This is a genomic window from Archaeoglobaceae archaeon (genome assembly GCA_038734275.1).
Lineage (GTDB): Archaea > Halobacteriota > Archaeoglobi > Archaeoglobales > Archaeoglobaceae > WYZ-LMO2.
Genome location: JAVYOO010000002.1, coordinates 317295 through 372215, shown reverse-complemented (window position 1 = coordinate 372215; position 54921 = coordinate 317295). Strand labels below are relative to the sequence as shown.

The 54921-nt window shown below is 41.5% G+C and carries 56 protein-coding genes, 2 tRNA genes and 1 rRNA gene (1 of these 59 cut by a window edge); 32 read left to right on the top strand and 27 right to left on the bottom strand.

Annotated features, from left to right (window positions below; all coding sequences use genetic code 11):
* The 3 genes from QXI54_04600 to QXI54_04590 form a co-directional block, all read right to left on the bottom strand.
* Window positions 1–1071 (bottom strand): type II/IV secretion system ATPase subunit (locus tag QXI54_04600; GenBank protein ID MEM0302434.1); only part of this gene is annotated, 1071 nt, incomplete at its 3' end.
* A gap of 26 nt (window positions 1072–1097) precedes the next feature.
* A complete protein-coding gene (locus QXI54_04595; GenBank protein MEM0302433.1) occupies window positions 1098–2363 on the bottom strand; it encodes an amidohydrolase in 1266 nt (421 codons plus the stop codon).
* 46 nt (window positions 2364–2409) lie between these two features.
* Window positions 2410–2952, bottom strand: coding sequence for a DUF998 domain-containing protein (locus QXI54_04590; protein MEM0302432.1), 543 nt, complete (start codon window positions 2950–2952; stop codon window positions 2410–2412).
* A gap of 95 nt (window positions 2953–3047) precedes the next feature.
* On the opposite strand from QXI54_04590, the gene QXI54_04585 reads away from it, so the two are divergent.
* The 8 genes from QXI54_04585 to QXI54_04550 all read left to right on the top strand — a co-directional run bounded on the left by QXI54_04585 (window position 3048) and on the right by QXI54_04550 (window position 9895).
* On the top strand, window positions 3048–3710 hold the full coding sequence (locus QXI54_04585) for an indole-3-glycerol-phosphate synthase (GenBank protein ID MEM0302431.1): 663 nt from the start codon (window positions 3048–3050) through the stop codon (window positions 3708–3710).
* On the top strand, window positions 3707–4678 hold the full coding sequence (trpD, locus tag QXI54_04580) for an anthranilate phosphoribosyltransferase (protein ID MEM0302430.1): 972 nt from the start codon (window positions 3707–3709) through the stop codon (window positions 4676–4678). The genes QXI54_04585 and trpD overlap by 4 nt, the downstream gene beginning before the upstream one ends.
* On the top strand, window positions 4648–5880 hold the full coding sequence (locus tag QXI54_04575; protein ID MEM0302429.1) for an anthranilate synthase component I: 1233 nt from the start codon (window positions 4648–4650) through the stop codon (window positions 5878–5880). Before trpD ends, QXI54_04575 begins: the two co-directional genes overlap by 31 nt.
* Window positions 5877–6413, top strand: a complete 537-nt coding sequence (locus QXI54_04570; protein MEM0302428.1) for an aminodeoxychorismate/anthranilate synthase component II — start codon at window positions 5877–5879, stop codon at window positions 6411–6413. The genes QXI54_04575 and QXI54_04570 overlap by 4 nt, the downstream gene beginning before the upstream one ends.
* Window positions 6403–6999 carry a phosphoribosylanthranilate isomerase gene (locus tag QXI54_04565; protein ID MEM0302427.1) on the top strand — a complete coding sequence of 199 codons (597 nt, stop codon included), beginning with the start codon at window positions 6403–6405 and terminating at the stop codon, window positions 6997–6999. Before QXI54_04570 ends, QXI54_04565 begins: the two co-directional genes overlap by 11 nt.
* Window positions 6986–8134: a tryptophan synthase subunit beta gene (trpB, locus tag QXI54_04560; GenBank protein ID MEM0302426.1), complete on the top strand. Its 1149-nt coding sequence runs from the start codon at window positions 6986–6988 to the stop codon at window positions 8132–8134. The genes QXI54_04565 and trpB overlap by 14 nt, the downstream gene beginning before the upstream one ends.
* A complete protein-coding gene (trpA, locus tag QXI54_04555; GenBank protein ID MEM0302425.1) occupies window positions 8131–8865 on the top strand; it encodes a tryptophan synthase subunit alpha in 735 nt (244 codons plus the stop codon). The genes trpB and trpA overlap by 4 nt, the downstream gene beginning before the upstream one ends.
* A gap of 142 nt (window positions 8866–9007) precedes the next feature.
* A complete protein-coding gene (locus QXI54_04550) occupies window positions 9008–9895 on the top strand; it encodes a CBS domain-containing protein (protein ID MEM0302424.1) in 888 nt (295 codons plus the stop codon).
* A gap of 8 nt (window positions 9896–9903) precedes the next feature.
* Here QXI54_04550 and QXI54_04545 read toward each other — a convergent pair whose 3' ends face one another.
* The 3 genes from QXI54_04545 to QXI54_04535 all read right to left on the bottom strand — a co-directional run bounded on the left by QXI54_04545 (window position 9904) and on the right by QXI54_04535 (window position 12957).
* A complete protein-coding gene (locus tag QXI54_04545) occupies window positions 9904–10956 on the bottom strand; it encodes an MFS transporter (protein ID MEM0302423.1) in 1053 nt (350 codons plus the stop codon).
* Window positions 10957–11004: 48 nt separating this feature from the next.
* Complete coding sequence (locus QXI54_04540) at window positions 11005–11310, bottom strand: ArsR family transcriptional regulator (protein MEM0302422.1); 306 nt, start codon at window positions 11308–11310, stop codon at window positions 11005–11007.
* 81 nt (window positions 11311–11391) lie between these two features.
* On the bottom strand, window positions 11392–12957 hold the full coding sequence (locus tag QXI54_04535; protein MEM0302421.1) for a tRNA uridine(34) 5-carboxymethylaminomethyl modification radical SAM/GNAT enzyme Elp3: 1566 nt from the start codon (window positions 12955–12957) through the stop codon (window positions 11392–11394).
* A gap of 52 nt (window positions 12958–13009) precedes the next feature.
* Between QXI54_04535 and QXI54_04530 the strand changes: the two genes are divergently transcribed.
* Window positions 13010–13091 (top strand) — tRNA-Ser (locus QXI54_04530).
* A 151-nt stretch (window positions 13092–13242) separates the two neighbouring features.
* Here QXI54_04530 and QXI54_04525 read toward each other — a convergent pair.
* Entirely contained in the window at window positions 13243–13662 is a 420-nt protein-coding gene (locus QXI54_04525; GenBank protein MEM0302420.1) for a hypothetical protein, read from the bottom strand.
* Window positions 13663–13885: 223 nt separating this feature from the next.
* Here QXI54_04525 and QXI54_04520 point away from each other — a divergent pair, with 223 nt between their 5' ends.
* Window positions 13886–14344 carry a hypothetical protein gene (locus QXI54_04520; protein ID MEM0302419.1) on the top strand — a complete coding sequence of 153 codons (459 nt, stop codon included), beginning with the start codon at window positions 13886–13888 and terminating at the stop codon, window positions 14342–14344.
* Between the two features lie 166 nt (window positions 14345–14510).
* Here the strand turns inward: QXI54_04520 and QXI54_04515 are convergent, their stop codons facing one another.
* Together QXI54_04515 and QXI54_04510 are read right to left on the bottom strand one after the other, a co-directional pair.
* Window positions 14511–14816: a putative toxin-antitoxin system toxin component, PIN family gene (locus QXI54_04515; GenBank protein MEM0302418.1), complete on the bottom strand. Its 306-nt coding sequence runs from the start codon at window positions 14814–14816 to the stop codon at window positions 14511–14513.
* Window positions 14795–15055 carry an AbrB/MazE/SpoVT family DNA-binding domain-containing protein gene (locus tag QXI54_04510; protein ID MEM0302417.1) on the bottom strand — a complete coding sequence of 87 codons (261 nt, stop codon included), beginning with the start codon at window positions 15053–15055 and terminating at the stop codon, window positions 14795–14797. Before QXI54_04510 ends, QXI54_04515 begins: the two co-directional genes overlap by 22 nt.
* A 319-nt stretch (window positions 15056–15374) precedes the next feature.
* Here QXI54_04510 and QXI54_04505 point away from each other — a divergent pair, with 319 nt between their 5' ends.
* From QXI54_04505 to QXI54_04480, 6 genes are read left to right on the top strand one after another with little or no spacing between them, the layout of a single operon-like run.
* A complete protein-coding gene (locus tag QXI54_04505; protein MEM0302416.1) occupies window positions 15375–16664 on the top strand; it encodes a tRNA (N(6)-L-threonylcarbamoyladenosine(37)-C(2))-methylthiotransferase in 1290 nt (429 codons plus the stop codon).
* Entirely contained in the window at window positions 16627–17454 is an 828-nt protein-coding gene (locus tag QXI54_04500) for a radical SAM protein (protein MEM0302415.1), read from the top strand. Before QXI54_04505 ends, QXI54_04500 begins: the two co-directional genes overlap by 38 nt.
* Window positions 17455–17508: 54 nt before the next feature.
* Window positions 17509–17901 (top strand): metal-dependent transcriptional regulator, encoded by a 393-nt coding sequence (locus tag QXI54_04495; protein ID MEM0302414.1) that lies wholly within the window; start codon window positions 17509–17511, stop codon window positions 17899–17901.
* Window positions 17874–18788, top strand: a complete 915-nt coding sequence (locus tag QXI54_04490; protein MEM0302413.1) for a zinc ABC transporter substrate-binding protein — start codon at window positions 17874–17876, stop codon at window positions 18786–18788. The genes QXI54_04495 and QXI54_04490 overlap by 28 nt, the downstream gene beginning before the upstream one ends.
* Window positions 18764–19483 carry a metal ABC transporter ATP-binding protein gene (locus tag QXI54_04485; GenBank protein ID MEM0302412.1) on the top strand — a complete coding sequence of 240 codons (720 nt, stop codon included), beginning with the start codon at window positions 18764–18766 and terminating at the stop codon, window positions 19481–19483. Before QXI54_04490 ends, QXI54_04485 begins: the two co-directional genes overlap by 25 nt.
* The gene (locus QXI54_04480) at window positions 19476–20261 is read left to right on the top strand and encodes a metal ABC transporter permease (GenBank protein ID MEM0302411.1); all 786 of its coding nucleotides are present in this window, start codon (window positions 19476–19478) and stop codon (window positions 20259–20261) included. The genes QXI54_04485 and QXI54_04480 overlap by 8 nt, the downstream gene beginning before the upstream one ends.
* Here the strand turns inward: QXI54_04480 and ppsA are convergent.
* The 4 genes from ppsA to nth all read right to left on the bottom strand — a co-directional run bounded on the left by ppsA (window position 20253) and on the right by nth (window position 25173).
* Window positions 20253–22499 (bottom strand): pyruvate, water dikinase, encoded by a 2247-nt coding sequence (gene ppsA / locus QXI54_04475; GenBank protein ID MEM0302410.1) that lies wholly within the window; start codon window positions 22497–22499, stop codon window positions 20253–20255. The two genes, QXI54_04480 and ppsA, sit on opposite strands and share 9 nt — an antisense overlap.
* Window positions 22500–22539: 40 nt before the next feature.
* Window positions 22540–23691 carry a 3-hydroxyacyl-CoA dehydrogenase NAD-binding domain-containing protein gene (locus QXI54_04470; GenBank protein ID MEM0302409.1) on the bottom strand — a complete coding sequence of 384 codons (1152 nt, stop codon included), beginning with the start codon at window positions 23689–23691 and terminating at the stop codon, window positions 22540–22542.
* Between the two features lie 68 nt (window positions 23692–23759).
* On the bottom strand, window positions 23760–24521 hold the full coding sequence (xth, locus tag QXI54_04465; protein MEM0302408.1) for an exodeoxyribonuclease III: 762 nt from the start codon (window positions 24519–24521) through the stop codon (window positions 23760–23762).
* Window positions 24522–24543: 22 nt separating this feature from the next.
* The gene (gene nth, locus QXI54_04460; protein ID MEM0302407.1) at window positions 24544–25173 is read right to left on the bottom strand and encodes an endonuclease III; all 630 of its coding nucleotides are present in this window, start codon (window positions 25171–25173) and stop codon (window positions 24544–24546) included.
* Window positions 25174–25218: 45 nt separating this feature from the next.
* Here nth and purM point away from each other — a divergent pair, with 45 nt between their 5' ends.
* Entirely contained in the window at window positions 25219–26202 is a 984-nt protein-coding gene (gene purM / locus QXI54_04455; GenBank protein MEM0302406.1) for a phosphoribosylformylglycinamidine cyclo-ligase, read from the top strand.
* Window positions 26147–26827 carry an N-glycosylase/DNA lyase gene (locus tag QXI54_04450; GenBank protein ID MEM0302405.1) on the top strand — a complete coding sequence of 227 codons (681 nt, stop codon included), beginning with the start codon at window positions 26147–26149 and terminating at the stop codon, window positions 26825–26827. Before purM ends, QXI54_04450 begins: the two co-directional genes overlap by 56 nt.
* Here the strand turns inward: QXI54_04450 and QXI54_04445 are convergent, their stop codons facing one another.
* Entirely contained in the window at window positions 26828–28720 is a 1893-nt protein-coding gene (locus QXI54_04445; protein MEM0302404.1) for an FAD-dependent oxidoreductase, read from the bottom strand.
* Between the two features lie 61 nt (window positions 28721–28781).
* Complete coding sequence (locus QXI54_04440; GenBank protein MEM0302403.1) at window positions 28782–29594, bottom strand: DUF362 domain-containing protein; 813 nt, start codon at window positions 29592–29594, stop codon at window positions 28782–28784.
* 90 nt (window positions 29595–29684) lie between these two features.
* Between QXI54_04440 and QXI54_04435 the strand changes: the two genes are divergently transcribed.
* On the top strand, window positions 29685–30473 hold the full coding sequence (locus QXI54_04435) for a DUF166 family protein (protein MEM0302402.1): 789 nt from the start codon (window positions 29685–29687) through the stop codon (window positions 30471–30473).
* Window positions 30474–30477: 4 nt separating this feature from the next.
* Entirely contained in the window at window positions 30478–31026 is a 549-nt protein-coding gene (locus QXI54_04430; protein MEM0302401.1) for a TIGR00295 family protein, read from the top strand.
* Here the strand turns inward: QXI54_04430 and QXI54_04425 are convergent.
* Window positions 31023–32111 (bottom strand): NAD(P)/FAD-dependent oxidoreductase, encoded by a 1089-nt coding sequence (locus tag QXI54_04425; protein MEM0302400.1) that lies wholly within the window; start codon window positions 32109–32111, stop codon window positions 31023–31025. The two genes, QXI54_04430 and QXI54_04425, sit on opposite strands and share 4 nt — an antisense overlap.
* Window positions 32112–32161: 50 nt before the next feature.
* Between QXI54_04425 and rgy the strand changes: the two genes are divergently transcribed.
* From rgy to QXI54_04395, 6 genes are all read left to right on the top strand, one after another.
* Window positions 32162–35287 carry a reverse gyrase gene (rgy, locus tag QXI54_04420; protein MEM0302399.1) on the top strand — a complete coding sequence of 1042 codons (3126 nt, stop codon included), beginning with the start codon at window positions 32162–32164 and terminating at the stop codon, window positions 35285–35287.
* Window positions 35288–35371: 84 nt separating this feature from the next.
* The gene (locus QXI54_04415; protein ID MEM0302398.1) at window positions 35372–36556 is read left to right on the top strand and encodes a pectin acetylesterase-family hydrolase; all 1185 of its coding nucleotides are present in this window, start codon (window positions 35372–35374) and stop codon (window positions 36554–36556) included.
* An 81-nt stretch (window positions 36557–36637) separates the two neighbouring features.
* A complete protein-coding gene (locus QXI54_04410; GenBank protein MEM0302397.1) occupies window positions 36638–37186 on the top strand; it encodes a DUF2148 domain-containing protein in 549 nt (182 codons plus the stop codon).
* Between the two features lie 66 nt (window positions 37187–37252).
* Window positions 37253–38221 carry a DNA repair and recombination protein RadA gene (radA, locus tag QXI54_04405; GenBank protein ID MEM0302396.1) on the top strand — a complete coding sequence of 323 codons (969 nt, stop codon included), beginning with the start codon at window positions 37253–37255 and terminating at the stop codon, window positions 38219–38221.
* A 33-nt stretch (window positions 38222–38254) separates the two neighbouring features.
* Window positions 38255–38833, top strand: coding sequence for a DUF2150 family protein (locus QXI54_04400; protein ID MEM0302395.1), 579 nt, complete (start codon window positions 38255–38257; stop codon window positions 38831–38833).
* Entirely contained in the window at window positions 38817–39143 is a 327-nt protein-coding gene (locus tag QXI54_04395; GenBank protein MEM0302394.1) for an SWIM zinc finger family protein, read from the top strand. The genes QXI54_04400 and QXI54_04395 overlap by 17 nt, the downstream gene beginning before the upstream one ends.
* A gap of 3 nt (window positions 39144–39146) precedes the next feature.
* Here the strand turns inward: QXI54_04395 and QXI54_04390 are convergent, their stop codons facing one another.
* The gene (locus tag QXI54_04390; protein MEM0302393.1) at window positions 39147–40901 is read right to left on the bottom strand and encodes a ribosome biogenesis/translation initiation ATPase RLI; all 1755 of its coding nucleotides are present in this window, start codon (window positions 40899–40901) and stop codon (window positions 39147–39149) included.
* 62 nt (window positions 40902–40963) lie between these two features.
* Between QXI54_04390 and ribA the strand changes: the two genes are divergently transcribed.
* On the top strand, window positions 40964–42103 hold the full coding sequence (gene ribA / locus QXI54_04385) for a GTP cyclohydrolase II (GenBank protein ID MEM0302392.1): 1140 nt from the start codon (window positions 40964–40966) through the stop codon (window positions 42101–42103).
* A 67-nt stretch (window positions 42104–42170) separates the two neighbouring features.
* Window positions 42171–42245 (top strand) — tRNA-Arg (locus QXI54_04380).
* Between the two features lie 251 nt (window positions 42246–42496).
* Here QXI54_04380 and QXI54_04375 read toward each other — a convergent pair.
* The 6 genes from QXI54_04375 to QXI54_04350 form a co-directional block, all read right to left on the bottom strand.
* The gene (locus QXI54_04375; protein MEM0302391.1) at window positions 42497–44614 is read right to left on the bottom strand and encodes an acetate--CoA ligase family protein; all 2118 of its coding nucleotides are present in this window, start codon (window positions 44612–44614) and stop codon (window positions 42497–42499) included.
* Between the two features lie 95 nt (window positions 44615–44709).
* Window positions 44710–45207, bottom strand: a complete 498-nt coding sequence (locus tag QXI54_04370) for an ACT domain-containing protein (protein MEM0302390.1) — start codon at window positions 45205–45207, stop codon at window positions 44710–44712.
* Window positions 45208–45248: 41 nt separating this feature from the next.
* Complete coding sequence (locus tag QXI54_04365) at window positions 45249–46187, bottom strand: electron transfer flavoprotein subunit alpha/FixB family protein (protein MEM0302389.1); 939 nt, start codon at window positions 46185–46187, stop codon at window positions 45249–45251.
* Complete coding sequence (locus QXI54_04360; protein ID MEM0302388.1) at window positions 46184–46927, bottom strand: electron transfer flavoprotein subunit beta/FixA family protein; 744 nt, start codon at window positions 46925–46927, stop codon at window positions 46184–46186. Before QXI54_04360 ends, QXI54_04365 begins: the two co-directional genes overlap by 4 nt.
* 80 nt (window positions 46928–47007) lie before the next feature.
* Complete coding sequence (locus tag QXI54_04355; protein ID MEM0302387.1) at window positions 47008–47484, bottom strand: Zn-ribbon domain-containing OB-fold protein; 477 nt, start codon at window positions 47482–47484, stop codon at window positions 47008–47010.
* 5 nt (window positions 47485–47489) lie between these two features.
* Window positions 47490–48668 (bottom strand): thiolase domain-containing protein, encoded by a 1179-nt coding sequence (locus QXI54_04350; GenBank protein ID MEM0302386.1) that lies wholly within the window; start codon window positions 48666–48668, stop codon window positions 47490–47492.
* Between the two features lie 89 nt (window positions 48669–48757).
* Here QXI54_04350 and QXI54_04345 point away from each other — a divergent pair, with 89 nt between their 5' ends.
* The 4 genes from QXI54_04345 (at window position 48758) to QXI54_04330 (ending at window position 53623) form a co-directional block, all read left to right on the top strand.
* Window positions 48758–49945 (top strand): acyl-CoA dehydrogenase, encoded by a 1188-nt coding sequence (locus tag QXI54_04345; GenBank protein ID MEM0302385.1) that lies wholly within the window; start codon window positions 48758–48760, stop codon window positions 49943–49945.
* 89 nt (window positions 49946–50034) lie between these two features.
* Window positions 50035–50655: an SCP2 sterol-binding domain-containing protein gene (locus tag QXI54_04340; GenBank protein ID MEM0302384.1), complete on the top strand. Its 621-nt coding sequence runs from the start codon at window positions 50035–50037 to the stop codon at window positions 50653–50655.
* Window positions 50656–50672: 17 nt separating this feature from the next.
* A complete protein-coding gene (locus tag QXI54_04335) occupies window positions 50673–51815 on the top strand; it encodes an iron-containing alcohol dehydrogenase (GenBank protein MEM0302383.1) in 1143 nt (380 codons plus the stop codon).
* Window positions 51816–51832: 17 nt separating this feature from the next.
* Window positions 51833–53623, top strand: a complete 1791-nt coding sequence (locus tag QXI54_04330; GenBank protein MEM0302382.1) for an aldehyde ferredoxin oxidoreductase family protein — start codon at window positions 51833–51835, stop codon at window positions 53621–53623.
* Here the strand turns inward: QXI54_04330 and QXI54_04325 are convergent.
* The 4 genes from QXI54_04325 to QXI54_04310 form a co-directional block, all read right to left on the bottom strand.
* Window positions 53620–53835: a DUF167 domain-containing protein gene (locus QXI54_04325; protein ID MEM0302381.1), complete on the bottom strand. Its 216-nt coding sequence runs from the start codon at window positions 53833–53835 to the stop codon at window positions 53620–53622. The genes QXI54_04330 and QXI54_04325 overlap by 4 nt on opposite strands.
* On the bottom strand, window positions 53832–54365 hold the full coding sequence (locus QXI54_04320) for a YbhB/YbcL family Raf kinase inhibitor-like protein (GenBank protein ID MEM0302380.1): 534 nt from the start codon (window positions 54363–54365) through the stop codon (window positions 53832–53834). Before QXI54_04320 ends, QXI54_04325 begins: the two co-directional genes overlap by 4 nt.
* A 50-nt stretch (window positions 54366–54415) precedes the next feature.
* Window positions 54416–54537: ribosomal RNA gene (gene rrf, locus QXI54_04315) — 5S ribosomal RNA — on the bottom strand.
* Between the two features lie 23 nt (window positions 54538–54560).
* Window positions 54561–54921, bottom strand: partial view of a hypothetical protein gene (locus tag QXI54_04310; GenBank protein MEM0302379.1) — the 3' portion only. The gene runs 98 nt beyond the window's last position; only the last 361 of its 459 coding nucleotides appear in the window; its start codon lies off the right edge, out of view; it ends in the stop codon at window positions 54561–54563.

The window sequence follows — 54921 nt, the reverse complement described above, 5'->3', positions numbered from 1 at the left end:
CCAGTTCTCGTGCGGAAGCATTAGCTCTCTTGTATCTTCAATTGTAACAATCTTCGCCCTCCTTGGAATGAAGAGCGAGATTGCGTTCATCGAAGTAGTCTTACCACTTGCAGTGCCACCTGCAAAGATTAGAGACTTCTTGTTCTCAATGCAAAGCCACAGATATGCCATTTGCTCAGCACTGAAAGTCTTCCAGGCTATCAGATCTACAGGCGTAACTGGCTCTTCTCGGAACTTTCTTATCGTGAAAGTGGAGCCATGATCGGTCACTTCTCTTCCAAGCGTTAGCTGAATTCTGCTCCCATCCGGCATCGTAGCATCAACCATCGGCTCAGCAACGCTAAGATGCTTCCCACACTTCTGCGCAAGGTTTATGACAAAGGAATCAAGCTCATCCTCATCTTCAAACACGATGTTTGTTTTGAGGTTTGTGTAAGATCTATGGAATACATATAGTGGTTTTCTGTAGCCGTTGCAGGATATGTCCTCCAGCATTCTGTCTCCCATCAATGCTGTTATCTTTCCATAACCCAGAAGATCCCTAAAAAGATAGTATAATATTTTGAAATACCCTTTTTCATCCAGCTCCAGATGTAGCTCATCTAAAACCTTTGTGTATACTTCTTTTAGAACGGTCTCGCGATCTAAACCATCAGTTAACTCCAGTTTTTCGAGTTCTTCGCGAATTATAAGAAAAATCTGACCATAAACTTCGACTTCGTAGGGTGAAAGCTTTGGTTCAGCAACAACGTAGGTGTATTCCTGCTCTTCGTCGTTGTATATTATGTAAACCTTGCAGTAGGGTTCTTTAATCCAGTATTCCTCCACTACCCTCCAGTTTTGTGGAGGAGAATATTCGACCATTGGACCATATTTTTCAACGCTGTATTCCTTTATTTTTTCTCGTCCCAGAATCCCAACTTCTTTTTTGGTTCTCAGCAACTTCTTTTCTTTTTTTGCCTCCTTTATTGCCTCTATTGCCTCCTTCTCATAGGGTTCAAGCTTTTCAGCCTCTTCTTCTTTCGTCTCCTTAACTTCTTTCTTTACCAAGGTAAGTGGGATTTTTGGCATCAAAATGTATTTAGTTTTTCGAGTAATTAAACTTTTTCATAATAATAGTTAGGATTTTCTTGTAATTTCAGCGATTCCTCTAATACCTTATCCTCATCAACTCTAAGAAGTAGACCATCCTCAACAATAATATTACCATCAATGATCACATCTCTAACTTCAGAACCCTTAGAAGCGAAAACAATCGAGTTTAACGGGTTGTATAGTGGATAATGTGTGCAATCAATCTTCATTACAACGAGATCTGCAAGTCTCCCGACTTCAATTACTCCTCCATCAACTCCATAAGCCATGTAGCCGTTTCTTGTGGCCATTTTCAGGTATTCAGCAGGATTTAGGAATTTTCGTCTCAACTGCTGAAGCAATGCAGAGATCCGCATTTCATTGAAAAGATTCAGCATGTTGTTGCTCGCAGCACCATCTGTCCCAAGACAGACATTTATCCCTTTTTCAAGCATTTCAGCAACTTTTGCTATTCCCGAAGAGAGTTTGAGGTTGCTTGAAGGACAATGAGCAACGCTCACACCGCTTTTCGATATTAACTCCATGTCGCTATCGCTAAGCCAAACACCATGGGCTAAAACAGTATTGCTGTCAAGAAATCCAATTGAGTCTAAAAGCTCAATAGGGCTCATTCCATATCTTCTTTTTGCCTCTTTTACTTCCCACAAAGTCTCGGAAGCGTGAATGTGCTTTATAAATCCATTTTCTTTGGCAATTTCAGAGATCTTTGCAAGGAAATCTTTGGAGCATGTGTAAACCGCATGCGGAGTTAAAATGCACTTTATTCTTTCTTTTCCATTCCATCTCTTGATGAAATCTTTTGCAATCCTCAGCTCCTCTTTTGCTCTATCCTCATTTCCTCTGTTCGCCATTCCATAGCCGAGAACCGCTCTTATTCCAGTTTCTTCAACCGCTCTCGCTACGCCGTCCATGTGGATATACATGTCCGCAAAGCATGTTATACCGCTTTTCAGCATTTCAACACATGCGAGCTCCGCTCCCAAATAAACCGCTTTTTCGTCAAGCTTGGCTTCCATTTCCCAGACTTTTTCAAGCCAATCTTTAAGTGGGAGCCCTTCAGCGTATCCCCTAAGTAAAGTCATTGCGGAATGTGTATGAGCGTTAAACAAGCCTGGAAGCACAAAACAGCCTTCAGCGTTTATCTTTTCTTCTCCTTTTATATCTTCTTTACCTACATAGCCTATTCTATTCCCCTCAACTCCGATGTTGTATCTCAAAAAGTTGCCGTTTATCAGGCACAGTCCATTTTTTATCACAAGATCAAACATATCCCTCCTTTGTTTTCAGTAGTTAAATTTTATGCATCTTAAAACTCTATGAAAGTCGAACCAACACCGTGAAATGCCATATAGTAAAGCAAAAAAGTCCTAAAATTTCTGCCCCTATCATATTTTTTGCATAGAGTATGTTATAAATTAAAGCAATCGAGCCAAAAAACAAAAGTATGGCATTAAAAATGGATAAATTTGTATTTGTAGAGTTCAGATAGCCAGTTAAAAGACTCATACTTAGCAGAATCGAGACCAATAACCCCAAGCAAAGAGAGCTGTGAAGTTCAGTTCCCAACGGAAAAACTCCTATTAGGGTTGTGAAGGCATAGCTGGTGATTAGAAAGCTTAATGCTATCCTTCCTAAGGCGTTTGAAACTTTGAAGTAGATCATAGAGGATAAAAATATTCCGAGAATTCCCGCAAGGATAAGAGAATAGTTGAACATATTTGCAGTCGTGTTAAGTCTTCCGAGTTCTCTAATGCTGTTTTCAGGAATATTAAAGTCTAAAATGACCGTTATTGCTGTAAAAATACTGATTATTGGAATCGCCGGGATTAAAAAGCACAGAATTCTGGAGAGCTCCACGAATTTAAGTTCACAGAGGGTATTTATCTCTTCTCAATTCCTGAGCGTTAAGCTTAAATACACTTATAATGCATAAGCATTCATGAAGGGATTAGGTGATTACTTTTGGGTTTAGGTATACGAGGGAGGAAAAAGGGAGAAATGTGGTGATAGGCGAAATAAAAACTTTCTCATCAACAAAGGGAGATCTGCTGAAAGGAAGGAACCCTCTGGAAATTCTGAAGGCATACGAAAGGGCGGGATGCTCAGGAATTTCATATATAACCGCAAGCTCTTTTAGAGGGAACATAGAAACTCTAAGAAGAATATGCAAAGAGACCACGCTTCCAGTTTTGAGAAAGGATTTCATAGAAAGCAAAGAAGAAATAGAAAGAACCGCAGAAGTTGAAGCTCGAGCACTCCTCCTGATTGTAAGGATTCTGAAAGAAAAGACTCCAGAATTTGCGGATCTATGCTTTGAGCATGGTTTAGAGCCTGTGGTGGAGGTTTTTGACGAAGAAGATCTTAAATTTGTAGAAAACGCTAAAACGGTTTTGATAAACAATAGAGATATTTTTAATCCCTCAGATGTGGACTTGAGCAGAACATTCAGACTTTCGCCAAAAATAAATGCATTTAAGATTAGCGGAAGTGGAATAGGCAAACTTGAAGACCTAAAAGTCTTAAAAGTTGTTGATGCTATTCTTGTTGGCACTTCTTTCATGCTTGCTGAGAATACTGAGCAATTCGTCAGAACTTTTGTGGAGGCGAAATTATGATCGAGGCACTTTTCGGAAATTTGGATATGGAAAAAGCCTATGAGATTGCTTCAAAGCTTCCAGAACTGGACGAGATCGAAATTTCTGCAATCCTTGCTGGACTTGAGCTCAAGGGTTACAATGCTGAGATCCTTGCTGGTTTTAGCAAGGCAATTCTTGATAAAGTTAAGCTCAATCTTGGCAAGGTCTTCGACACCTGCGGAACTGGAGGAGACCTCTCTGCCACGATAAACGTGAGCACAGCTGTGGCAATTGCGGTTTCAGTGTTCAAACCTGTTGCAAAGCATGGCAACAGAGCTGTGAGCTCGAAAAGTGGTTCAGCAGACGTTCTTGAGAAACTTGGCATCAAAATAGAACAGCCAGAAGAATTTGCGAGAAGAATGATCAACGAAACCAATTTTTCATTTCTATTTGCCCCCCTTTATCACAAAGCATTTGCCAAGGTAGTTGGAGTTAGAAAAAAGCTGAGGATCAGAACTATTTTTAATATCCTTGGGCCTTTAGTAAATCCCGCAAACCCAGAGCGACAGATCATCGGAGTTTCGAACGAAAAAATTTTACGAGACGTTGCAGAAACCCTCAGCCTGCTTGGCAGGAAGGGAATCGTTTTCAATGGTGCTGGGCTCGACGAGGTCAATCCGGGTGGAGAGACAGTTGCATATATTGTTGAAGGAAGCGTTGAGAGAATAAAGCTAATCCCAGCTGATTTTGGGTTAAGCGAGGCAAAGATAATTCCATGCAGAGACAGCGAAGATTCGGCAAATCGTATAAAGGCGGTTTTTGCAAATCAGGGCTTAGAAGAAGATAAAAAGTTCATAGCGATCAACTTTGCAACCGCTCTTTATGCTTTAGGCTACGAAGATCTGAAAGAGAACGTGGAGATCTTCAACTCAAAGCTTGAAAGTGGTGAATTTTTGAGAAAACTGGAGGAGATCGTATGCAAAAGCACGAATATGTCGATCCAGTAAAGCTATACTCAGTAATAAGAGAGCGGGAGTTTCCATTTATGCTCGAATCTGCAGAGAAAACGGGGAATGCAAGATACACTTACCTCTCCTTCGATCCGCTCTACACTGTTGAGATCGATCAAAAACTCAGAGTTGATGGTGAGGTAGTTGCAGAGATCAGCGACCCTCTTGAAGCTTTAAAGAGCATCCACGTGAAGGGGATGCTTGTTGGTTACATTGCCTACGATGCTGTGCTCGGATTTGTTGGCAAAAAAGTTGAGGAAAAGTCGATCTTCAACTGCTATGACTCCTACTTCGTTTACGATCATTATCTCGGAAAGCTTTTCAGCTACAACGTTGAAAATGCTGAAAAGATCGTTGAAAGAGCCAAGAGAGCAAGCATAGAAATGAAAGAAGGTGGAGCAAGCATTGAGAAAGTTGAAGATAAACAATACTTCGAGAAGATCGTAGAAAAGGGTAAGGAATACATTGAAGAAGGGGAAGTTTATCAGATCGTCCTTTCGAGAGAATACGAGGTTAAAAGCGATCTGGATCCGTTTGAGATATACTTAAGGCTCAGAGAATTAAATCCAAGTCCCTATATGTTTCTTCTCGAGTTTGAAAAGACATTAATTGGTAGCTCCCCAGAAACAATGGGCAGAGTTGAGGGAAGAATATTCAAGATCAACCCGATAGCGGGAACTGCGAAAAGAATTGTTGGAGAAGAAGATAAAACAATCCAGAAGCTTTTAAGTGATGAAAAGGAGAGGGCGGAGCATGTTATGCTTGTAGATCTTGCAAGAAATGATGTTAGAAGGGTTTGCAGAGCGGGAAGTGTTAGGGTGAGCAGATTTATGGAAGCAATTGCGTATCCGAGTGTGATCCACATAGAAAGCGAAGTAGTAGGAGAGCTGAAGCCAAATGCAACGCATTTCGATGCCATGCGATCTGCATTTCCCGCTGGCACAGTCACCGGAGCACCAAAGCGTAGGGCGGTTGAGCTGATAGACGAGCTTGAGAGATCAAGGCGTGGGATCTATGGTGGGGCGGTTGGCTACTTTTCTGAGAATTCTGACATGGCAATCGCAATAAGAATGATCGAGTTCAACAAGCTTTGCAGGATTAGGGCGGGAGCGGGAATTGTTGCGGATTCAAAGCCAGAAAGAGAGTATTACGAGACCGAGAACAAGATCTCAAAGGTTTTGAAGGCGGTGGGTCTATGATCCTCGTGATCGATTGCTACGACTCTTTCGTTTACAATCTCGTCGAATATCTCTCATTCTTTGACAGGGTGAAGGTTTTGAGCAGAGAAAATGCAAGAGAGGCCAAAAAATTAAGCTTTGATGGCATTGTCATTTCTCCCGGCCCGGGCAAACCAGATAGGGAGCTCGAGTTTCTCTTTGAAATAGGAGTTCCAGTGCTTGGGGTTTGTTTGGGTCATCAGATCATTGCCGAGGTCTTCGGTGGAAAGGTTGGTAAAGTTAAGCCCGTCCATGGAAAAGCTTCCATAGTTAAACACGATTCAGAAGGGATATTTAAAGGTGTCAAGAACCCATTTCTGGCTGGAAGATACCATTCCTTAGCAATTCTTGAAGTCCCGAAAGGTTTCAAAGTCACTGCAATGAGCGACGACGGAGTTATAATGGGGATCAGGAGAGGAACAATAGAGGGTGTGCAGTTCCATCCTGAGAGCGTTTTGACCGAAGAAGGTGTTAAAATGATCAGGAACTTCGTAGGGATCTGCAATGATCGTTAAGATCTGCGGAATTCGTAGCCTGAAAGAGCTCGAGATCGTTGAAAGATACGCTGATCTTGGAGGAGTTGTGGTGAAAAGCAATTCAAGGAGGGCTGTTAGCTTGGAGACTGCAAAAGAAATTATTGAAAACGCTTCCATTCCAATTTTTGTTGTTTCAACTTCTGAAAAGCTAAGCGATTGGGAGGAGATCTTGGCAAAGACGGAATGTGGATTTATTCAAGTCCATGGAAATTTAAGTGTTGAAGAATTCGAAATCCTTAGGAAAAGCGTTTTCACAATGAAGGCATTTATCGTTCGCAGTTATGAAGAGATCCTGCAAGAGATTGAGAAATACAGGCCCCATGAGATCTTGCTCGACTCGGGCTGTGGAAGCGGAAAAACGCATGACTGGAGTATAAGTAAAAGGATCGCTGAAATTTATCCAGTCATTCTCGCTGGAGGACTCAATCCAGAGAATGTGAGAAGGGCGATCGAAGAAGTGAAGCCCTTTGGAGTTGACGTTTCCTCTGGAGTTGAAAAAAATGGAATTAAGGACGAAATTCTGATTAGGGAATTTGTTCGGAGGGCTAAAAATGAGATTTGGTGAATTTGGCGGAAGATATGTTCCAGAAGTTTTGATTCCACCTCTTGAAGAGCTTGAGAAAGCTTACAACGAGCTTAAAGATGACGAGGAGTTCAGAAAAGAACTTGATTATTACCTTCGAAGCTACGCTGGTAGACCCACTCCGCTTTACTTTGCAAAAAATCTAAGCAAAGAGCTTGGCATGAGGGTTTACCTGAAAAGAGAAGATCTTTTGCATGGTGGAGCTCATAAGATCAACAACACCTTAGCACAGGCTTTACTTGCAAAGTTTATGGGCAAAAGCAGAATTATTGCAGAGACTGGAGCGGGACAGCATGGAGTTGCAACCGGAATGGCTTCCGCTCTCCTTGGGCTGAAATGCAGGATTTATATGGGAGCATTGGATTACGAAAGGCAGAAGATGAACGTTTTCAGGATGAAGATCCTCGGCGCTGAGGTTGTGCCAGTTGAGAGCGGAAGCAGAACGCTAAAGGACGCCATTAACGAAGCTCTGCGGGATTGGGCAGAAAGCTTTGAGACAACGCATTATCTTATTGGCTCAGTTGTCGGCCCCCATCCTTTTCCCACAATTGTAAGGGATTTCCAGTCCATAATAGGCAAAGAAGCAAGAAGGCAAATTCTTGAGCTTGAGCAACGTTTGCCCGACGCAGTAGTTGCATGCGTTGGCGGGGGAAGCAATGCGATGGGAATCTTTTATCCCTTCCTTAAAGACAAAGTCAGGCTGATCGGCGTCGAGGCTGGTGGAGAGGGGATTGAAAGTGGAAGGCATTCAGCATCGCTTTCTGCTGGTAGCAAAGGAGTTCTTCATGGCATGCTTTCATATTTCCTTCAAGACTCCGAGGGGATGATTGCGGACACGCACAGCATTGCTGCTGGGCTTGATTATCCTGGCGTGGGACCTGAGCATGCCTATTTAAAGGACTCTGGGAGAGTTGAGTATTCAATAGCTACAGACAAAGAAGCTTTAAACGCTTTTCTGAAGCTCTCAAAGCTCGAAGGAATAATTCCCGCATTGGAAAGTGCCCACGCGTTGGCTTATCTTGAAAAGGACGAGAGTCTTAAGGGCTCGGTTGTGATTGTAAACTTATCTGGCAGAGGAGACAAGGATCTTGGCATCGTCATGGAGGTGCTGAAATGATTGACAAGTCTTTAATTGTTTTCTTTCCAGCTGGATATCCGAGCAAAGAGAAAACGCTTGAATTTATGCTCTATGCTAATGCGGACGTTTTTGAGCTCGGAGTTCCTTTCAGCGATCCAATAGCAGATGGACCAGCGATTCAGAAAGCCTACTTCACCGCAATCAGCAATGGCTTCAGGCTAAGAGATGCTTTCTGGATCGCAAAGAAGTTCAGAGAGCAAAGCCATAAGAAACTCGTGCTCATGAGTTACTACAACCCGATCTATAGAACAGGAATAAAGAAATTCGTCGAAAATGCATATTCATGTGGCATTGATGCCATACTTGTCGTTGATCTACCTTACGACGAGGCAAACGAATTCGTTGAAGTCTGCAGAGATGTGGGAATGAAAAATGTTTTCCTTTCAGCACCAAACACAAGTGATGAGAGGCTTAGAGCCATTGACGAGCTTTCCGAGTTTATCTATCTTGTTTCCACCTACGGGGTTACTGGGGTCAGGGATAAGATCTCTGAATTGGCGTTCAAAGCACTTAGAAGGGCTAAGAGTGTTTGCAGAAAACCAATAGCGGTTGGATTTGGAGTCTCAAAAAAGGAACATGTTGCAGAGTTATTCCAAGCGGGAGCGGATGGAGTTGTTGTTGGAAGTGCGATCGTAAGGCTGATCGAGCGGTTTGGGGACAATGCTGCAAAAGAGATCGAGACGTTTACAAACGCTCTTCGGGATTCGTGATCTGGGAACCGAAAGGTTTAAATAACCAACAAATACCACAAATGCTGATAATTATTATAATGTTTTAAATCAAGAGGGTTCTGGAAAATTATAAATATCTTAAACGCACAATGCTAAATATTAAAATTACGGAGGTGGTTAGATGGATCTTGAACTGACGCAGATACAGAAGGACATTCTGTATGCGTTGATAACGCTGTATAAGAAAAAGGCGGGCGGATCGATCAAGGGGGAGGAGATTGCAGAGCTGATAAATAGAAATCCCGGCACAGTTAGGAACCAGATGCAGGCATTAAGAGCTTTAGGGCTTGTTGAAGGTGTTCCCGGACCAAAGGGAGGCTACAGACCGACTTCAAAGGCTTATGAATTACTATCGATAACGAAGCCAGAAGAGAGCGTTGCGGTTCCAGTAATAGTCAATGAAACTCCGATTGAGGATCTCTCTGTAGAGGAGATCGATTTGCCTTCAGTCTCCAATCCTGAAGTTTGCCAAGCAAGGATTAGACTTCTTGGGGATGTCAGAAAGATTGTGCCTGGAGATCGAATAATCGTAGGTCCGACTCCAGTGAACGAAATCGTGGTTCAGGGCAAAGTTGTGGGAAGAGATGATACAGCAAATACGGTTATTATAGACATCGAAAAGATAGTGGCTTTGCCAAAAGACACTGTGGGGGAGCACATGTCTTCACCGATCATTTCCATTGAAAGTAATGCCAAGGTTTCAGAAGCTGCAAAGTTGCTTGCAGAAAAGGAAATATACTGTGCTCCCGTAAAGAAAGACGGTAAGTTTGTTGGTATTCTAACTCTTGACCACATAGCAAAGGCAGTTGCACAGGGCAAGCTTGATGCAAAAGCGGAGGAAGTAATGCGTCCAAAAATCGTGCTAGTAGAGAAGGATACAAAGATAAGGGAAGCAATAAGGCTCATGAGAGACGAAAATGTCAGAATTTTAGTAGTTACAGATCGCGGAGAGCCGGTCGGAGTTATTACAGATCAGAAGATTTTGACGAAATTAGCACCAGAGCAGTAATCTCCATTTTAACTATTTTTTATCCTTGAGGCAAGTGCTAAAAAGCAGAGAATTGCCCCAAAATATAGACAAGTGGTGTATCCATAATTCTCTGCAATTACACCCCCTAAAAGCGACCCTACTATTGTTGACAAATAAATTGTCGAATTAAGAAATCCAGCGGCGCTGTTTCTCTCGACATTCTTTTCTAGAACAATTCTAAGAGAGCCGACATACATGGCACTCCATCCGAGTGCTATCAATACCTGAATTGCCAAGAATTCGTAAATTTGGGTTGCGAGAGAGTAGAGTAAGAAGGTCATACCTGAGAATATTGTTCCTGCATTCAAAAGTCTATTCGGATCAAATCTCTCTATCTTTTGCATTATTATGAACTGTAGAAAGGAATTCGTGAAGTATATCACACCTATCCAAAACTTTGAGATTCCCAGTTCTGCCAGATAGATTGGAAAAATGAGCCAAACTGCACTTGCCCCAATATGTCGAAGCAGGAATGCAAAATAAATTGACAAGTTCTGTTTTATTATCTTAAGCGATCCCCTACTCCTTTTAATATTTCCTGATGGAATTTCCTCTCTAATGGCGATTAAAAAGGCTAAAAAGAAAAGTGCTGCTCCAAACAAAAAGATTCCATAATAGACCATTATAATACCGGCTATCAACTGTCCAAAAGCCCAACCAAGGCTACCAAAGGCTGAAAAATGTCCGACATTCCTATTTTTTTCATATGCGTAGGTAACAAGAGCAGCAGGAAATATTCCGATTGAAAATCCGGCGAGAGCTCTTATTATTAGCAGTTGTAAAGGGCTGGTGACGAAGCACTGAGCAAAAAAGAATATTCCCGATATAAGCAGTCCAGTTGCCAGTATAATCTTTCTATTATAAAAATCAGAAAGTCTGCCGAAGATACTCGAGGCTATAAATGTCGAGAAGCTATAAGCTGATGCGATTATTCCAACTTCCAAATCTGAAGCACCAATCTCTTTTGCAAAAACCGGGATGAACAGCAAGGAAGATGCTATCGAGACCTGAGTAAGGAAATTTATCAGCGAAGCTCTCATTAAATGTAATAAAAGTCAGGAGATTTAAAAATTGGTAAAAAACTAAAATTACTCCAAAACTCTAAAAAGCTGTTGGAGTATTAGAGCGAGTCTTCTCCCCGTATCGGTCAGTTCATAAGTTTCAGAGTTTTTTTGCACGAGGTTGAATTCCATCAATGCCTTGAGATGGCGATCTAAAATGCCGGGATTTAGCTTTGTCTCAAACATTAACTGAGAAAATCGCCTGGGATTCTTTTCAAGGCTGAAAAGAATGTCACTAACACCATTTCTAGATATCACTTTTAGGAACTTCTGGTGTTCTTCGTTTGTCTTGATCCCGAACAACTCCCTCGGAGGCAAACTTAGTATTATCATAATAATCACCACCTACATTCTTTTTTGAGCGAATTAAGTATATAATTTTTTTCGTTTCGCTTTATTTATAAAGTAAAGAAATTAAATTCTTTTTATCATATATTCGAAACTTTTTCGAAATCCCAGCTTTCTATAGTATTCCCTAACGCCGACACCACTTATAACCGCAATTTTATCATAAAATTCCTTTGCGATTTCTTCAGCAGTTTTTAGCAATTTCTCTCCAAAGCCTCGGTGCTGAAAAGCCTGCACTTTTCCAAGTGGTGTAGCCCTTCCATAGATATGTAGCTCTCTTATCAATGCACAGTCCTTTAAGGTGTTAATGAATGGTTTGGACGGAAATCTAAGTCGAATAAAACCGACAAGTGCATCGTAGTCAGGTATTTCGTATGATATAAAGAATTCTCTGCCCTTGGAAGCCTCGTATTCTACTATTTTTAATTCGGCTTTTTTGTATTCATCTTCCTTTACTCCTTTATGTCCTACTTCTCTGCACCTTATACACCTGCATTCTCCTCCAAGTTCCTTTAGTCTTTTCTTGACGAGTTGCCTTATGTTTCCAGCTTTTAAACCTATTGCAATATTTGTGGGTATATCTCTCTGGATTCTCTGAACCCTAACCCACTCCGGGAAACTCATTTTTGCTTTAGCAATCAAATCTACGACTTCCTCAGTGCTATATGGTGTATATTCCCCTTTTTCCCACATCTCGTAGAGTTTTGTTCCCTTTACAACCACTGTTGGGTATATTTTTAAATAATCCGGTTTAAACTCAGGATTTGAAAAAATCTCTTTTAGACAGTTCAGATCTCGATTAAAATCCGAACCGGGAAGCCCCGGCATAATGTGATAGCAAACTTTTAATGCGGAATCTTTGAGCAGTCTGGTTGCTTCGATCGTGTCTTCAACAGTGTGACCCCGAGTTATTCTCTCCAAAACGTCATTATAAATGCTCTGCACTCCGAGTTCCACCCTTGTTGTCCCATATCTCAGCATCTCTAAGATGTGTTCTTCCCTTGCGTAGTCAGGGCGAGTCTCAATCGTTAATCCCACACATCTTACTTTTGCACGTTCATTTTTTCTTTTGGCTTTCTCAAGCTCACTTTCCAGTTTTGCATTCCCTTGGAAGGAGTTGAGCGCATTGTATATGTCAAGAATAAATTTATCCCGATATTCTTTATCTCGAGCGATAAAAGTCCCGCCCATAACTATGATTTCCGCCTTTTCTACATCATGGCCGATCTCAGCAAGTTCTCTCAACCTTGCTGTGACTTGACGAAACGCATTGTAGTTATGCTGTCTTCCCCGCTGTGCTGCTGGTTCGAAGCCTGTGTAGCTTTGAGGGCTGTTAAATTCAACACCTCCGGGGCAGGGAACACATTTACCATGGGGACATGGAGCGGGAGAACTCATTACAGCAACAACTACAATCCCGCTTATGCTTCGAACGGGCTTTAGTCTCAAAATTTCTCTAAGCTTCTCATAAAACTCTGTCCCCTTAGCTTCTTGAAGAATTTCAACGTTTGAGGGAATTTTTGCCAATTTAAAATTTTTTGACATCTCCTTCTTAATTCTCAAAGCTTCTTCAAGATTTTTTGCCTTTGTGGCAATTTCAAAGGCAATTTCTCTGATCTGTTCTGCTTCCATCTCCCTTATCAGATTTCGGAAATGTTTATAAATTTATTCTACTACGATTTCAGCCGGGGTTGCAGAGAGGGACTGCGCCAGCCTTGAGAGCTGGTGCCTTAACGGGCGCGTGGGTTCAAATCCCACCCCCGGCGTATTTATAAAGGTTCAAAACTCGACTATTTCGAGTTTAAGGTTAATGTCAAATTCCGTCTATACATTAAAGCCCTAATCTAAATTCGCAATAAGAAGGAGTTTACTAAGAACCAAGACAAAAAATAGGGGTCGTGTTAGGCTATCTAATTACTACAAGTGTCTGGAAGGATTCGAAAATCCATCTACTTCAATATTAAATCGTGGCTTCTCTCTTCCAATAGTCTCCTTTTTGTCAATGAAAACGTAAAGAGCTCCATCACCAATTTTTATAAAAGCTTTATACCCTCTCTCTCCATACTCGCAGAGCTCATAATTATTTCCTGTTTTCTTAACTGGAAATATGAAGACGCCTGGGGGAGGATAGTATATTATTTTATTTCCCTCATTTATGCCAATTGCATCCCCAAACAAAGAATCTCCGTAAAATGGAATTACAGTGGAATTTGGAAAATCAAAGTTTATTTTTTCGATTGTTTGTGGAGTTATATCTACACCGCTTGTTATAAAATACCTTATTCGATCAGCCGCTGGTTTCAGGACGTCATATAGAAGCGGGGGATATCTAACCACGAATTCTCTCTCGTCGCGTAAGATAACTTGACCTACTCTCTTAAACGTTGGTTCCAGCCTCTCTTGGACCTTGCTTCTCGGAATTTTACGAGATCTAGGGAAATAGAGGAGTCTATTTCATCGAGAAACCTGTCGTTGAGAATTCCGGGCAGTTCAGAAAAATTCTTGAAACCGATGCGGACATTTCGTTGGACATCAGCTTAGATATTCGGAGTTTTATGAGATGATAAGGAAGGAGATCGAATCCGGTTCATTCTATGTCGAAATGGAAATTCAATCTCCCTCCGATCCAAAGGCTGGTCTTATACTCGATACCGGAATACATTTCGTGGATCTGCCGATCTATTATCTCGGTTCTCCAGAAAGTTTTGAGGCTAGGGGGAAAAGGAACTCATTCGATTTAATTCTGCATTACAGTCGTGGTTTCTGGAGGATAACGGGAGAGCTAAAGGACTACTACAGGATCAATTTCTCGGTAAACTGGAAAAAGGGGGTTAGCGATGGAATTTCGATGAGTTTTGACGGAAAGGAGTTCGGGGATCTCGATTTCTATTACGGGGAAATGAAGGACGTTATTCTCTATGCGATGGGCGAAAGGAAAAGACCAAGAATAAGTCTGGAAAGTCTTATGAAAACCTATGAACTCGCATTCGAAGTTGCGGAGAATATGCTTATAGGTTAATAGATGACACTGGAACGGATGAATCCGGAAAAAATTGATGAGGCGAACTCGTTATTGGAACTCGGATCGAATTATTACGAAAGAGGAGAATTCGATGAAGTAGGCTGAAACCCCACAACTTAATTCGAGAGGTCATCATATTAATTCAACTAAAAAGTCAATCGGGTTAAAAAGTCCAATTGTCCTCAGGATCATCCTCAATCACGTTAAATTTCTCCTTTGGATTCACCACTCTTAAAATTTTAAGAATTTCCTCAACAAAGTCTTTCGAACCAATTCCAGAGCTTTCAAGTATTTTCTTGATTTTCGGATATTCAAGAACTCTTGAAATCTCCTTCAAAATCTCGCTGGATGTAAAGATCTCTATTTTATCATCTTTCAGGAGTTCTTCAAACTCTTTGGCAAGGATTTTGCTGAAAAAGATCGAAATCCAGATGTTTGTATCGAGAACTACTCTCGTTTTCTTGCCCATTCAATCGCTTCCGCGATTATTTTCTCCGGATCGATTTTTTCCTTTTCAAGATTGCGGGCAATTCCGGACGCTAAACCGGAAAAGTTGATCTTATCAATTTTTTTGAGAACTATCTCGTCATCCCTCAAGATTAAGGCAAGTTTTTCACCCTCTTTTATTTTCAATTTCTCTCTGGCCTCTTTTGGTATCACTATCTGCCCCTTCTTCGACACTTTCACAACACCTTCCAACTTTTCCATGATTTCATATCTGTTGGAATTGCATAAATAGTTTTACAAGTAAGAAATCAGCGGAGAACTTAATCTATCCTGTTCAATGCGATCCCTTTCCGTCTATCTGAGTTCATTGAAACAGAACAACGGCAGTTTGGATCCCCATCAAAACTTCAACAAGCTCCATTCCAACTTTAAACTTCTCTGAGCGCTGGACTTTTAAGAATCTTTGTCATCAGATCTGGAATTGCTTTGCCTTCTTCAAGCCATATGTTAAAAAATAAACAGCCCAGATATTGCGTAGGCAATAGGTCAAACTTTATTTAACCAAAGACAAAATTATTTTGTGCGTGTAGCTCTGGAAACCTACGGATGCACGATGAATCAGGCTGATTCGGACATTATTAGAGCCTATTTGTCTAAGGAATTCACTCTAACAAATGTAGAAGATGCGGATGTCGTTGTAATAAACTCATGCGGGGTGATCGATTTCACGGAAAGGAAGATTATAAGAAGGATTGTCGAACTAAAGAATGCTGGGAAAAAAATCGTCCTTGCAGGGTGTCTAACAAGAATATCAGAACCCGCAGTGGAACTTTCAGATTCTGCGGTATCACCCGACAATCTTGATAAGATCGCTGACGCTGTAAAATCAGCTTTTAATGGTGGCGTGCGATTTATTGAATGGAAAGATGTTGATAAGAGCTGTTTGACTAAGTTAAGAAGTCGAGAGAACGTAATTGCGATAGTTTCAATATCTGAAGGTTGTCTTGGACATTGCTCTTTCTGTGCAACCAAATTCGCAAGGGGAAAGCTCAGGAGTTTCAGCATTGAGGGAATTCTGAATGAAGTTGAAACCGCTGTAAGAAGTGGCTTTAAAGAAATACAGCTAACATCGCAAGACACTGGTTGCTATGGACTTGATAAAGGAGAATTTCTACTTCCAAAGTTACTTGAGAGAATATCGAAAATAGACGGAGAATTCAGAGTAAGGGTTGGAATGATGAACCCACAGCATGCAAAGAAGCAAATCGAAGAACTGATAAATGCCTTCGAGAGTGAAAAGATATACAAATTTTTGCACATTCCTGTGCAGAGCGGAGATAATAAGATTCTCGAGGATATGAAAAGAGAACACTCCGTAGAAGACTTTCTGGAAGTTGTGGACAGCTTTAGAGAAAATTTTGAAATTACTCTGGCTACCGACATCATCGTCGGTTATCCCACAGAAACCGAAGAATCCTTCTGGAAAACCTATGAGCTTATCGAAAATGTGAAGCCCGATATCGTAAACATAACAAGGTTCTCAAAGAGAAAAGGAACACCGGCAGAGAAGTTGAAAGAAATTCCCGGATGGATTGTAAAGGAGAGGTCAAGAAAGCTTACCGAATTATGCGTAAGAATTGGGTTGGAGAACAATCGGGATTTTTTGGGCAAAGAACTGAAAGTTTTGCTAACAAGTGCTGGAAAGAAGTTCATGCTCGCGAGGTCCAATTCATATAGGGCAATTATAACAACTGGTGAGCTTGGAGAATTCAGAAAGGTAAAAATTGGGGCTTGCAGACACAATTACCTTCTCGATGAAGAATTGGTCAAACATGAGAGTCCTCAAACCCTTCGACCCTTGGAAATCTAAACTCTGCACCTGTGGCTACAAGCTATCCTTCAACCCCTACACGGGCTGTGCTCATCGCTGTGATTACTGCTATGCAACCTATATTCCAAGGTTTTGGGAAGTGAGAGAGAAAAAGGATCTTCTCCGAAATCTGAGGAAAGATCTTGAAGAGCTGAAGGGAAATGAAGTCATCTCGATGTCGAACAGTTCTGATCCTTATCCACCAATCGAGAAAGAGAAGATGATAACAAGAGAATGTCTGAAATTGTTTAGAGAATTTGACGCTAATGTTCTGATTGTTACAAAAAGCGACTTAGTCATTCGGGATCTTGACATCTTGTCTGAAATGAATGCAGTTGTTAGTATGACCATTACGGGCTGTGATCAACTCGAGAAATTCGCTCCTCCAACTGAGAGGAGAATCGTAGCATTCAAAGAGATTTCGGAATTTTTGCCTGTGGTGCTAAGATTTGATCCTATTATTCCGTTTCTGAACGAAAACAGGCTTGAATTGATCGAAATCTGCGAACCTGAACATGTAGTTACTTCAACGCTTAAGCTAAGACGCGATTCTTTTAACAGAATTGCAAAAACCCTTCCATGGCTGGCTGAGGGGCTAAGAAGGCTTTACTTTGAAGAAGGTGAAAAGTTGGGAGGATATTGGTTTCTCAAAAAAGATCTGCGTTTAGAGATTCTCAGGAAAATTGAAGATTTTTGTGAATCTCTTGGGATAAGCTGTGGATTCTGCAGAGAGGGTTTTGAGTTCAAGGCTAAAAGTTGTGATGGAAAGCATTTGCTGAGAATATTTTGATAGTATTTTGAATTCGTAAAACAAAAAGTTTTTACTCCATAGATAACGTTTCTTATGGAAACTAAGTTTATAATTCGAACACTGTTTACTGCTTGGGAAAATGGAGATATTGTCGTTGGACCAAGTTATCTGGCAGAAAAATTGGAAATATCAAAATCAACCGCACAGAAGTTGCTTTTGAAACTTTCTGAGCTTGGGTATGGTATATATGTAGAGAAAAAGGGTTTTATTTTGACTGAGGGGGGCTTGAGAGAGGGAAAAAGGATTGTAAGAAAACACAGACTTTTAGAGTGTCTTCTTGAGGACATAGGTATTGAAAAGACCTGTATTTGTGAAGAAGCTTCAAAAATAGACCTGTCGCTTGGAAAAGAACTTGAAAGACTCATCGAAGAAAGATACGGTAAAAGAGAGAGATGTCCATGCGGAAAACCTATACCGCTTTTCTGATGCTTCTACTATTTCTGGGAATTGGTGAGGGAAAAATTTTTGTTTCAATCCCCGATCTCGAGAAGATAGCGGAGAAGATTTCAGGAGAAGACGTTGAAAGCATTTTACCTTCCGCAATTGATCCGCATTTTTTCTCTCTCAGCTATTCGGAAATTAAAAAATTGGAGACTTCCGATATGGTAATACTTGCGAATTCCCAGTTGATTGGATTTGAAGCAGAAATCAAGAAGATTTGTGAAGAAAAATGCCTCGATTTTGAAGATTACAATGCAACCATTCTCGAATTTCCCGGTGTAGGGCACAATCTGCATGCTTACTGGCTTTTGCCAGAAAATGCAGTGAAAATCGGATTTGCCATAAAGAATAAACTTTCTGAATTACACCCTGAAAGAGCTTCCCAGTTCACCAGAAATTACGAGGAATTTAGAGAAGCGGTTGAGCGTGCACAAAGAAATGCAGAAAAAATAGTCTCGAAAGTTAAGGATTACGACTTTGTAGCTATGGATCCGCACTCCGCATACGCTATTTCTGCCCTTGCCTTGAAGGTCGCATTTGTGTTTCCAGAAGAAATTCCTCCCGGTGGTATGGAAATTCAGAAGCTAAGTGGGCTGAAAAACTGCGTTATAGTTATTGCAGACTACCAGGAGGGAACAAAGATCGGGGAGATTGCTGAGGAGATTGCAAAGGAAAGTGGATGTGGATTCACGAAGGTAAATGTAATGTCGGATCTCGATTTTGATGTTCAGCTTTTGGCAAACGCTGTTCTTCTCGCAAATCCATCCTTCAGAGACTCGGAGAAAAATGAAATTTTGTATATTCTCTCGTTGATAGCTGTTTTAGAAGCGGTAGCTTTGGTGGTGATATGGCGATCAAGGCGAAAAACCTGAGCTATTCCTATGGAAAGCAAAGAGTTCTGGAAAACTTAAACTTCGAGATTTGTGAGAACGAGTTCGTTGCGATCCTTGGCCCAAATGGCGCGGGGAAGACAACTCTTTTGAAGTGTATTCTTGGAACGCTCAAAGCAGAGGGTGAACTTAGGGTTTTAGACTCAGATCCAAGGAAAGATAAGCGAATACTCCGGTTTGTTTCATACGTTCCTCAAAGAAGTTCGTTATCTCTGGATTTACCACTAACTGTCGAAAAAGTTCTATCAATGCGCTCTAAGGAACTTGACTGGAAAATTTTAGAAGATCTGGAGCTTGTGGATAAGCTAAATTTGCTTTTCAGGGAGTTAAGCGGGGGATTTCAGCAGAGGGTTTTAATAGCCAGAGCCCTTATGAACAAGCCAAGAATCATTCTGCTTGACGAACCTTTCAACGGAATTGATCTTGTAAGCCAAGAAAAGATTCTGGAAATGCTCGAAAATGTTGATGCCACAATTTTGATCGTTCTACACAACATAAACCCTGTTTTGCATACATTGGACAGAATAATGCTCCTCAATAGGGAGATAATTGCGTTCGGTAAAGCTGATGAAGTATTTAGAAAAGAAAACATGCTAAAGTTATACAAGACAGAAATTCCTCTTGTAATCTGCGAAGAGGGATTTATTCATCCTTTATACGGTGATCACCATGGATAGAGTTTTGATTTCGATCATCCTGATTTCATTACTCATCTCTATTGCTGGAAATCTCGCGGTTTTCAGAAAAGCATCTTTTTTAATAGCCGGAGTTGCACATTCAGCACTTGCTGGAGTGGCATTATCTTTGCTTCTCTCATCTTTGAGTTTGAACGTTGATTATTTCTTCCTGGCATCTGCATTTGCAATTGCCTTTGCAATCCTTGCCTCACTATTTTCGAAGTTCACAGATATAGACACAGGAATAGCGATTTCCTTTGCTTTATCCATGGCTTTAGCTGTAATATTTCTTTCAGCAGTTCGCAGTATGTCTGCAAAAATATGGACATTCCTTTTTGGAGAGCTTATGCTTGTAACAACAGAGGATTTAGCTTATCTTACCTTTTCTGCACTATTGGTTATCTTCCTGTTCGGTATGTTGTATGAAAAATTCATATTCTTTCTTTTTGACCCTGAAAGTGCTCAGGCATCCGGGATAAACATAAAGCTCCTTGATATCATCCTTGTTGCGATAATTGCAGTTTCGGTAGTTGCAGTTATAAGATCAGTGGGTGCTATTTTGGCCTACTCGATATTCGTAGCCCCTTCTGCCATTTCAAAAGAAGTTTCCAAGAGTGTAAAACAAAGCTTTATTATAGCCTTTGGAATAGCTCTTCTTTCATTATTGCTCGGTATCTCGATTTCAATGTTAATTCCGATTTCTGCAAGTGCTCTATCTGCTTTTATTGCTTCAGCACTTTATCTCGCAACATATTATATAAAAAATAGTTTATTTTAGATTTCGAAGCTTCTCAAGAATTATCTTTCTCTCAGCCCTCGCAACCACTTCTCTTATCTTCTGGACCATATCTGGATTTGCAGAGACACTATCGATTCCCATCTCTACGAGCTTTTCAACCACGTGCGGATAACTTCCTGCTTGTCCACAAATCGACGTCTTAACTCCATGCTCTTTGCAGATTCTTATTGTTCTCTCAATGAGCTTCATAACTGCTGGATGCGTCTCATCGTAGAGATATGCGACGTTCTCGTTGTTTCTGTCAACTGCAAGAGTGTATTGAGTTAAATCGTTAGTTCCGAGGCTTATAAAGTCTATGCCCTCTTTAATAAGATCTTCGATGATCAGCGCTGCAGCAGGAGTTTCGACCATGATTCCGAATTCTATTTTGTCAAGCGGAATTCCCTCCTCAATTGCAATTTTCTTTGCTTTTCTGATTTCTTCCGGACATACGATTAGCGGAAGCATTATACCTATGTTTGTAAACCCTTCATCGATCAATCTCTTTATTGCTCTCATCTCCGCCCTTAAGTGCATCTCCTCAGCGAGATCTCTTCGAATTCCTCTGAATCCAAGCATCGGATTGGCCTCAATCGGTTCGTCCTCTCCGCCTTCCATGGCTCTGAATTCATCTGTAGGAGCATCTATTGTTCGGATCCACACGGGCTTGGGATAGAATGCCTTCACGACCTTTTTCATCTCGTTGTAGATCAGCTCGATGTATCTATCAATTTCTCCATCTTTTATAAATTTCATTGGATGTTTCTCAAGCGAGAGTATCATGTGCTCAATTCTGAAAAGACCCACACCATCTGCGTTTGTTTCCTTTGCTACCTTTTCTGCTGCGTCTGGTAAAGAAAGATTTACTTTGACTTCTGTGGCCGTAATGATTGGAGAAGCCGAAACGGGCTTCATTTCTTCTTTTTTGGCGACTTCAAGCTTTCCTAAGTATACTATTCCCTTCTCTCCATCGACAGTTACCACCATTCCATCCTTAAGTAGCTTCGTAGCGTTTTTAGTTCCAACAACCGCTGGAACTCCGAGTTCTCTAGAAACTATTGCAGCATGGCAGGTCATCCCTCCTTCGTCAGTAACAATCGCGGAAGCTCTTTTCATTGCTGGAACCATGTCAGGAGTAGTCATTACAGCGACGAGAACATTACCCTCTTTGACTTTTGAGATGTCTTTCTCGCTTTTTACAATTTTAACTTCGCCAACCGCAAAACCGGGAGAAGCTCCCAAACCCTTGAGCAAAATTGTGCCCTCGTCAACGATCCCTGTCTTTTCTTCCTTTACCTCCTTTATAGTTGTTATCGGTCTTGATTGGACTATATAAATTTCCTCTCCCTCAATGGCCCATTCAACGTCCTGCGGCTTTCCATAGTGCTCCTCTATTATTTCACCGAGATCTACAAGCCTTCTAATTTCTTCGTCAGATAAAACTCTTTCTTTTCCCTTTTCCCCAAGTTCTACTCTTTCATTTCCGTTCTTTCTAACGATCATGAACTTCTTTTCTGCAACTTTAACCTCCAAAAGCTTCTTATTTACTCTATCGTAAACATAAGTGTCTGGCGTGACAAGTCCTCCGACTATAGCTTCACCCAATCCAAATACAGCTTCTATTATGCACTTTTTTTCTCCAGTTACAGGATGAGATGTGAACATGACTCCGCTCTTTTCGCTGTTGACCATTTTCTGAACTACAATCGCAATGCTAACGTCTTCATGCCTGAAACCCTTCTGAACGCGATAGTAGATCGCTCTTGGCGTAAAAAGGCTTCCCCAACACTCTTTAACCTTGTTAACAACTTCATCTTCACCCTTTACATTAAGATAAGTGTCCTGTTGTCCTGCAAAGCTCGCATCAGGCAAGTCTTCTGCAGTTGCTGAACTTCTTACTGCTACATACACGTCTTTTCCATTTCCAAGCTTTTTGTAAGCCTTTTTTATTTCTCTATCGATATCCTCGGGGATTTTTGCTTCTCTAATTAACTTTCGAATTTCCTCAGAAATCCTATTCAGTTCTTCTGTGTTCTCAACATTCAGATCGCGAAGAAGGTTGTATATCTTGTCTTTTAAATTTGTTCGGCTTATAAAATCTCTAAAAGTCCTCGCATCGACTACAAAGCCATCAGGAACAGGAATTTCAATTCTCATGAGTTCACCAAGATTTGCTGCTTTACCTCCAACGATTGAAATATCGTTCTTATCCACATCGCTCAACCAGAGCACTGGCATTGGATCACCGAAAAGAAGTTCGTTCTTTGTTTAAAAATTTTTATTTAAAGTATTGTTCAAGCAATTCTCTAAGCTTTCCCATTCTAATCGTTTCAGCAGGCTCGAAAATCCTTTTTCCGAACCTTTTAGCGAGTTCTTCAAGTCTTTTTGAGATTTCAACATCGCTATATTCTCTGGCAAAATCAAAAGGACCCTTTTTTCTTCCATAGGCCAATTTTATTGCTGTATTAATTGTCTGCGGATCAGCAATTCCGAGTTCGACAAGCTTTGTCGCCTCGTTTATTTCCAAAAATATGAAGTCTCTAACGTCAACCCTGTCAGTGGCCTTGCTCAGATCTATTTCTGGTCTTGTGCTCCAGTCATAGAATCCTTTTCCGCTTTTCTTGCCGAGCTTCCCCTCTTTAACCATTTTCTCGAGATATCTGGGCTCATAATCTGGACTGAGATTTTGAGCGTAGTATTTCATCGCATTGCACACTACGTCCAAACCAAGGTAATCCCAGAGTTCAAACAGCCCAATCACGTTTCCCGCTTTTCTGTATGTAGCATCAACTTCTTCAGGCGTTGCAATGCCATTTTCTATGATACAAAGCCTTAACACAGAAGTGGGAGCAACGACTCGATTCACAATGAATCCTGGGGTCTCTTTGTTCAGCACTATTGGCGTTTTCTTTAGTGTTTTGAGAAATTCAATGCAGGTGTTTAGAGTTTCGTCGCTCGTCTTTTCTCCCCTTGTTAGCTCCACGATCTCCATGATAACAACGGGTGTGAAGAAATGCATTCCAATGAACCTGTCTTCCCTCTTCGTAGCCTTTGCGAGCTTAGTTATGCTCATAGTCGATGTATTGGTGGCAAAAATGCACTCTGGCTTTGCAATCTTATCGCACTCAGCAAAAACCTCGACTTTCTGCTCAAAGACTTCTGGAATTGACTCAATGAGCAGATCAGCATCCTCAACGGCGGTTTTCAAATCAGTGGTTGGGTGAATTCTTGAAAGAACTTCATTTGTGTCTTTTATAACACCTTTTTTCTCCAGTTTGAAAAGACCGTCAGTAATCCTTTTCATTCCCTCCTCCAACGAACTTTGCCTTCTCGCCCTGATCCAAACTTCATAGCCAGCAATAGCACAATTTTCTGCAATTCCATGACCCATTTCCCCTGCTCCAAGAACTGCTACCTTTTTAATTTTCATAAAAATCCAAGATCTACAACTTTTTAAAGTTTTTGCCTATTTCAGGAATTCAACAAAAAACAAATTTCTCATTCTACGAATTCAGCTATCATAGGTAGGTGATCTGAAGGCTTCTCCGCGAGCCTTGGTTTTAGATCTACATCACAGCGCACACATCTCTCTGCAAGACTTTTTGTTGCGAGGATCGCGTCGACTCTCCATCCAAGCCCCCTCTCGATCGCTCCTTTGACTCGGTAATCGTAGAATGAGTAGACTTTTTCATTCGGATGCATTTTCCTGAGCAAATCAACGAAGCCAAGATCTAATATCTTCTTATAAGCTTTCCTTGCGTCTTCGTGGAAGCAAACATGGTTTTTAAGCTTCTCTGGGCTGTGAACATCTATTGGCTCCGGAGCAACGTTCATGTCCCCACAGATCAGAATTCGATCACTCAGATCAAACTTCTTGATCCATTCGTAAAACCTTTCGAGCCATTTGAGCTTGTAAACGTATTTCTCGCTATCTATGCTGTATCCCTGTGGCACATAGACGTTGATCAGCTTGAGATCTCCGAAATCCGCAAAGATCAGCCTGTCCTCATCTTCGCCGTTTAAACCAAAGCTTACCTTCAGAGGCTCCTTAAGCGAAGCAATTGCAACTCCGCTCTGCCCTCCCTTGCCCCTAAAAACGACATGATAGCCAAGCCTGATAAAATCCGCAGAAGGAAATTTTCTGTCCTCAACCTTTGTTTCCTGCATGCAAAAGAAGTCTGGCTTGTTCTCTTTTAGCCACGGAATTACGATGTGGAGCCTTGAATTTATGGAATTCACGTTGAAAGTTGCAACCTTCATGTTATTCATTCTGCAATTTAAATTAAAAATCTTTTCTCAAAGCAAAACTCTTACAAAAATCCTTTACAGGGCATTCATTGCACTTTGGATTCCTTGGCAAGCATAAAGTCTGTCCAAAACCTACAAAAGCAGAGTTCAACCTATTCCAGAGCTCTACTGGGAAGATCTTCTTCAATCCCTCCTCCGTTTGCTCAGGTTTGCTTGTATTGACAAGCCCAAGTCTATTTGCGATTCTGTGCACATGGGTGTCGACTGCAATCGCTGGCTTCCCCATGTAAGCTAAGACTATGTTTGCGGTCTTTCTTCCAACCCCGGGCAATGCTAAAAGCTCTTCCATGGATTCCGGGAATTTTCTATTTTTAAGCAATTCCGCGATCTCCTTTATTCTCTTTGCTTTGACTCTGTAAAAGCCCACAGACTTTATTAGATTCTCGATCTCCTCAGCTTTCATATCTGCAAGCTCTTCGAGCGATTTAACCCTAGAGAAAAGCCTTTCAACCGCTCTTGATGTTTGCTCGTCTCTCGTTCTTGCACTCAAAACTGTTGCGATCAAGATCTGCCACGGCTCAAGCTTTACATTGTGCAGAAAGATTGGAGCATTTCTTTTCTTTGCCTCATTCTCCATGAGATCGAGTAGCTTCACGAGATCCATGCTGAAAATCGAATAAGTTTTTAAAAAGTTCTCCCGATTTGGGCTATGAAGTTCGATTACGCTAAAGCAGGAGTTGATATAAGCAAAGCTGAAAAAGCGATAAGCTCCTTGACAAGCATAGTCAAATACACGAGAAAGGGCTTCGGAGAACCTATTCTCGTATCGCATTACGCTGGAGTTGTCGATTTGGGTGAATACGGTGTTGCAATAACCACAGATGGTGTTGGCACGAAGATACTTGTGGGGATTGCGATGAAAAAGTTCGACACTCTCGGCATTGACTGCGTTGCAGTGAATGTGAATGATTTACTTGCAATCGGTGCAGAGCCACTGGCAATGGTAGACTACATTGCAATGCAAAAAATTGACGAAAACATCGTTGCAGAAATTGCTAAAGGGCTTGAGGAGGGCTGTAGAATTGCTAATATAACCCTTGTTGGCGGAGAAACTGCGACGCTACCTGAGATGATCAATGGCTTCGATTTGGCGGGGACAGCAATCGGAGTTGTTAAAAAGGATCGAATAATAACAGGCAAGGCAGTAAAGCCTGGCGACGTTATTATGGCTCTTCCGAGCTCCGGGATTCATTGCAATGGTCTTACTTTGGCAAGAAAAGTTATTGAGGCGAATGGGCTTAGTTATTTCGACAAATTCGGGAATAAGACTATTGGGGAGGAATTATTGACGCCCGCAAAGATCTACATGGAAGTTCTCGAGATTGTCAAGACCTGTGAAGTTCACGGACTCGCTCATATAACAGGAGGAGCCTTTAGAAAGCTAAAAAGACTAAGAAAGGACGTAAAATATGTCATAGATTCCCCGCTTAAACCTCAGGAGATCTTTAGGTTTATTCAGAAGCTCGGAAACGTAGATGAACTTGAGATGTATCGAACTTTCAACATGGGGATGGGTTTCCTTGTCATAGTTCCCGAAGATCAGGTTAGCTGTGTTGAAAAATTCGGGGCAAGGAGGGTTGGCTACATTGAAGAGGGAGAAGGAGTCTTTGTCAAAGATCTCAGACTTGACTGAGCCAGAAATCCCAGAGGTTTCTGAAGAAGTCTGGAATGCGATCCGTAGGAGGATCAATGAGTTTGAAAAGCTTGGCAATAATGGAGCAACGAAATTCGACTTCAGACCTTTTTTAGATCTTAAGCTTGAAGCGACCATAGAGAGTGAGCTTGCATTTTGCATTTCAACAGCGAATTCTTCAGCAAAAGCGGGTTTGAGATTTCAAAAGCTTTTAGAGGACAAAGAAGTCACAAAGCTTGAGGTTAGAGAGATTGAAGAACTTTTAAGGACTGCTGGCGTAAGATTTAGCAGAAAAAAGGCATTATACATTGTGAATGCACTAAAAAAATTTAAAGAAATAAAACTTCCTGAAGACGAGAAAGCAAGAGACTTGCTTGTAAATGAAATCTATGGCTTTGGATTCAAGGAAGCAAGCCACTTCCTTAGAAACACTGGTAAAAAGGAATTTGCAATTCTCGACAGACACATTTTAAGGTGGCTCGGTGTTGAGCACAAATGCATGAGCAGAAAGAGATATATTGAGGCAGAGAAGAGAATGCAGGAGATCGCATTTAAAAATAAGCTAAGCGTTGCTGAGCTCGATCTTCTCGTTTGGTTCTCAAAAACAAAAATGGTTTTAAAGTAGTCAGATCTTCAAGGCGAGCTCAAATGCCTCCTGAGTTGCATCAATTGCCTTTCTCGGTTTTAGGCAATCTCCTATCTTATAGATCTCAGGGACTTTGTCTTTAAGCTGGTCGTATAGCCCATCATTTGGCTTTGTTCCTACCGCAATCACCGCGGTGTCGCATTCGATCTCTTTTCTGCCTTTCGGGGTTTCAACCACAACCGCGTTCTTCTTGATCTCCACTGCCTTTGTTTCAGTAAGCATCTCAACTCCTTTCTGGTTCAGATAGAGCAGAACAGTCCATCTTGTGCTAATTCCTATGTCCTGACCGATCTTCGGGAGCATCTCAATTAGCGTAACCTTGCATTTGTCCGCAAGCATTGCTGCGGTGTCGCAGCCAACACCGCCAGCTCCAATGATCACGACTCTCTTGCCAACTTTAGCCTTACCGCTTAGAACGTCAAAGGCAGTTACAGCGTTCTCAACTCCCGGAATTTGCGGAATTAGCGGGCTTGCCCCAACCGCAATGATCACAACATCGGGCTTTTCTGCAAGAACTTTTTCAGCTGTCGCTGTTGTGTTGTAGCGGATCTCGACGCCAAGCTTTGGAAGAATGTTCATGAAGTATTTGCCGAATTCAGCGAACTCATAAGCGAGGGGAGAGCTTGAAGCGATGTTAAACTGACCTCCGAGCTTGTCTGTTTTCTCAAAAAGAACGACTTTATGCCCTTTCATTGCAAGATATTCTGCAGAAACACACCCACCAGGACCACCGCCTACTATTACCACCTTTTTCTTCTTTTCAGCCTTCAAGTTCCTGAGCTCGGCTTCTCTTCCTGCAGCGGGATTTACAAGGCACGTAACTGGCATTCCCTGCATAACGTTATCCATACAGCCCTGATTGCAGGCAATGCAATACCTTATTTCATTTGCCCTCCCCTGCTTAGCCTTATTTGGGAACTCTGGATCTGCAAGCAGCGCTCTGAACATCGCAACCATGTCCGCTTTGCCCTCTTGCAAGATCTTCTCAGCTATGAAGGGATCGTTAATTCTGTGAGCTATGATCACGGGAACGCTTACAGCCTTCTTTATTTCCTCGCCAAGATATGCAAATCCCCCTCTTGGAACAAGCATTGTAGTTAGCGGTCTTCTCGACTCATGCCAGCCCGCCATGACGTTGATCGCACAAACACCAGCGTCTTCAAGGATCTTCGCAATGATCTTCATTTCCTTAACAGTATTTCCCCCCTCAACAAACTCGTCGCCCGGAATTCTGATCATAACCGGATATTTTCCGCACTTCTCCTTGATTCTCTGAATGATCTCAACTGCAAATCTTGCACGGTTTTCTATGCTTCCTCCATACTCGTCCTTCCTTTTATTTGTCGCAGGGCTGAAGAACTGCGAAATAAGATAACCTGCAGAACCTATTAGTTCGACCGCATCAAATTCCGCCTTTTTTGCTCTCACCGCAGCGTCCGCAAATTCCTCCTCAATCTTGAGAATCTCTTCCTTCGTTAATTCCCTCGGAGTCCTTTTGCTGAAGATTGGCGGGGGAATTGGCGATGGGGCAACGGGGGTTCGATCTGGATCAAACGAGATTTCATATCTGCCAGGGTGCCAGAGTTGAACCGCGCACTTCACATCATATTCGTGGAAAACCTTTGCAATTTCAGCAAGCTGAGGAATATATGCGTCATCATGAATTGCCAAGCCACCGAAGAAATGTGGCTCGATCTTTGCAACTCCAACAATTGCAAACCCAATACCTCCTTTTGCACGCTCTCTGTAGAAATCGAGAAGTCTGTCAGTAATCCCACCATCTGGTGTATGATAGTTCAATTCCGCAGCTGGCAAAACGATTCGATTCTTTATTTTCATTCCCTCGATTTCGATTGGTTCAAAAAGCTTCATAGCTACGATCTTTTAACCGCATATAAAATCCTTTCGATTTCAGTCTAAAAAACTATAGCACTCAAATAAATCTGCCAAACAATCGGTTTAATAATGAAAGCGAGTATTTCTTAACAGCTAAATTGCCTTCTATTTCTATTTCGTTTTCTCTAATGCCAAAGCTGTCCATTGCTAAACGAATGTGCTTTATGTTTCTTGGATTGAAACCCATTAGCCGTGCACAAACCACATCGCATGCAACAACATCGTCGCTTGCAACCATTACTCCGTGTTCCAGCGGAACTGTGCTAGATTCAGATTTGTTTCCACCGATTATTCCATCAACAATTGTTAGCTGTGGTCTTGTAAATTGAAGAAGATCGACAAGCTTTTGGCTTATTCTCGGATGCATGTAAATAGCGGGCTTCTTAAGAAAACCCATGTTGTTCTTTATTCCTAAGGTTACAATGGTTTTATGATGAACTTTAAGCTTTGGAACGCTAATGTATCTGTTTCTCGCTTCCAGCGCAGTTTTAGCCATCTTAACAGTCTTAAGAGCTTTTCCGTTGACCTCAACCTCGACAAATTCGTCTTCGTTCAGATTTATGCATTTAGCCAAGTTGTTTAAGCCGAAAGCTTCGAAACATTTCTTTGCAGTATATTTATAAAACCCACCTTCAATTATTGTTAACTCGTGCCCATGCTCTTTTGCGACCTTTAGTATTGCCTCTATTAACTTTGGGTGGGTAATGCAGCCAGTGCTTGGGTCTGTGAACTTCAGAAAATTCGGTTTCAGATAAGAGCAGTTTTTGAATCCAAAAACATCATACACTTTTTCCACAAAGTCTCCAACCTTTTCGTAGCTTTCAACATTTTCAACAATAACTTTCGGCATAGTCGTGGAAAGATAAAAGATTATAAAACCCTTACCATACAACTCAGGAGCACTTTGTAAAATTTTTTAAATTGCTCTCCATGGAATTACGTGGATCTTGGAATAATCTACAGCGGAAAATTCGGAGAGAGATTTGTCTGCAATCTTGCTTATCCAGATCTTTGCCCAAAGTTTGGTGCATGCGGAATTGATGGTTGTGACTTCTGCAAGAAATATGACTTCTCTTCAAATATTTCATTCGTTCAATCACTTCCTGAGCCAAGTGCAATAGGATTATATGTAGAAGAGCCTGAAAATTATGTGCAGAAGTTTTCTTGCGAAGTTCTTGTTGCTATAAACGTTCATCCTGACATTCTAATATCCTTGCCGAAAATTGGAGAATTCAGGGCTTTAATTGTGCCCGCATGTGACCAGAAATGGTGCTCTCCGGGTTTAAGAAGGCAATTGAAAGAAAAGTGCGCGCAAGTTGGTATCCAATTTGACTCTCCAAAGCCTTTCTGCGCTTTAAATCCAGAGGGTAATATTTTAAAGAGATTCTGCGATTATTTCAGCATTGGACGTCCAGAATTCAAAGTAAAGCTTGATAGTAATGCAATTGAAAATGTAGAGGTTTTGCGAAGTGATCCATGTGGTTCCGCTTACTTTGTGGCTAAAAGAATGCGTGGTTTTGTTATAGAGGATCTTAGCGAGTTATATAAGGAGATCCATCAGCATCAGTGTGCCTATCCATGTATGGCAAGCATGGAAAGAGATGTGGAACTGATCGAAGCTCCTTTTCATCTTGCGGGCTACATAATGGTTTACAACTTCAGCAAGGCGGTTGGAGTTGATGCAGGCAACTTTGTTCCAGAGCATTTTAAGAAAATTGTAATAACTTGAGCCTATGCAAGTGCCTGAGATTGTTAAAAGGATCTGGGAAAAATATGGGCTTGAAGAGAACGTTAGAAGGCATTGCATGGCGGTTGCAGATTTAGCTTTGAAGATCGCTGAAAATGTAGACAAAAATGGTCACAGAGTGGACAAAGAGGCAATCCTCTTAGGCGCCCTTCTGCATGACATCGGCAGAGCAATAACTCATGATCCATTTCAGCATTTCCTGAAGTCCGCGGAGATTTTAAGGGCTGAAGGAATGGACGAGAAGATCGTAAAGATTGCTGAGAGACACTTCAGTGCGGGAATTAGTGCTGAAGAGGCAAAAAGGCTTGGCTTGCCTGAGAAGGACTACTTACCAGAAAGTTTGGAAGAGAAGATCGTAAGCTTTGCAGACAACATAACCTTTGGAGCCAAGAACGTGGACTTTGAAAGCTTTTTAAGACGTTTGGACAAAATTGATTTGGAGAATCCAAGGCTTAGGTGGTTCACAGAGGCTACAAGGGAGAGAGCAAGAAGAATGAAAGAAGAAATCGAAAGACTGAGCGGAATGAAGTTTTAAAAGAGCAATTTTGTTGCAACACTTACAAGCGATGGGTTGCTGATAATTGTTCTAAAGATCCTAAAAAGAACGCTTGGGCTTAAAAAAGTCGAGGGTCGATCCATGTGCACTCCCGAGAAATCGAATTCCTTTAACGCTCTGACTATATTTTCGAGATCCCTGTTTTCCAGACTGTAAACCCTCCTTATTCTCTCTCCGAGCCTGATTTCTTTTCCAAGTTCTCTCATAAAGTCTTTGCGATACGCATTAAGATTAGGAAAGTTCTTTGCAAGCTTCTCAGCTGCAACAAGCAAATAGTAGAGCCCACCGCCTGTGTGCGGTTTAACCATTCCCGCAGAGTCTCCAAGCAGGGCAACATTTTGCTTTACGAAATCAACAAGCTTTAGGGGGATCATGCCGGAGTTTAGTTCAACAATGCTCCCTTTAACCCGCTTTGAAACCGAGGGGTGTTTTTCTATTAAATTTTGAAGATATTGCTTTGCATTCTCTTTCGCAATGACTCCAATCCTTGCGGTGTCTTCAAGTGGGATAGCATAGGCAAAAAAATCACTGTAAGCTTTGCCAAGGTAAATTTCGACGAAGTTTTGATCGATTGGCTCAAATCTGGTTTCGATCTGTATGGCGGTCATTACAGGTGGTCTTTCAAACTCGTAGGCTCTTGCAACTTCTGAGTTCACACCATCCGCTCCAATTATGTATTCCACGGAAACTTCTTTGCCATTAAGAATTGGCTTTTTGTCTTTAAACTTCAGCTTTGATTTCATTAAGATCTCAGCAAAATTGGAGGCTTTTTCAAGGAGCATTTCATCGAGGATCTTCCTTTCGATCACATAAGCGTCGCCGAATGCTGGGAAAAAATTTCCTGAAGGAGAAAAGAAAAAGGCTCCTTTTATCTTGTTCTCAAGAGCTTTCTCGATCTTGCAGTATTTCTTGTAGCTTTCAAAGCATTTATCACTTATCAATCCAGCACACTGCACGGGAAAGCCCGCACTTTGATGCTCTTCTACTAAAAGAACATCATAATTCTTTCCCAAGAGCATTGCGGAAAGGCTTCCAGCGGGTCCGGCTCCGACAATTAAAATCACGTTAGAATTTGGAAGAAAAGATATTTATCTCTTTATTTCCACTTCACTCCATGGATGTAGTCTATCAAAATCTTTGCCCGGTTTGTGGGAAAGATTTGACTTCTTATGAGATAAATCTGCGTTTCTGCAATTCTAACAAGACCCATTTTTGTGTAGATGATGATCTAATGCCGTTTTTAGAGTTTTTCAAAAAATGTATCGGGGAACCACGAGAAATTCAGAAAATGTGGGCGAAAAGAGTTCTTAATGGAGACAGTTTTACTCTAACCGCTCCTACTGGCATTGGAAAGACCTCTTTTGGGCTTGCAATTTCGCTATTTTTGGCAATGAATGGAAAAAGATGTTATATAATTTTTCCAACCTCTATTTTAGTAAAGCAGGCAGTTGAAAACCTTAAATCCTATTCTGAAAAAATTGGCTTGGATTTGAGTCTCAATGATACTGAAAAGTTTCCGGTAGGGTTTTATCATTCAGATATTGAAGATAAAGGGGCTTTTTTTGAGAAAATTGGTGAATTCAGAATTCTTATTACCACCGCTCAGTTTCTTGCAAAAAACTTTGAAAAGATGAAAGATTTGACTTTTGACTTTATATTTGTTGATGACGTCGATGCTGTTCTCAAAGCTTCAAAAAACGTGGAAAGAATTCTAAGCCTACTTGGATTTGGAAAAGGGACAGAGAAAGGAGTTCTGGTTGTATCCACTGCCACTGCAAAGCTCGGGAAAAATGTTGAGCTTTTTCGGAAATTCTTGAATTTCAGCATAGGATCTTCTCAATACTATCTAAGAAACATAGAAGACGTAATCGTAGATAAAAAGGAAGATCTGCCAGAACTTCTGAAAAGACTTGGACCCGGAGGCCTTATATATGTGCGGAGTATTGATGAATGCGAGAAGATTTACGAAGAGCTCAAAAGTGCGTTTAAAATAGGAATAGTTACTTCAAAGAGTTCGAAGGATTTTGAGCTATTCTCGAGAGGTGAACTTGATTATCTGGTTGGAACCGCACATTACTATGGAATTTTGGTTAGAGGTCTGGATTTGCCTGAAAGAATCAGGTTTGCCATCTTTATCGGATGTCCTGTTCACAGATTCAGGATTGAAGATATCGAGAAGGTTCCGATTACGACGTTAAGGGCTTTGACTCTAATTTTGAGAGAAGATGAACGGTTGGAAAAATTCGTTCCAAAACTCAATTTCATTAAAAAAATCGAAAACGAGCTTAGAGCGATTTTAAAAGAAGTTATCGCTGAGGGAAATCTGAAAGTAAGAGATGCTGTGATACGCAAAGGAGAAGTCATTATCCCCGATGTAAGAACTTATCTGCAGGCTTCTGGCAGAACTTCAAGATTGCACGCAAGGGGCATAACAAAAGGGGCGAGCTTTGTTTTTGAAGAAGACGCTGAGATTTTAAGAGCATTTATAGAGAGGGCAAAATACTACGATATAGCCTTTGGCTATATAAAAAATGTTGATTTGGACAGGTTGAAAAAGGAGATTGACGAAAGTAGAAAAAGAAAAGAAGAAGTAGAATTAATAAAACCCGCTCTTCTGGTTGTGGAAAGCCCGACAAAAGCAAAGCAGATATCGAGATTTTTCGGAAAACCAAGCGTTAGATTTATCGATTCAATTCCAGTTTACGAAGTCCCCACAGAAAAATACCTGCTCCTGATAACCGCAACACTTGGGCATTTAACAGATCTTGTTATCAATCGTGGCTATTATGGAGTTCTCGATAACTTTACTCCTGTCTACGGCACCATAAAGAAGTGTAAAAAATGTGGAAACCAGTTTACCGACGAGGAAAGCTGTCCGAAATGCGGTTCCGATGAGGTAGATGATGCCATAAAGAGAATATCTGCCCTAAGGAAACTATCTCAAGAGACCGAGTTCGTGATTATAGGCACAGATCCAGACTCAGAAGGGGAGAAGATCGCCTGGGATTTGAGTAATTTGCTTTGTGGGCAGATAAAACGGGCGGAATTTCACGAGATTACCAAAAAAGAGATAACGAAAGCTCTAAATAATCTCAGAGAGATAAATGAGAACCTACTGAAAGCTCAGGTTGTTCGAAGAATTGAAGATAGATGGATTGGTTTCGTTCTTAGCCAAAAAGTTCAGAATTACTTCGGAAAGAAGTATCTATCTGCAGGAAGAGCTCAGACGCCCGCTCTGGGATGGGTTGTAGATAGGTTCAGGGCGAGTAGAATCAGAAAAAGCATAGCATTCATTCCAGAATTGGATCTTGCAATTGAGTCCGATCAGAAGGAATTCGAGATAATCATTGAACTTATTGAAGACAAATTTGAAACCCGCACACCAATGCCGCCTTATACCACGAATTCGCTTCTTTTTGACGCAAACGCAATTTTAAAGCTCTCTACGAAGCAGGCAATGGAAGTTGCCCAAGACCTTTTCGAAAACGGACTTATAACCTATCACCGCACAGACTCAACAAGGGTAAGCGAGTATGGAATGAGACTTGCTCAAGAATATCTGGGCGAGAACTTTAAAGGCAGAGAATGGTTTGCAGAGGGGGCGCATGAATGTATTCGCCCTACAAGAGCCATAGATAGGTTTACTTTGGAAAGATTAATCGAGGAAAGAGTTTTTGATATAGATGGCTTTGGATGGGCACACTTTGCTCTCTATGATCTTATCTTCAGGCGATTTATGGCTTCTCAATGCAAAGATTTCGAAGTCCACATAAAGAAGTATCGGATCACAGCCAACGGAAAGTCATTTGAAGAGGAGAGAATCGTTGAAGCTAAAGGAAAGGCTTTTGAGCTTTACAAATCAGTTTGGGTCAAAAAAGAGCTTACTGAGGGGAAATTCAAGGTTCAGGCTGAAGTAAGAAAGGTGCCTTCTGCACAGCTTTTAACTCAGGCGGAACTGATAAGGCTGATGAAAGAAAGAGGAATTGGCAGACCGTCCACTTATGCGGTTATCGTTGACAAGCTGTTCGCAAGGAATTACGTGCTGGAGAAAAATGGAAGATTGATCCCTACTAAGGATGGGATTTCTGTTTATGACTTTTTGATTTCTAATTATGCTCCATTCATTTCTGAGAGCAGGACAAGGGCTCTGGAAGAAAAGATGGATGCAATAGAACGAGGAAAAGTAGATTATCTGGATGCGCTAAAAGAACTCTACGAGGAGATAAAGAAGATAGAGTGATTTAGCTAATTGATAGTGATAATTGTAATAATTATAAGCCAATTTAATAGAAAAACTTATATTTGATAAATCAACCTTTTAATCATGAAATTGCTGGTGTTTGTTGGGTTAATCCTCGCTATTGCACCAGTTTTTGCTCTTGGCAGCTACGAGATAGTAAAAGAGACGTATGCAAATCCATTCGAGATCGATATCAGCTCGATGCCCGCTTTGAATTCCCTGCCCATTGACGATCCAAACGACGGGATAGATTGGGTGAAAGTCAAGCTACCAAGCCCTTGCGTTAATGGATTGGGCAAAGAGACTTTTATACTTGTCAGAAGAGGGGCTGAGAACAATCTTCTTATCTTCTTAGAGGGTGGCGGAGCCTGTGCGGATTATACAACTTGTAAACCGATGTTATGCACAAACATCGAGAACTGCAAACCACTGCTGGGGATTGGAACAGTCGTAGCCCTTGAGTCCAAGACGTGGTTCCTGAATCTCTACTACAGAGGAGGTATTTTTGACGTTAAGAATCCGAAAAATCCGTTCAGAAATTGGACAATGGTTTTTGTGCCCTACAATACTGGTGATATCCACATGGGGAACAGAGTTGTAAAATACTTCGACAGCAACTCTTCGTCCACAAAAACGATCTACCATGTTGGCTTTGTGAATGGAATAGTGGCAATCCGATATGCTCTGCAAAATAACTGGGACAGAGTTGTTGTCACAGGCTCAAGTGCGGGTGGCTATGGAACGCTGTTGCACAGCTACTATACATGGAAGCTTTTCGGCAGGCCAATTCTGGCAATAAACGACGCAGGCCCGGGAATTATGCCAAGTCCACAAAGTCAATTCCAGATGCCAGAAGTTATGGAAAGATGGGGAACAATCCAGAACTTCCCCGAAGGGGCAATTCCCTACTTAAATGGCGATCCGATCTATGCGATTGAATTCGGCTTAAATGATTGCCAGCAATGCATCTATGCGCTCTTTGAAGACCAGCTGGACTTAATAATAGGCACGATATTCAGCGGATACAAGCCATGCGAGTATCAGAGTAGATTGCTAAGAGTGACTAACGAGCTACAGCAGAAGTTCCCCGATAGATTCTGCAGGTTCATGCCAGTAAGCATCCAGCACACGATGATAACAGGCGGTATGCTTTATCCACTCCAGAAGGACAGATTCTACAACGAAGAAATAAATGGCTACAAGATATACGTATGGGTAAATGAACTTCTAAAAGGTAAATGCCCTGATCTTGTTGCCAAGAGCAACTGAAGGGATTTTTTTAATTAAATTTTTTAATTTGCAATTATCCTGACTTGAAAGGAAAAAGTTAATCTTCAACCAGTATTTTCTATGGTGCAAAATGAAAGAGATTTTGCTGAAGAAGCGGTTAAAATTTCTGCATATCTAATGGCAGAGTCTGCAAGAACCGCTCCAAAATCGAAAGGCATTGATGACCTTGAGATTCTTTATTTTGGTAAAGACGAGATCGAAAAAATTGCAAAGAAAATGGAAGACTTTGCCAAGGAAGATGAAAACTTCCTTAGAGATGCGGATAGCCTAAGAAAGTCTAAAGGGGTTCTGCTAATTGGAGTAAGAGGTGGAAAATCACTTGGATTGAACTGCGGGGCATGTGGATTTAAAAGCTGTGCTGAATTTGAAAGGGCTAAAAGAGAGGAGTTGAAGTTTAAAGGACCAAATTGTGCGTTCAAGCTCGTTGATCTCGGAATTGCCCTTGGCTCTGCGGTTAAGCTGTCTGCAATACTTGGGGTCGATACGAGGATCATGTATAGAATAGCGCTGGCTGTGAAAAAGCTTGGGTTAACGGATTGCGATGTGGCTTTTGCAATTCCAATCGCAGTAGAGGGCAAGAATCCGTTTTTTGATAGGGTTAAAAAGTAATCTGATTTTTATTTTTTAAGCAGACAAGAGCAAAAAGTTTAACTTATTTGTGAAATATCAGCATCAATGACGGAAGAGATTGTTGATCTTGAAGAAATACCAGGTGTTGGTCCAGAAACTGCAAAAAAGCTAAGAGAAGCGGGATTTACGAGTATTGAGGCAATAGCAATAGCTTCTCCAGCTGAACTCTCTGCTATAAGTGGAATAAGCGAGGCAAGTGCACTGAAGATCATTCAGCATGCAAGGAAGATGGCAAGTATTGGTGGATTTGAAAGTGGAGACAAGGTGCTTGAAAAAAGGAAGAATGTTCGTAAAATAACAACAGGAAGCAAAGAGCTTGATAATCTCTTTGGTGGTGGAATCGAAACTCAGGCAATCACGGAGCTCTTTGGAGAGTTCGGGAGCGGTAAAACCCAGCTTTGTCATCAGCTCGCTGTAAATGTTCAGCTTCCAGAGGATAAGGGTGGCTTAGACGGCTGTGCTATTGTAATCGATACCGAGAACACTTTTAGACCAGAGAGGATAATCCAGATGGCAACCGCAAAGAAGCTTGATCCGAACGAGGTGCTCAAGAACATTTTTGTCGCCCAAGCTTACAACTCTAACCATCAAATGCTTCTTGTTGATAATGCAAAGGAATTGGCGGAGAGACTTAAAAAAGAGGGAAAACAGGTTAGGCTTTTGATTGTGGATTCGCTGACTTCGCACTTCAGAGCTGAATACGTAGGCAGGGGAACACTTGCGGATCGGCAGCAGAAGCTTAACAGACACATGCACGACTTGATGAAATTCGGGGAGCTTTTCAACGCTGCAGTAGTTGTAACCAACCAAGTAATGGCACGCCCAGATATCATGTTTGGAGACCCGACAAAGCCTGTTGGAGGACACATAGTTGCCCACACCGCAACCTACAGAGTATACTTGAAGAAGAGCAAGGGAGAACTTAGAATTGCCCGACTTGTCGACTCCCCGCATCTTCCGGAGACTGAAGTTGTGTTCAAGATTACAGAAAAAGGCGTCGAGGATGCGAAGTAGAAATCCTTATATCTTCCCTAAAAACTTTTTCTTATGGATTTCTACCCTGACTCAAGACTCCAAAATTGGATAAAAAAAATTAATGAAAGTGAAGTTCGTGAAGATGATCCCGACAGTTTATCCGTTTTTGAACAGATGCTCGAGGATGTGATCATCGCTTGTTTTAGCATTTTAAATGCAGTAAAAAATCGGGAAATCAAAAAGGCAGAGGCTATTAAAGAACTTGAAAAAATTGCCAGCTCTTTCAATAAAGATTACAAATTAAATTCAGATCTCAAAACAGATATATTCATGTTAACTGCGGAGGCAATAAAGGCCAGCATAGAATCCTTCAGATACTATCTTGAAGGTAAGTTTAGCAGGAAAAGTATAAAAGAGCTCATAAAAGATGCTCTTGAAAATGAAAAGAATGGAAAACTGGATATGGCTTTTGACTCTATTGCGAAAGTGGGGGCGAAGGTTATAAAAGGTGAAAAACTTCCAGATCTCAATTTGCAGGAGGATTCAGTAATTTTGAGCTGGCTTGATGGTGTTGATGCAATAGGCATGGTTGTGGAACTTTCAAAGATCGATGCGAGCGAAGAAATAGCAGAAGATGAAACTGGCGAATGATGTGATTATTGCCACACAGAAGGGGCTAGGATATGAGCTATACAAAGCTCTTTTTTTGAACTACGGAAAAAGGGGTGAGAAGGCATTTTTCTACTTGAAAGAGAACAGAATTAAAAAGTATCACGACTTCTTTGTCGTGGTTGGTAAAAATGAATACATAGTGGACGAGTTTTTTTGCTCGTGCCCAGACTTTCAAATTAAGCTAAAGGGGAAGGATCCATGTGCTCATATCATCGCTGTCGAGGTTGCAAAATTACTAAAACGCTACGATGAGATCGACGCTTTTTACACCGATTACTATAAGCTTTAAAATTTAAATGTAGTAATAATATTCTCCAACAGCTTTTTGCTCTCTATCCAGCCTTGAGTCGAGCTTGTTAACCCTTGGTCTTTTTGTCTCTTCATCCCTCCTGAAGGTAATTCCAAGCTTTGAAAGAAATGCATTCATCCCCTCTCTCATACCTTTCGCCCTTATTGCGAAACCCCTCCTCCCGGGCTCTCCATCGAATAGCATTAGCCTGTCGCTTACCATGTCTATAAAGTAGATATCGTGATCAACGACAAGCACGCTTTTTGAGTTGTTGAGAGCAAATCTTCTTATCAATCGGGCGGTCTCACTCCTTTGCTCAACATCCAAATGTGCTGTGGGTTCGTCGAGAAGGTAAAGATCCGCATCCCTTAAAAGACATGCTACAATCGCAACTCTTTGAAGTTCTCCTCCACTAAGGTCTTGAAGATTCCTCTCCATTAATTCTTCGATTTGCATAGGTTTTAAAAATTCTGTTTTAATAAAAGATGAATATATCATCGGATTTATCTTTCGTAAAAAATTTTCAACGCTTTCATCCATATCCGCTTTTATATACTGTGGTTTGTAGCTCACTTTCAAACTTAAACTTACCTTTTTCTCATCGTCTTCCAAAACACCGGCAAGGACCTTTACAAATGTAGACTTACCAGTTGCATTAGGGCCAACAACGCCGAGGACTTCGCCAACTCTTATGTCTCCTTTTTCGACCATTAGTGTAAAACCGTTGAGAGTTTTCTTGAAAGCAGGATATTCAAGAAGAATTTTTTCCGAAACGCTTTCTCTTGGCTGTAAGATCTCGAATTCTATTCTTTTTTCTCGTATTCTTATGTTCTCATCAGCCAAATAACCGTTTAGATACTGGTTTATCCCCACTCTTGCAGACTTCGGAGCTGTGACTACTCCATAAACGCCCGGAACTCCGTAGGTTATGTGAACGAAATCAGCAAGCATGTCAAGAATTGCCAGATCGTGCTCTACTATCATCACAGTTCTTTTACTCGAAAGTTCTTTGATAACGTTGGCCACAGTTTTTCGCTGGTAGATATCCAAATATGGCGTCACTTCGTCGAAGAAGTAGAAATCCGCATCTCTCATGTAACAAACTGCAATCGCAACCCTTTGCAGTTCTCCTCCGCTTAGATCTTTCAGTTCTCTGTTCAAAGATGTTTTAAGGTTTAGTTTTTCGACTATCTCATCTAAAATACCTCTCTCGTCAAATTTCTCAAGCAAATCCCTTGCTTTTCCTGAAAAAACCTTTGGAATCGTTTCTATATACTGAGGCTTGATACTTGCCCTTATTTTTCCATCCCTTAACTTTTTAAGATAATCCAGAAGTTCTGTTCCGGAAAATCTTTCAAAAATTTCTTCCCAATCTGCCTGTTCTTTACCGAGATTTGGTTTCAACTGGCCTGAAAGAATCTTAACAGTTGTGCTTTTTCCAGTCCCATTAGCCCCAAGAATCCCTACTACAGCTCCTACTCTCGGCACGGGCAAATTGTATAGCACAAAACCATTTTTACCATATCTATGAACTTCTCTACCCTCCAATCTCTCTGGAAGCCCTACAATTCGGATTGCCTTCATCGGACACTTTTTAACACATATACCACAGCCTACGCAGAGTTTTTCCGAAATGATCGCCTTTTCTGCAATCACAACAGTCTCATCTCCACTTCTGACTTTAGGACAATACTTCAAACACTCCTGCCCGCACTTCTTTGGCTGGCATCTCTCCTTATCGATCACAGCTATTCGCATCTTTTATTCAGGCATTCACTGAGTATAAGAATATTTATATCCCTTTGTTCATTTCGAATTCTATGGAAAATTTAATAGAAGAAATCAAAGCGGGAAGATTTGTCATAGTTTGTGAGGAAGATAAGAGTTTTCTCTGTATTCCTGCGGAAATTGTCAACTCCAACTCTATTAACTTCATTATGAAAAATTGTGACGAGATACGACTTTCACTGACATGGAGCAAAATTTCCTCACTTGGTTTAAATAAATTTTTCTTCAATGGCAATCTAATTCCAATAGATCCAAAACTTGAAAAGATTTCGGCTGAAGATAGAGCGAATTTCATAAAAAAATTAGTTCTTGAAAATATAAGCCCGGGGGAAATAAAGTTCCCTGGAAGGATTTTTGTAGAGGAAACAAAAGAAATGGGAATTCTTGAGCGGCCTGGAATTGCTGAAGCGTGCTCTGATTTGGCAAGACTCGCTGGTTTTAGGGCATGTGCCGTTTATGCCCCAATTTTAACGCCTGAAGGTAAGGTTGGTGGAATTGAGTTTGCCAAGAACTTTTCAGAAGTCCACTCAATTCCGATCATTAATATACGTGATCTTATAGAGTTTAGGCTGAAAAACGAAAAAATAGTCGAAAGAGTTGTCGAAGCAACTCTACCAACAAAGTTTTACGGCACTTTTAAGGCAATTGGTTACAAGAGCCCGATAGGAGAAATACTCGCACTGGTAAAGGGAGACGTTTCCTCTGGAAATATTCTTGTAAGAATTCATTCAGAGTGTCTAACAGGAGATGTTCTGCACTCGTTGCGTTGTGATTGTGGTGAACAACTTGAAAGCGCGTTAAAGATGATTGATCGGGAGGGAAAGGGCGTTCTGATATACATGCGAGGCCATGAGGGCAGAGGAATTGGTCTTATAAACAAGCTTTTGGCCTACAGACTTCAGGAAAATGGTATTGATACAGTGGATGCAAACTTAAAGCTCGGATTTCCACCAGATCTCAGAAGTTACGGGATTTCTGCACAGATACTGATGGACTTGGGGGTTAAGAACGTCAGGTTGCTAACAAATAATCCTTTAAAGATCGAAGAACTTGCAAAATACGGCTTTAACGTGAAAAGAGAAGCGATCGAGGTGGAACCAACAGAGGCGAATTTAAGTTATCTCAAAGCAAAGAGAGACAAAATGGGTCACTTCCTATGTATAAACGATTAAAGTCAATTGAGACTTGAATTCGCTTTGAGAAAGACTTAAAAACATTTCCTACAGCCATATAAAAGCAGGGCCCGTGGCTCAGCCAGGACAGAGCGACGGCCTTCTAAGCCGTAGATCGCGGGTTCAAATCCCGCCGGGTCCGTGTTTTTTCTTTTTATTACGGATAATGCCTTAATTCAGTTAGATCTACCTTTCATTTTTGATATTTCGGTATAATTTATTTTCGGCCTTTATTAACACCTTTTCACACCAAGTTTCATAAAAATCCCAATTTCAGCTTTTAATTCGATGAAATTTTTCTTTCTAGCAAAGAACTTTTATTGACCTTTCCGAGCCAAATTTTCAGCCAAGTAATCTACTTCGCAGATTCTTAAGATTTAAAAAATTGGAAAATCAAGGAGTTGCAGAAATACCTTTTGCTGCCTTAACACTCGTGTATTCTGTCTTTTCTGCAAACCTGAATTTCTCCTTATACTTCCACATCGTTGCAATTACTTCGATTGCCTGCTCTGGAGTTGTATAAACCGGTATTCCTGCCTTTTCAAGTCTTATAACGTCTTCCATAACGAATTCCTTCCCGAATACGACTGCAAAAACTGGAACACCCTTGTAGTCGATCGATCTGAGCGTTTCGACATAACTCTTGAACTTCTCAGTTTGCATTATAACTACGATGCTACCGACACTCTGGCTCTTTAAAGCGGTCTCTATAACTTTCTTAACCTGTTCGGGATTTTGATCGAATGTCAAATCCAGTGGATTAAAGCTTCCAACAAAGCTTGGCATCAAACTTTTGAGTTCATCCTTGATTTCTTTCGGAAAATCTGCGAGCTTAAGCCCATTTAGAGATATCGCGTCTGCTGATGCTACGCCAAGAGATCCTGCATAGGTTATTACAAATACGTTATTGTTCTTCGGCAATGGTTGTTTCGAAAAAGCCTTTGCAAGTGCGAAGAGGTGCTCGTTGTCTCTCGCTCTTATTATGCCCACCTGTCCGAAAACAGCACTGTAAATCCGATCATTGCCAGCAAGAGATGCTGTATGGGTTGATGCCGCTTTCTTCCCCTCTTCTGTTCTTCCCGTCTTTAAAACTATTACAGGCTTTTGCTGCGTAATCCTTTTTGCAACCTCGATAAATCTTCTTCCAGCTTTGATGTCTTCGAGATACATGCAAACAACTTCGATATTCTCGTCATTTCCAATAGCTTCAAGCATGTCCGTTTCATTTACATCGAGCTTGTTTCCGATCGTTACTATGATTCCGAAGTCCATTATATTTCTCAAGCCCCATAAAAATCCGGCCGCATAAACACCTGCTTGAGCTATGAGCCCGATATTTCCCTTGCCAAGGTCTTCAAGAAGACCCAGTGACCCTACAAAACCGTTGTGAGTGTTTATAATTCCTGCACAGTTTGGTCCTACGAGTCTGCATCCATGTTTTCTTATTTCAGACTTCATCTGCATTTCAAGTTTCTTTCCTTCTTCTCCGAGTTCAGAAAATCCGGCCGACTCGACTATTATGAATTTCACTCCAGCTTCACAGCACTCTTTGACAGCATTTGGTGTATGCTTTGCGGGAACGAGAACTATTGCTACATCTACAGCCTCAGGGACTTCTTTTATGCTTTTGTAAGCCTTTACACCCTGGATTTCTTCGGCATTTGGATTAACGGGGTAAAGTCTCCCCTCAAAGCCATGAGTTAGCAGATTTCTAAACACATTCCAGCCGAGCTTTCCTGGAGTGTTTGAAGCTCCAATGACTGCAACACTTTTCGGATAAAATAGTTTTTTGAAATCGCTTTTAATAGATTCGATTTCTGCATTATTTTCTTTTGACAGAATTATTCGGGCATCCGCGATCTTGTAACCCTTTGGATAAACGAAAATTGGATTGAGATCCATTTCTTTTATCAAGGGGTTTTCGGTGACGATCTTGGAAACTGTGAGTAGAACATTTTTTATGGCTTCAATGTCAGCTGAAGTTCCACGGTAACCCTTCAGGATCGAGTATCCTTTTATCTCTTTAATCATCTCTTCGGCATCTTTTTCGGTTATTGGAATTGCCCTAAAACTCACGTCTCCAAGGGCTTCGACAAAAATTCCACCCAAACCAAACATTATGACGGGTCCAAAGGTTTCATCCCTCGTAACGCCAACGATAACTTCCATCCCCGGTTCCACCATCTTTTGCACAGAAACGCCGATCATACCAAGATCTTTGAATTTTAGCTCTATTTCCTTGAATGCCTCTCTTACTGCTTTTTCATCCTTCAGGTTGAGCTTTACACCGCCAAGATCGGATTTATGTAGAACCTTGCTCGATAGAACTTTTAAAACCACCGGATAGCCTATTTCCTTTGCAATTCTGACCGCCTCATCTGCCGTATGGGCAAAATAAGCACCAGTAGTTTCGAGACCATAATATTCAAGGATTTGTTTACTTTCATGTTCCATTAAGTAGTATCTGTTCTCGGAAATCGCTTTTGAGGAGATAGCCTCAAATAATTTCATGCTGGTAAAGAGTTGAAACAAAAATATAAGCTTTACAATATTAAACTATAATGTAATACAATTATCATAATGTATAATGCCGTTTCAGTCCAAAATCAGCTTATTATCACTTTTTTAACACCATCAACCTTGAGAATTTCTTCAACCACTTTACCGGGTATTTTTGTATTGGTAACTACAGTCATCTTCGACTCTACGCTCAGTTCAGGGTCTTCTGCAAGGATATATCTTATTGATATTCCTTCTCGTGCAAGTGCACCTGCAACTCCCGCGACTATTCCAACTTTGCTACTTTCCGCATACACTTCAAGGACGCCAAATCCAAGGTAGCGTGCTATCTCGGTTATGTTTGCTACTGGTTTGAGGTTGGAGAAAACTTCTCTCAGTTCAGGATCGTTCTCTATGTTTTGAATTGCCGAAACAACTACTTTTCTATCAACACCAATCGCTTCCGCTATTTTTGCTGGGATTAGCTCTATGTTATTACAATACGCCTTTCCATTTCTCACAGCAATTCCAAGTCTTAAAAATTCCCTAACCACTGCAATTTGGGATGGATACTTCTCAAACTTTTCCGCAATCTTTCGCCACATAAAAAAAGTAAAAGTAATTTGTTAATAAATTTTAGTAAAGTTTACTTGCCCTTAAGTTTATCCAGTAGTTCTGGAACGATGTCGAAGAGGTTTGCAACAACTCCGTAATGGGCAACACCAAAGATTGGCGCCTCGGGGTCCTTGTTGATTGCGATTATGAGTTCGCTATCTTTCATACCCATGACGTGCTGGAACGCACCGCTTATGCCCAGAGCTAAGTAGAGCTTTGGCTTCACAACTTTGCCTGAAATACCTACCTGCCTGTCTTTTGGTAACCATCCGTTGTCTATAACTGGTCTGCTTCCAGCGACAACTCCTCCAAGTGCTTTTGCAAGTTCCTCTGCTAAGGAGATGTTTGCAGCATCTTCGATACCTCTTCCAACTGCTACGATGATATTTGCCTTTGTGATATCAACTTCTCCAGCTTCTGGCTGCACGTATTCAATGAACTTTCTCTTTGCCGCTACAGATGGCTTTATTCCCGCATCAACGATCTTTCCGTTCTTCTGGACACCTTCCTTGAATGCACCCTGTCTAACAGTTAGGACACACGGCATAGATTTTATCTTGAGATCCACCATGATCTTTCCCTGCATAACGAAACGGGAAGCAACGAGACCATTGGCGGTATTTACACCCACAACGTCTGTAACGATTGGAGCGTTAAGCTTCACCGCAAGGTATGGAGCATATTCAGCTCCCTGGGCAGTATTTCCTATGAGCACGACATCTGGCTTCTCCTTCTGGAACAGCTGGAGCAGAACGTCAATGTATAGCTCGGGATTGTAGTTCTCAAGGCTTGCATCTTCGATCTTCCAGACCTTGTCCGCATATTTTGCAAGCTCATCGGCAAATTTGCCAACATCTTTGCCTATTACTACCGCATTGCTCTCGCCAAGCTTGTTAGCCAAGTTGAGAAGTTCGATGCTCAGTGGATTCAGTTCTCCAAATCTGTGTTCAGCAACTGCGAAAACCTTCATCCTATCAACCCCCTATCTTTCAATATTGCAATTATCTTGGTTGCTATCTGCGATGGATCACCAGTAATGAGCTCTGCCTTCTTAACGGGTGGCAGATACATCTTTGCAACTTCTACTGTGGACATCTTTGGAGTTATGCTTACTTCTTTGAGCTCCTTTGTTTTTGCCTTCTTAATTCCCATGACAGAAACATACCTTGGCTCGTTTATACCGCTCTGAATCGTAAGCAGACATGGCATTGGCAATTGAACCGCTTCCTGATAACCGCCTTCGATTTCTCTCTTTACTTTAACCACTCCGTTGCCAATCTCAAGCGAAGTAACTGCTGTGGCAAATGGCAGGTTTAGCATCGCTGCTAATATTACGCCAACCTGAGAGTTGTTGTAGTCCTGGCTCATGAGCCCAGCGAAGATCATGTCGAACTTCTCATTCTTTATCGCTTCGCAGATCACTTCAGCGGTCTGGTAAGCATCGAGACCCGCATCGAATGGGATCTTTATCGCTCTGTCCGCACCCATTGCAAGGCATTTTCTCAGCGTGTCCTCACTCTTTCCAACGCCAACAACTACGACTTCTCCACCCATTTTTTCCTTTATTCTGATAGCCTCTTCGACCGCATAGCGATCCCAGTCGTTTATGTCGAAAACCGCAGTGCCAAGCGAAAGGCTTTTGCCGTCCCCAGCAACTCCGACTTCGCTTTGCGGATCCGGGGCATGTTTTGCAAGCACGATAATTTTCATTTTACCACCAATCCGAAGGTGGAAAGGTTGAATAAAAAATTTTCTATTTTAAAAAATTTGAATTCCAATTATTAACTTGGTTAAATGGGCACAAGCTCGTAGGTCAGATAGCCTTCTTTCCTTTTCACAATCTCGACTTTAACCCTCTGTCCCGGCTTGAGCTTTGGCTCCCCACGATACCAAGCGAGAATTCGCACTCCATCGTCGAGCTTTGCAATCCCAACAGCGTATGGATCGTAGTGGGAAAAGCTCGTTGGTCTCACATGAATCACAGTCAGCGTTTCAAGCACACCTTCCTTTTTAAGCTCAATCCATTCCATTTCTGATTTTTTACAGCTTGGACAGTCCTTTTGGGGTGGGAAGAATATTCTACCGCATTTACACTTCGTAGCCAAAAGCTTTCCTTCTTTAAGCCCCTCATAGAACTTCTTTATGCCCTCTACTGAGAGGATATATCTAAGCTTGAGCTCTCGAACATCGAACCACTGCCAAGCACCGCTTTTCTCGTCAGGAATTATCGGAAAGCCCATTTTCTCAATAGCTTCCTTAATCTCCATTATTATCACCTCCTTTCAAGCCCATAGATTGTAACATAGGCATAATGTCCGGTTCCGCCGATGTTATGTGCAAGCCATCTTCCGTTCTTTATGTCTGCCTGTCTTCCCTTGTCCGCTTTTCTGAGCAACTGCTTGTAAGCTTCAACCGCCATGCTAACGCCAGTTGCTCCAATTGGATGCCCCTTTGCCTTAAGACCGCCGTCAACGTTCACAGGAATCTTCCCGCCGATGTAAGTCTGTCCTTCTCTTGCTAATTTGTATCCCTCTCCACGCTTGCAAAAGCCAAGATCTTCATAGGCCATTATCTCTGCAATTGTGAAACAATCATGGACATTTGCTCCATCGAGCTCTTTTGCGGGATCTTCAATTTTAGCAAGCTTATATGCTTGCTCAGCAGCATAGCGAGCTGAAGCTAAGCTTGTAAAATCCTCTCTTTTGCTCAGATTCGCTGTTCCAGTGCCGACACCCTGCGCTAATATCCAGACTTTTTCCTCAACTCCCATTTCTTTGACTTTTTTATCGCTTGCAAGAATAATGCAGGCAGAACCATCTGTTATTGGGGAACAATCAAATAGCTTTAAAGGCCAGGCAACATATGGACCTTTCATTACTGTAGCGACATCGATCTCCTTTCTGAATTGGGCGAACGGGTTCTTGGCACCATAGTAATGGGCTTTTATCGCAACCTTTGCAAGATCTTCCTCGGTTGCTCCGTATTTCATCATATAGGCACTAGCATGCAATGCATAGTAGCCGGGAAATGTCAGTCCAAAGTTTTCGAATTCCCAGAAATAGCTACCAAATCTACCAATGAGTTCTATAACATTTGGATTTGGCGACTCCTGCATTTTTTCAACTCCAAGAACAAGAACGATATCGGCAAGCCCAGATTTTATCGCAGTGTATCCAACTCTTATTGCCGCGCTTCCAGTTGCGCATGCCGCCTCTACTCTCATTGAGCCTTTTGGAGCAAGATCAGCGTATTCTGCCATAATAGATGGAACGGCAAGCTCGCTACTCCATATTCCAAGATTTCCGACGACAAAGAATTCTATGTCTTTGGGTTCGAGATTTGCCGACTCTAAAGCTTTTTTCATTGACTCCCAGCAGAGTTCTGGAATGTTCACGTCTCTTCTTGTTCCAAAAACTGAATGTCCTACACCAATTATTGCAGCTTCCGACATATGGCCATGTTGGATTAGGACTTTATATTATTTTGTTTTTTTGTCGGGCATCTCGAAAGAGTTATATTAAATGAATTCAACTCATCTTTATGCGAATTTCGGATTTTTACGACGTAGAAGAGCTAATTAGCGACGAAGACCGGCTTGTAAAGAGTTCTATTCGGGAATTTCTTGAAAAAGAGATCAGGCCAATCGTAGTTGATGCTTGGCACGAGGAAAATCCACTCAATTTCAGAGAAATAGCTAAAAAGTTTGGAGAGCTTGGGATGCTTGGCACATTCATTCCCGAAGAATACGGCTGTCCTGGGATGAACTATACTACTTTTGGAATTGTTTGTGAAGAGGTTGAGAGAATAGATAGTGCGCTTAGAAGCTTTGTAGCCGTTACTTCTGGTTTGGTGATGTTTCCGATCTGGAAATACGGAAGCGAGGAGCAGAAAAAGGAATACCTACCAAAGCTTGCTAAAGGGGAACTGATTGGATGCTTTGGGCTAACGGAACCAAATGTTGGAAGCGATCCCGGGAGCATGGAAACAACTGCAAGAAAAGAAGGCGATGAATGGATTCTGAATGGAACAAAAACTTGGATTAGCGAGGCAGAAATTGCGGATCTTGCAGTAGTTTGGGCGAGAGATGTCGAGGATCGAAAGATAAAGGGATTTATCGTCGAGAGAGGAACAAAGGGCTTTAAACAATCTTTGATCAGAAAGAAAGGTTCAATGAGAGCTGGAGACGTAGGGGAGCTATATTTATCTGATTGTAGAGTTCCTGAGGAGAATAGACTCCCGAATGCTGTTGGTTTAAAGGCTCCGCTCAGCTGTTTGGATCAGGCAAGGTTCGGGATCTCTTGGGGAGCGCTCGGGGCTGCAATTGATTGCTATGAAACTGCACTAAATTATGCAAAAAATAGAAAGCAGTTTGGAGTTCCAATTGCTTCTTTTCAGCTTGTTCAGGAGAAACTTGTGGAAATGCTGATCGAAATAACAAAGGGCCAACTTCTAAGCTTGAGGTTATCCCAGCTTATGAATGCTGGAAAGGCAACTCCAGAACAGATATCTCTTGCAAAGAAAAATAATGTCCGAGTTGCGAGATTTTGTGCGAGAACAGCAAGAGAGATCCTTGGAGCAAATGGCATAAGCTTGGATTATTCACCAATAAGGCACATGGCAAACATTGAAAGTGTATACACTTATGAGGGCACCGACGACATACACACGCTTATCCTTGGAAGGGCCATAACGGGTATAGATGCCTTTAGGCGGGAGCGAAAAGAATAAAAGAGAAATAAAAAATTAACAATTAATTTTGCTATTTTCATTTATTCAATATCGATAAATTAAAATACCAGTGATGTCCACTAACAAACATGGCAGTTGTGTTCCCTTCTAAGGAGTGGTTGGATGAACTAAAGAAGAAGGTCAACAGCGACGAAACATATAAAAAGGTTGCGGCAAACTGGGAGGGCGACTATCTGTGCATAATTGAAGTAGATCAGGAAGCTTTAAAGGACTTCCAGAAGCCAAAAGTGCTTGGTGGTCTTATTTCGATGCTTGTTTCGATTCCGAAAGAAAAAAGGGTGGCTTACAAAGGAACGCCAACAGAAAATATGGTCAAAAAACTCGGTTTTGAATTGGATCAGGACATAGATATCTCAAAGATTAACCTCGAGGAGCTCGCAAAAAAGGTTGCTGAGCTGAAACTCGAGGAAATAAAGGGTGCTGCAATTTATACCTGGCTTGACTTCTGGCACGGTGAAATGCGAAAGGCTGAAGCGGTCGCACCGGGAGATGTTAAGAATCCGAGATTCGTGCTATCTGGGCCGTATTCTGCCTTCAAGGAGATAGTTTTGGGCAAAGTTGATCCAACCACCCAGATAATGAGAGGGAAACTGAAGCTAAAGGGTGACTTGGGCTACATGATGAGAAACACCGCCACTGTGAACAGATTTAGCCAGCTGATGTCGTCACTACCAATAGATTTAGGATAAAATTTTTTGGGAGTGGTATGTGGACTTTCGTCTCTCCAAGGTTGATAGTTTACGGAGATGATGCCCTGACTTTCCTTGAAAGCGAAAAGGCAATCAGGGTTCTAATAGTTACAGATGAGTCAATGGTAAAGCTTGGATTTCTGGATATGGTTAAAAACTCTCTCAAAGCTGAAAAAATAGAGGTATTCAGCGAAGTTGAGCCAGAACCAAGCATCGATACTGCACTGAAATGCACAAAAATCGCGAGAGAATTGCAGCCGGAGCTGATAATAGCGCTTGGCGGAGGAAGTGTAATTGATGTGGCAAAAGCTGCGAGGATTCTAATGGAATTGGACATAGATCCACTTGCTGTAACACCTTTTACAGATCTTTTTGAGCTTGGATATAAAAAGAAGGCAAAGCTGATAGCAATTCCCACGACAAGTGGAACTGGTGCTGATGTAACTTGGACTTCGGTTCTTACAGACAAAGCTGAGCACAGAAAGCTGACTCCAGCAAATAAAGAAGTCGTTCCGGATGTCACTCTCCTCGATTATCGCTTTGTTGCAAACATGCCTAAAAAACTGATAGCGGGAACAGGACTCGACGCTCTTACGCATGCAATTGAGGGAATAGTATCGATTTGGAGAAATGATTTCAGCGATGCTCTCTGCGAAAAAGCTGTTGAGATAATAATGGGGAATCTTGAGAAATCGTACAACGGTGATTTGGAAGCAAGAGCGAAGATGCATTTAGCTGCAACAATGGCGGGTTTGGGATTCGGAAATTCACAGGTGGGACTTGCTCACTCTTTCGGGCATACATTTGGAGCTGTATTCAAACACCATCACGGAATGTGTGTTGGGTTATTCCTTCCATACATTATGCAGTTCTATCTAAAAAGTGATGCAAAGGCAAGAATGGATACTTTGGCGAAGAAAATGGGGCTTAAAGGTGCAGAAGAGTTAATAGATAAGATAATTGCTCTAATGAAGAGTGTAGAATTGCCTACCAAGATTTCGCAGGTTATTAGTAAAAAAGAATTCGAGGAGAATCTTGAAAATCTTGTAATGAACACTTTAAACGATTCAAGTCTTGGAATGAGTCCAAGAATTCCGGATTACGAGCAAACGAAAAAGATATACGAATACGCCTTTGAAGGAAAGAGAATTGACTTCTAATTTTTTGGGGTGGTAGAATGTATGGCTACTGTGGAAAAATCCTAAGAGTGGATTTAACCGCTCGAAGTTTTTCAACTTTGCCTTTAAATGAAAAAGATGCGAAGCTTTTTGTTGGCGGAGCGGGGATGGGAATAAGGATCCATTACCAGATGAAAACGTATGAAAAAGATCCACTTTCTCCTGAGAATCCACTTGCAATAATGACTGGCCCACTTACTGCAACTCCCGCTCCCGCAACAAGTAAGCTGGCATTTTGTGCCCGAAGCCCACTTACAAGAATCTGGGGAGAATCAAATTCTGGAGGAAGAATGGCAGTATATCTAAAATACGCTGGCTGGGATGGTGTTCTGATAGAAGGAAAGAGCGAAAAGCCAGTTTACCTGAAGATTGACAAAAATGGTGTTGAGTTCAGAGATGCCACAGGAATATGGGGTAAAGGATGTTATGAGGCTCAGGAGACTATAGAGAAGGAGTTAGGAGAGAAGAGGGTTTCGACTGCGGTTATAGGGCCAGCAGGGGAGAATTTGGTGAAATTTGCCTGCATTCAGGTTGACAACTCGAGACATGCGGGAAGAACGGGCATGGGGACTGTAATGGGGTCAAAGAAATTGAAGGGCATAGCTGTTTGTTATGATCCTGCGGATAGATGGGAAATTAAGCTTGCAAATGGAGAAAAATTCAAAGAATTGGTTTCGCAGTTTATAGACGTTATAAACAACGACTTCACATGCACCATGTTCAAAGATCTTGGGACTTCTGGCTATGTTGAGAATGCTGAGGCTTTCGGAGATTTGCCTGTAAAATATTACTCCAAGGGGACTTTTGAAGGGGCACCCAACATTTCAGGTTCTGCAATGGCAAGTTCAATTTTAAGAGGGAATGATGGCTGTTTGGGATGCATTGTTAGATGTGGTAGAGTGGTTGAGCTCAAAGGAAAAAAGATTCATGGCCCTGAATATGAAACAGTTGCTGCTTTTGGCTCGCTTCAGCTTAACGACAATCTTGAATCCCTTGTTGAGATAAACTACATGTGCAATGATCTTGGCATGGACACGATTTCTGCTGGAGTTTCGATCGCATTTGCCATGTGGATGACAGAAAAAGGTGTCGGAAATTTTAATATAAAATGGGGAGACGCAAATAGAGTAAAAGAGCTTGTGAAGGAAATAGCATTTAGAAAAGGAATTGGAGCAGAGCTTGCTGAAGGAGTAAGATTTCTGGAAGAAAAATACAACTTTAAGGGCTGGGGAGCACACGTTAAGGGGCTTGAAATTCCGATGCACGATGCAAGAGCTTTCGCTTCTTTAGCTTGTGCTTACGCAGTGCACGTAAGGGGAGCATGTCATCTACCACACCAGATGTATCTTTATGAGATGGGCAAAGTTATCGAAGATTACGGCATAATTTCGAATGATAGGTTTGCAAATGAAGGAAAAGGTGTTCTGACTGCGAAGGTTCAGAACTTCACTGAGCTCTTCAACGCTGCAACTATGTGCGCATTTATGCCAATAACGCCAAGCATGCTTGCTGAAATGCTTAAATGTGCAACAGGTTTCGAATTCGATCTCAACAGCTTGGCAAAGACTGGTGAAAGAATTTTCACGCTAAAGAGGTTATACGATTTGAAGTGCGGAGTGAAGCCCGAAGAAGACGACAGGCTACCGCAGATAGTTCTACAGCCTCTTGAAGGTGGAAGCGCTGGAAATGTGCCCGATGTGAGCAAGCAGGTTCAGGAATACTACGAGTATAGAGGATGGAAAAAAGGAATTCCGAGTGCAGAGAAGCTTAAAGAGCTCGATCTTGATTAGTCGATCTCCACAATTTTTTTCTTTGACTTAATTCCGCTTACAATTCTGATCTTAGACTTTGAAACTTTAAAATAATCTGCCAGAACCTCGATAACTTCATCATTGGCTCTTCCCTCAACGGGCAGAGACCTTACAGATACCACGTATTCTTCACCGACCTTTTCAACTTTACTCTTCTTTGAATTAGGTTTTACTCTAACAGCAATCCTCATTTTGATCTTCCGTAACTTGCTTCAAATACCGCAAACTGCAGGATGTGTCCTTTCATAGCATTTTCTAGTTCAGATTTAGAGGCATCTGGCTCGAGTTCCAAGATTGTATCGAGAACATACAGCTTAAATTGATATCTATGGACACCACTTGGGGGGCAGGGGCCATTATAACCAATCTTTCCAAAATCATTCTTCCCCTGCACCGCTTTTATTGGATTTTCGAGAATTGGTTCTTTTGGAATATTTTTGGGAATTTCGGTAGCGTTGGGAGGGATGTTCCATATCAGCCAGTGTGTAAACATTCCGAAAGGAGCATCTGGATCATCTAAAACTATAGCCAAACTTTTCGCGTTTTTAGCGACACCATAGATTTCGATCGGTGGCGAAACGTCTTCACCATCGCAGGTGAATTGCGGAGGAAAAACTGAAAATGGGACGCTTATATAAAGCTCAGGACTTTGCGCAGGCAGACTTCTCTCTGCACAGCATAAAACAAACATTGAGAGCAACAATGCAACATAGATTCGCATAATAATACACTTTATCAGACTCAATAAATTTTTTGATAGATAACAGGAAAAGCCGACAGTTTCCGCGCTTCCCGGGACCTCTCGGAACCCAGTACAACGCGGAACGGAGCAGGGCTTAACTTCCGGGTTCGGAATGAGTCCGGGTGTTTCCCCTGCTCCTATGACCGTCGGCAGACTCTCTTCGTGATGCGATATTTAAGGCTTTTGCCCGAGAACCCGCTCCTCTATACTCATCTTCTTGCCTTTGAATGTCTCGGCTATGTCTGCTCTGAGGAGATACCAGATCACTGCAATGCTAATTGCAATGTATATAGCTGCAAAAGGATCATAGTATATCAGGAGGAGAGAATAAAGCATCTGGAAGCTGAAAAGAATGATTGCCAGTAATCTTGCCCAGTTTTTGAGCATGAAAATTCCCGCAGAATTAATGAAGTATACTAATCCAATCAAAAAAACAGAAATTGCCATAGTATCGTAAACTTCGTCGAAAACGTCTTCAGAAATGCCGTAGATGTCCGCTATGTGTTTAAATTCTTCCTGAATTAAATTTCGAGCT

Bases quoted from the DNA above. Each gene is read 5' to 3' on its own strand.
- QXI54_04595 (MEM0302433.1), bottom strand. From the start codon at position 2,363: ATGTTTGATCTTGTGATAAAAAATGGACTGTGCCTGATAAACGGCAAC.
- trpD (MEM0302430.1), top strand. From the start codon at position 3,707: ATGATCGAGGCACTTTTCGGAAATTTGGATATGGAAAAAGCCTATGAG.
- QXI54_04575 (MEM0302429.1), top strand. From the start codon at position 4,648: ATGCAAAAGCACGAATATGTCGATCCAGTAAAGCTATACTCAGTAATA.
- QXI54_04570 (MEM0302428.1), top strand. From the start codon at position 5,877: ATGATCCTCGTGATCGATTGCTACGACTCTTTCGTTTACAATCTCGTC.
- QXI54_04565 (MEM0302427.1), top strand. From the start codon at position 6,403: ATGATCGTTAAGATCTGCGGAATTCGTAGCCTGAAAGAGCTCGAGATC.
- trpB (MEM0302426.1), top strand. From the start codon at position 6,986: ATGAGATTTGGTGAATTTGGCGGAAGATATGTTCCAGAAGTTTTGATT.
- trpA (MEM0302425.1), top strand. From the start codon at position 8,131: ATGATTGACAAGTCTTTAATTGTTTTCTTTCCAGCTGGATATCCGAGC.
- QXI54_04550 (MEM0302424.1), top strand. From the start codon at position 9,008: ATGGATCTTGAACTGACGCAGATACAGAAGGACATTCTGTATGCGTTG.
- QXI54_04545 (MEM0302423.1), bottom strand. From the start codon at position 10,956: ATGAGAGCTTCGCTGATAAATTTCCTTACTCAGGTCTCGATAGCATCT.
- QXI54_04540 (MEM0302422.1), bottom strand. From the start codon at position 11,310: ATGATAATACTAAGTTTGCCTCCGAGGGAGTTGTTCGGGATCAAGACA.
- QXI54_04535 (MEM0302421.1), bottom strand. From the start codon at position 12,957: ATGGAAGCAGAACAGATCAGAGAAATTGCCTTTGAAATTGCCACAAAG.
- QXI54_04520 (MEM0302419.1), top strand. From the start codon at position 13,886: ATGATAAGGAAGGAGATCGAATCCGGTTCATTCTATGTCGAAATGGAA.
- QXI54_04515 (MEM0302418.1), bottom strand. From the start codon at position 14,816: ATGGGCAAGAAAACGAGAGTAGTTCTCGATACAAACATCTGGATTTCG.
- QXI54_04510 (MEM0302417.1), bottom strand. From the start codon at position 15,055: ATGGAAAAGTTGGAAGGTGTTGTGAAAGTGTCGAAGAAGGGGCAGATA.
- QXI54_04500 (MEM0302415.1), top strand. From the start codon at position 16,627: ATGAGAGTCCTCAAACCCTTCGACCCTTGGAAATCTAAACTCTGCACC.
- QXI54_04495 (MEM0302414.1), top strand. From the start codon at position 17,509: ATGGAAACTAAGTTTATAATTCGAACACTGTTTACTGCTTGGGAAAAT.
- QXI54_04490 (MEM0302413.1), top strand. From the start codon at position 17,874: ATGCGGAAAACCTATACCGCTTTTCTGATGCTTCTACTATTTCTGGGA.
- QXI54_04485 (MEM0302412.1), top strand. From the start codon at position 18,764: ATGGCGATCAAGGCGAAAAACCTGAGCTATTCCTATGGAAAGCAAAGA.
- QXI54_04480 (MEM0302411.1), top strand. From the start codon at position 19,476: ATGGATAGAGTTTTGATTTCGATCATCCTGATTTCATTACTCATCTCT.
- ppsA (MEM0302410.1), bottom strand. From the start codon at position 22,499: ATGCCAGTGCTCTGGTTGAGCGATGTGGATAAGAACGATATTTCAATC.
- QXI54_04470 (MEM0302409.1), bottom strand. From the start codon at position 23,691: ATGAAAATTAAAAAGGTAGCAGTTCTTGGAGCAGGGGAAATGGGTCAT.
- xth (MEM0302408.1), bottom strand. From the start codon at position 24,521: ATGAAGGTTGCAACTTTCAACGTGAATTCCATAAATTCAAGGCTCCAC.
- nth (MEM0302407.1), bottom strand. From the start codon at position 25,173: ATGGATCTCGTGAAGCTACTCGATCTCATGGAGAATGAGGCAAAGAAA.
- purM (MEM0302406.1), top strand. From the start codon at position 25,219: ATGAAGTTCGATTACGCTAAAGCAGGAGTTGATATAAGCAAAGCTGAA.
- QXI54_04445 (MEM0302404.1), bottom strand. From the start codon at position 28,720: ATGAAGCTTTTTGAACCAATCGAAATCGAGGGAATGAAAATAAAGAAT.
- QXI54_04440 (MEM0302403.1), bottom strand. From the start codon at position 29,594: ATGCCGAAAGTTATTGTTGAAAATGTTGAAAGCTACGAAAAGGTTGGA.
- QXI54_04430 (MEM0302401.1), top strand. From the start codon at position 30,478: ATGCAAGTGCCTGAGATTGTTAAAAGGATCTGGGAAAAATATGGGCTT.
- rgy (MEM0302399.1), top strand. From the start codon at position 32,162: ATGGATGTAGTCTATCAAAATCTTTGCCCGGTTTGTGGGAAAGATTTG.
- QXI54_04415 (MEM0302398.1), top strand. From the start codon at position 35,372: ATGAAATTGCTGGTGTTTGTTGGGTTAATCCTCGCTATTGCACCAGTT.
- QXI54_04410 (MEM0302397.1), top strand. From the start codon at position 36,638: ATGGTGCAAAATGAAAGAGATTTTGCTGAAGAAGCGGTTAAAATTTCT.
- radA (MEM0302396.1), top strand. From the start codon at position 37,253: ATGACGGAAGAGATTGTTGATCTTGAAGAAATACCAGGTGTTGGTCCA.
- QXI54_04400 (MEM0302395.1), top strand. From the start codon at position 38,255: ATGGATTTCTACCCTGACTCAAGACTCCAAAATTGGATAAAAAAAATT.
- QXI54_04395 (MEM0302394.1), top strand. From the start codon at position 38,817: ATGAAACTGGCGAATGATGTGATTATTGCCACACAGAAGGGGCTAGGA.
- QXI54_04390 (MEM0302393.1), bottom strand. From the start codon at position 40,901: ATGCGAATAGCTGTGATCGATAAGGAGAGATGCCAGCCAAAGAAGTGC.
- ribA (MEM0302392.1), top strand. From the start codon at position 40,964: ATGGAAAATTTAATAGAAGAAATCAAAGCGGGAAGATTTGTCATAGTT.
- QXI54_04375 (MEM0302391.1), bottom strand. From the start codon at position 44,614: ATGAAATTATTTGAGGCTATCTCCTCAAAAGCGATTTCCGAGAACAGA.
- QXI54_04370 (MEM0302390.1), bottom strand. From the start codon at position 45,207: ATGTGGCGAAAGATTGCGGAAAAGTTTGAGAAGTATCCATCCCAAATT.
- QXI54_04365 (MEM0302389.1), bottom strand. From the start codon at position 46,187: ATGAAGGTTTTCGCAGTTGCTGAACACAGATTTGGAGAACTGAATCCA.
- QXI54_04360 (MEM0302388.1), bottom strand. From the start codon at position 46,927: ATGAAAATTATCGTGCTTGCAAAACATGCCCCGGATCCGCAAAGCGAA.
- QXI54_04355 (MEM0302387.1), bottom strand. From the start codon at position 47,484: ATGGAGATTAAGGAAGCTATTGAGAAAATGGGCTTTCCGATAATTCCT.
- QXI54_04350 (MEM0302386.1), bottom strand. From the start codon at position 48,668: ATGTCGGAAGCTGCAATAATTGGTGTAGGACATTCAGTTTTTGGAACA.
- QXI54_04345 (MEM0302385.1), top strand. From the start codon at position 48,758: ATGCGAATTTCGGATTTTTACGACGTAGAAGAGCTAATTAGCGACGAA.
- QXI54_04340 (MEM0302384.1), top strand. From the start codon at position 50,035: ATGGCAGTTGTGTTCCCTTCTAAGGAGTGGTTGGATGAACTAAAGAAG.
- QXI54_04335 (MEM0302383.1), top strand. From the start codon at position 50,673: ATGTGGACTTTCGTCTCTCCAAGGTTGATAGTTTACGGAGATGATGCC.
- QXI54_04330 (MEM0302382.1), top strand. From the start codon at position 51,833: ATGTATGGCTACTGTGGAAAAATCCTAAGAGTGGATTTAACCGCTCGA.
- QXI54_04325 (MEM0302381.1), bottom strand. From the start codon at position 53,835: ATGAGGATTGCTGTTAGAGTAAAACCTAATTCAAAGAAGAGTAAAGTT.
- QXI54_04320 (MEM0302380.1), bottom strand. From the start codon at position 54,365: ATGCGAATCTATGTTGCATTGTTGCTCTCAATGTTTGTTTTATGCTGT.